The 57,671-nt window shown below is 63.1% G+C and carries 45 protein-coding genes (2 of these 45 cut by a window edge); 19 read left to right on the top strand and 26 right to left on the bottom strand.

Annotated features, from left to right (window positions below; translation table 11 throughout):
* Together prpC and KW832_RS18380 are read right to left on the bottom strand one after the other, a co-directional pair.
* Positions 1-422, bottom strand: the beginning of a protein-coding gene (prpC, locus tag KW832_RS18375) for a 2-methylcitrate synthase (RefSeq protein ID WP_218301152.1). The gene continues 736 nt to the left of window position 1, outside the view; only the first 422 of its 1,158 coding nucleotides appear in the window; the start codon lies at positions 420-422; its stop codon lies beyond the left edge, outside the window.
* Positions 419-814 carry an acyl-CoA thioesterase gene (locus KW832_RS18380; RefSeq protein WP_218301151.1) on the bottom strand — a complete coding sequence of 132 codons (396 nt, stop codon included), beginning with the start codon at positions 812-814 and terminating at the stop codon, positions 419-421. The genes prpC and KW832_RS18380 overlap by 4 nt, the downstream gene beginning before the upstream one ends.
* Positions 815-948: 134 nt before the next feature.
* On the opposite strand from KW832_RS18380, the gene KW832_RS18385 reads away from it, so the two are divergent.
* The 8 genes from KW832_RS18385 (at position 949) to KW832_RS18420 (ending at position 16,338) form a co-directional block, all read left to right on the top strand.
* On the top strand, positions 949-2,406 hold the full coding sequence (locus KW832_RS18385) for a short-chain fatty acyl-CoA regulator family protein (protein WP_218301150.1): 1,458 nt from the start codon (positions 949-951) through the stop codon (positions 2,404-2,406).
* A gap of 255 nt (positions 2,407-2,661) precedes the next feature.
* Entirely contained in the window at positions 2,662-5,844 is a 3,183-nt protein-coding gene (locus tag KW832_RS18390) for an EAL domain-containing protein (RefSeq protein ID WP_255577831.1), read from the top strand.
* Between the two features lie 289 nt (positions 5,845-6,133).
* Complete coding sequence (smc, locus tag KW832_RS18395; protein WP_218301149.1) at positions 6,134-9,658, top strand: chromosome segregation protein SMC; 3,525 nt, start codon at positions 6,134-6,136, stop codon at positions 9,656-9,658.
* A gap of 22 nt (positions 9,659-9,680) precedes the next feature.
* Positions 9,681-10,799, top strand: a complete 1,119-nt coding sequence (locus KW832_RS18400) for a cell division protein FtsZ (protein WP_218301148.1) — start codon at positions 9,681-9,683, stop codon at positions 10,797-10,799.
* An 8-nt stretch (positions 10,800-10,807) separates the two neighbouring features.
* On the top strand, positions 10,808-11,275 hold the full coding sequence (locus tag KW832_RS18405; protein WP_082437413.1) for a GNAT family N-acetyltransferase: 468 nt from the start codon (positions 10,808-10,810) through the stop codon (positions 11,273-11,275).
* Positions 11,268-13,355 carry an NAD-dependent DNA ligase LigA gene (ligA, locus tag KW832_RS18410; protein WP_218301147.1) on the top strand — a complete coding sequence of 696 codons (2,088 nt, stop codon included), beginning with the start codon at positions 11,268-11,270 and terminating at the stop codon, positions 13,353-13,355. The genes KW832_RS18405 and ligA overlap by 8 nt, the downstream gene beginning before the upstream one ends.
* Positions 13,356-13,383: 28 nt before the next feature.
* A complete protein-coding gene (locus KW832_RS18415) occupies positions 13,384-15,717 on the top strand; it encodes a penicillin-binding protein 1A (protein WP_218301146.1) in 2,334 nt (777 codons plus the stop codon).
* A 213-nt stretch (positions 15,718-15,930) separates the two neighbouring features.
* Positions 15,931-16,338 carry a collagen-like protein gene (locus KW832_RS18420; protein WP_218301145.1) on the top strand — a complete coding sequence of 136 codons (408 nt, stop codon included), beginning with the start codon at positions 15,931-15,933 and terminating at the stop codon, positions 16,336-16,338.
* A 57-nt stretch (positions 16,339-16,395) separates the two neighbouring features.
* Here KW832_RS18420 and KW832_RS18425 read toward each other — a convergent pair whose 3' ends face one another.
* The 3 genes from KW832_RS18425 to KW832_RS18435 form a co-directional block, all read right to left on the bottom strand.
* On the bottom strand, positions 16,396-16,620 hold the full coding sequence (locus KW832_RS18425; RefSeq protein ID WP_218301144.1) for a DUF1737 domain-containing protein: 225 nt from the start codon (positions 16,618-16,620) through the stop codon (positions 16,396-16,398).
* An 8-nt stretch (positions 16,621-16,628) separates the two neighbouring features.
* Positions 16,629-17,180, bottom strand: a complete 552-nt coding sequence (locus tag KW832_RS18430; RefSeq protein WP_055397838.1) for an NUDIX hydrolase — start codon at positions 17,178-17,180, stop codon at positions 16,629-16,631.
* Between the two features lie 122 nt (positions 17,181-17,302).
* Positions 17,303-17,998 carry a fumarylacetoacetate hydrolase family protein gene (locus tag KW832_RS18435; protein WP_218301143.1) on the bottom strand — a complete coding sequence of 232 codons (696 nt, stop codon included), beginning with the start codon at positions 17,996-17,998 and terminating at the stop codon, positions 17,303-17,305.
* Positions 17,999-18,167: 169 nt separating this feature from the next.
* On the opposite strand from KW832_RS18435, the gene KW832_RS18440 reads away from it, so the two are divergent.
* The 3 genes from KW832_RS18440 (at position 18,168) to pgeF (ending at position 20,265) form a co-directional block, all read left to right on the top strand.
* On the top strand, positions 18,168-18,623 hold the full coding sequence (locus KW832_RS18440; RefSeq protein ID WP_055397946.1) for a MarR family winged helix-turn-helix transcriptional regulator: 456 nt from the start codon (positions 18,168-18,170) through the stop codon (positions 18,621-18,623).
* 101 nt (positions 18,624-18,724) lie between these two features.
* Positions 18,725-19,393, top strand: coding sequence for a maleylacetoacetate isomerase (maiA, locus tag KW832_RS18445; RefSeq protein WP_218301142.1), 669 nt, complete (start codon positions 18,725-18,727; stop codon positions 19,391-19,393).
* Positions 19,390-20,265 (top strand): peptidoglycan editing factor PgeF, encoded by an 876-nt coding sequence (gene pgeF / locus KW832_RS18450; protein WP_218301141.1) that lies wholly within the window; start codon positions 19,390-19,392, stop codon positions 20,263-20,265. Before maiA ends, pgeF begins: the two co-directional genes overlap by 4 nt.
* On the opposite strand, the gene KW832_RS18455 is transcribed toward pgeF, so the two are convergent.
* Positions 20,185-20,517: a hypothetical protein gene (locus KW832_RS18455; RefSeq protein WP_218301140.1), complete on the bottom strand. Its 333-nt coding sequence runs from the start codon at positions 20,515-20,517 to the stop codon at positions 20,185-20,187. The two genes, pgeF and KW832_RS18455, sit on opposite strands and share 81 nt — an antisense overlap.
* Before the next feature lie 124 nt (positions 20,518-20,641).
* Here KW832_RS18455 and KW832_RS18460 point away from each other — a divergent pair, with 124 nt between their 5' ends.
* From KW832_RS18460 to phbB, 3 genes are all read left to right on the top strand, one after another.
* A complete protein-coding gene (locus tag KW832_RS18460) occupies positions 20,642-22,342 on the top strand; it encodes an alpha/beta hydrolase (protein WP_218301139.1) in 1,701 nt (566 codons plus the stop codon).
* A 74-nt stretch (positions 22,343-22,416) separates the two neighbouring features.
* Positions 22,417-23,595 (top strand): acetyl-CoA C-acetyltransferase, encoded by a 1,179-nt coding sequence (locus KW832_RS18465; protein ID WP_121506300.1) that lies wholly within the window; start codon positions 22,417-22,419, stop codon positions 23,593-23,595.
* 351 nt (positions 23,596-23,946) lie between these two features.
* Positions 23,947-24,684 carry an acetoacetyl-CoA reductase gene (gene phbB, locus KW832_RS18470; protein ID WP_121420225.1) on the top strand — a complete coding sequence of 246 codons (738 nt, stop codon included), beginning with the start codon at positions 23,947-23,949 and terminating at the stop codon, positions 24,682-24,684.
* Positions 24,685-25,170: 486 nt separating this feature from the next.
* Here phbB and KW832_RS18475 read toward each other — a convergent pair whose 3' ends face one another.
* The 6 genes from KW832_RS18475 to dapC form a co-directional block, all read right to left on the bottom strand.
* Positions 25,171-27,213 (bottom strand): ABC-F family ATP-binding cassette domain-containing protein, encoded by a 2,043-nt coding sequence (locus tag KW832_RS18475; RefSeq protein WP_218301138.1) that lies wholly within the window; start codon positions 27,211-27,213, stop codon positions 25,171-25,173.
* A 112-nt stretch (positions 27,214-27,325) separates the two neighbouring features.
* Positions 27,326-28,261, bottom strand: a complete 936-nt coding sequence (gene prmB / locus KW832_RS18480) for a 50S ribosomal protein L3 N(5)-glutamine methyltransferase (protein ID WP_218301137.1) — start codon at positions 28,259-28,261, stop codon at positions 27,326-27,328.
* The gene (dapE, locus tag KW832_RS18485; RefSeq protein WP_218301136.1) at positions 28,258-29,451 is read right to left on the bottom strand and encodes a succinyl-diaminopimelate desuccinylase; all 1,194 of its coding nucleotides are present in this window, start codon (positions 29,449-29,451) and stop codon (positions 28,258-28,260) included. Before dapE ends, prmB begins: the two co-directional genes overlap by 4 nt.
* A 163-nt stretch (positions 29,452-29,614) precedes the next feature.
* The gene (locus KW832_RS18490; protein WP_055397852.1) at positions 29,615-30,778 is read right to left on the bottom strand and encodes a PilT/PilU family type 4a pilus ATPase; all 1,164 of its coding nucleotides are present in this window, start codon (positions 30,776-30,778) and stop codon (positions 29,615-29,617) included.
* A 70-nt stretch (positions 30,779-30,848) separates the two neighbouring features.
* Complete coding sequence (gene dapD / locus KW832_RS18495; RefSeq protein WP_121506304.1) at positions 30,849-31,682, bottom strand: 2,3,4,5-tetrahydropyridine-2,6-dicarboxylate N-succinyltransferase; 834 nt, start codon at positions 31,680-31,682, stop codon at positions 30,849-30,851.
* Positions 31,683-31,719: 37 nt separating this feature from the next.
* Entirely contained in the window at positions 31,720-32,925 is a 1,206-nt protein-coding gene (dapC, locus tag KW832_RS18500; protein WP_218301135.1) for a succinyldiaminopimelate transaminase, read from the bottom strand.
* Between the two features lie 340 nt (positions 32,926-33,265).
* On the opposite strand from dapC, the gene KW832_RS18505 reads away from it, so the two are divergent.
* Positions 33,266-34,756 carry a methyl-accepting chemotaxis protein gene (locus KW832_RS18505; RefSeq protein ID WP_218301134.1) on the top strand — a complete coding sequence of 497 codons (1,491 nt, stop codon included), beginning with the start codon at positions 33,266-33,268 and terminating at the stop codon, positions 34,754-34,756.
* Positions 34,757-34,783: 27 nt separating this feature from the next.
* Here the strand turns inward: KW832_RS18505 and KW832_RS18510 are convergent, their stop codons facing one another.
* From KW832_RS18510 to KW832_RS18550, 9 genes are all read right to left on the bottom strand, one after another.
* A complete protein-coding gene (locus tag KW832_RS18510; protein ID WP_218301133.1) occupies positions 34,784-37,345 on the bottom strand; it encodes a phytanoyl-CoA dioxygenase family protein in 2,562 nt (853 codons plus the stop codon).
* Between the two features lie 26 nt (positions 37,346-37,371).
* Positions 37,372-38,130 (bottom strand): glycosyltransferase family 2 protein, encoded by a 759-nt coding sequence (locus tag KW832_RS18515; protein WP_255577832.1) that lies wholly within the window; start codon positions 38,128-38,130, stop codon positions 37,372-37,374.
* Positions 38,123-39,118: a GDP-L-fucose synthase gene (locus KW832_RS18520; protein WP_218301132.1), complete on the bottom strand. Its 996-nt coding sequence runs from the start codon at positions 39,116-39,118 to the stop codon at positions 38,123-38,125. Before KW832_RS18520 ends, KW832_RS18515 begins: the two co-directional genes overlap by 8 nt.
* A gap of 169 nt (positions 39,119-39,287) precedes the next feature.
* Positions 39,288-40,340: a glycosyltransferase family 2 protein gene (locus tag KW832_RS18525; protein WP_370628753.1), complete on the bottom strand. Its 1,053-nt coding sequence runs from the start codon at positions 40,338-40,340 to the stop codon at positions 39,288-39,290.
* A 60-nt stretch (positions 40,341-40,400) separates the two neighbouring features.
* Positions 40,401-41,702 (bottom strand): ABC transporter ATP-binding protein, encoded by a 1,302-nt coding sequence (locus KW832_RS18530; protein WP_218301131.1) that lies wholly within the window; start codon positions 41,700-41,702, stop codon positions 40,401-40,403.
* A gap of 3 nt (positions 41,703-41,705) precedes the next feature.
* Positions 41,706-42,503 (bottom strand): ABC transporter permease, encoded by a 798-nt coding sequence (locus KW832_RS18535; protein ID WP_255577833.1) that lies wholly within the window; start codon positions 42,501-42,503, stop codon positions 41,706-41,708.
* Between the two features lie 318 nt (positions 42,504-42,821).
* A complete protein-coding gene (locus KW832_RS18540) occupies positions 42,822-43,448 on the bottom strand; it encodes an RnfABCDGE type electron transport complex subunit B (protein WP_370628751.1) in 627 nt (208 codons plus the stop codon).
* Between the two features lie 68 nt (positions 43,449-43,516).
* Positions 43,517-45,145 (bottom strand): polyhydroxyalkanoate depolymerase, encoded by a 1,629-nt coding sequence (gene phaZ, locus KW832_RS18545; RefSeq protein ID WP_218301129.1) that lies wholly within the window; start codon positions 45,143-45,145, stop codon positions 43,517-43,519.
* A gap of 207 nt (positions 45,146-45,352) precedes the next feature.
* Positions 45,353-46,444, bottom strand: coding sequence for a GTP pyrophosphokinase family protein (locus KW832_RS18550; RefSeq protein ID WP_218301128.1), 1,092 nt, complete (start codon positions 46,442-46,444; stop codon positions 45,353-45,355).
* A 230-nt stretch (positions 46,445-46,674) separates the two neighbouring features.
* On the opposite strand from KW832_RS18550, the gene KW832_RS25825 reads away from it, so the two are divergent.
* Entirely contained in the window at positions 46,675-49,479 is a 2,805-nt protein-coding gene (locus KW832_RS25825; RefSeq protein ID WP_218301127.1) for an EAL domain-containing protein, read from the top strand.
* Between the two features lie 33 nt (positions 49,480-49,512).
* Here the strand turns inward: KW832_RS25825 and KW832_RS18560 are convergent, their stop codons facing one another.
* The 3 genes from KW832_RS18560 to KW832_RS18570 all read right to left on the bottom strand — a co-directional run bounded on the left by KW832_RS18560 (position 49,513) and on the right by KW832_RS18570 (position 52,574).
* Entirely contained in the window at positions 49,513-50,067 is a 555-nt protein-coding gene (locus KW832_RS18560; protein WP_370628749.1) for a GNAT family N-acetyltransferase, read from the bottom strand.
* 49 nt (positions 50,068-50,116) lie between these two features.
* Positions 50,117-51,109, bottom strand: coding sequence for a tRNA dihydrouridine(20/20a) synthase DusA (gene dusA / locus KW832_RS18565; protein ID WP_370633163.1), 993 nt, complete (start codon positions 51,107-51,109; stop codon positions 50,117-50,119).
* A 283-nt stretch (positions 51,110-51,392) separates the two neighbouring features.
* Positions 51,393-52,574 (bottom strand): alkane 1-monooxygenase, encoded by a 1,182-nt coding sequence (locus KW832_RS18570; protein ID WP_121506316.1) that lies wholly within the window; start codon positions 52,572-52,574, stop codon positions 51,393-51,395.
* 263 nt (positions 52,575-52,837) lie between these two features.
* Here KW832_RS18570 and KW832_RS18575 point away from each other — a divergent pair, with 263 nt between their 5' ends.
* Positions 52,838-53,425, top strand: coding sequence for a lysophospholipid acyltransferase family protein (locus KW832_RS18575; RefSeq protein ID WP_218301125.1), 588 nt, complete (start codon positions 52,838-52,840; stop codon positions 53,423-53,425).
* A gap of 97 nt (positions 53,426-53,522) precedes the next feature.
* Here KW832_RS18575 and KW832_RS18580 read toward each other — a convergent pair whose 3' ends face one another.
* Positions 53,523-53,975, bottom strand: coding sequence for an Lrp/AsnC family transcriptional regulator (locus KW832_RS18580; protein ID WP_218301124.1), 453 nt, complete (start codon positions 53,973-53,975; stop codon positions 53,523-53,525).
* Positions 53,976-54,145: 170 nt separating this feature from the next.
* Between KW832_RS18580 and KW832_RS18585 the strand changes: the two genes are divergently transcribed.
* Positions 54,146-55,276, top strand: a complete 1,131-nt coding sequence (locus KW832_RS18585) for a saccharopine dehydrogenase family protein (protein ID WP_218301123.1) — start codon at positions 54,146-54,148, stop codon at positions 55,274-55,276.
* Positions 55,277-55,288: 12 nt separating this feature from the next.
* On the opposite strand, the gene KW832_RS18590 is transcribed toward KW832_RS18585, so the two are convergent.
* Positions 55,289-57,145 carry a long-chain fatty acid--CoA ligase gene (locus tag KW832_RS18590; protein WP_218301122.1) on the bottom strand — a complete coding sequence of 619 codons (1,857 nt, stop codon included), beginning with the start codon at positions 57,143-57,145 and terminating at the stop codon, positions 55,289-55,291.
* A 280-nt stretch (positions 57,146-57,425) separates the two neighbouring features.
* Here KW832_RS18590 and KW832_RS18595 point away from each other — a divergent pair, with 280 nt between their 5' ends.
* Positions 57,426-57,671, top strand: partial view of a tetratricopeptide repeat protein gene (locus tag KW832_RS18595; protein WP_218301121.1) — the start only. It continues 567 nt past the right edge of the window; 246 of the gene's 813 nt are visible here — the first part of the coding sequence; the start codon lies at positions 57,426-57,428; its stop codon lies beyond the right edge, outside the window.

Here is a 57,671-nt window from a genome sequence, read left to right on the forward strand (position 1 = left end):
GAGCCCAGTGATGCCATGAGCCGGTCGGCAATGTCGCGCGCACCCGGCAGGTTGTGGTCATCCTTTTCGGGCAGCGCACAGCCCAGGGCCGAGACGCCCGTGCGCATCACGTCCATGGGGTGGCTGGCGGCGGGCAGTTGCTCCAGCGCCTGCTTCACACTCATCGGCAGGCCACGCAGGGCCTTGAGCTTGGACTTGTAGGCCCGGAGCTCGGCGCGTGTGGGCAGCTTGCCGTGCACCAGCAGGTGGGCGATCTCTTCGAACTCGCAGACCTCGGCAATGTCGAGGATGTCGTAGCCCCGGTAGTGCAGGTCGTTGCCCGTGCGGCCTACGGTGCACAGGGCGGTGTTGCCCGCCGTCACGCCCGAGAGCGCGACGGACTTCTTGGGCTTGAAGCCCGGGGTTTCAACGGTGGTAGTCATGCGGTCTCCTGGTTTACATATGTGTTGGTGATGGCAGCGGGGCGGCCTTTGCCATCCACCGCCACCATTTCAAAAATTCCCTTCAGCACTTCGTCCTGGGGCGAGCCCAGCGTGGCGGCCAGACCGGTCACGCACACGGTGAGCGAGCTGCGGCCGACGCGGGTGACCCAGGCGCGCAGCGTGAGCACGTGGCCCACGGGCACCGGGGCCAGAAAACGCACGTCAGTCACGCCCGCCATCACCACATCGCGCTGTGCGGCGCCGCGCGCTGCCAAAAATGCCGCCTTGGCCATGAGCTGCAGGGCGTTGCCGCCAAACAGCGTGCCGTAGTGGTTGGCTTCGGCGGGGAAGACGATTTCCGTCAGCTCGACGGTGCCTTGAGGGGTTGTCATGATTCGCAATTTACGCACAATGACATCTCTCTGTAAGTCCTGAATTAGCGAATGATTGCGAATAAAAAAACGTCAATTTGCAAATATTGCGAATGATGGTGAAGGTGCTGCCAAGCACCACTGAGAAAGATGGAATGAAAAAAACCTTCATGGGTGTGCGCTTGCGCCGCCTGCGCGAAGAGCGCGGCATGACCCAGGTGGCGCTGGCCCGGGCGCTGGACCTGTCAGCCAGCTACCTCAACCAGCTGGAGCAGAACCAGCGCCCGCTCACGGTGCCCGTTCTGCTCAAGATCAACGCCGTGTTCGGTGTGGATGTGCAGCGGTTTTCTGACGACGACGAGGCGCGTCTGATTACCGGCCTTCGAGAGGTGCTGGCTGACCTGCCTGCGGGTGTGGGCGGGGAGGGCGCGGGCGATGCCGTCTCGCTGGCCGAGATCCGCGAGCTGGCCGCAGGCATGCCTGCGGTGGCGCGCACACTGCTGGCGCTGCACCAGCGGCACCGCCAGGCGCTGGAGCGGCTGGCGGCCCTGGGCAACGACCGCAGCGGTGAGGGCGTGTTGGCCCCGCACCCACCCATGGCCTATGAAGAAGTACGCGACTTCTTCTTTGCGCGCCAGAACCACATTGCCGAGCTGGACGACGCGGCCGAGCGATGTGCAGCCGACTGGGGCCTGCTGCCCGGCCGGGCCGATGAGGCGCTGGCCCAACGCCTGCTCGTGGCCCACGGGGTGCGCGTGCTGGATGTGGCCGACCTGCCCGGCCAAGCGCAGCGCGTGTTCCAGGCAGAGGCCGGGCTGCTGCAACTGGCGGCAGGGCTGGAGCGCGGGCAGCGCGCGTTTCAGATGGCGACACAGCTGGCGTTTCTGGAGCAGGGCGCCGAGCTGCAGCGCTTGGCCGACAGCGCCGGGCTGTCCAGCGACCAGGCCCGGGCGCTGGCGCGCATCGGTCTGGCCAACTACTTTGCGGGGGCGCTGGTGCTGCCCTACACGGCCTTTCTGCGGGCGGCCGAAGCGGCGCACTACGATATCGACCGGCTGGGCCACCAGTTTGGCGTGGGTTTCGAGACGGTGTGCCACCGCCTGTCCACCTTGCAGCGGCCCAGCGCGCGGGGCGTACCGTTCTTCTTCATCCGGGTGGACCGCGCGGGCAACATCAGCAAGCGGCAGTCGGCCACGCACTTTCACTTCAGCAAGATCGGCGGCACCTGCCCGCTGTGGAATGTGTACGAAGCCTTTGCCCAGCCCGGCCGCACCGTGCCGCAGGTTGCGCGCATGCCCGACGGCCGCGCCTACCTGTGGGTGGCGCGCACCGTGGCGCGGGGCGGGGGCGGGTGGGGTGTGCCGGGCAAGGAGTTCTCGGTGGCGCTGGGCTGCGACATCCGGCATGCGCCGCAACTGGTGTACGCACGCGGTCTGGACCTGGCCAACCCCGATGCGGCCGTGCCGATCGGCATGGGTTGCAAGGTGTGCGAGCGGGACGCCTGCCCGCAGCGGGCGTTTCCCCCCATAGGACGTGCGCTGGATGTGAACGAGAATCGAAGCCGCTTTGCACCGTACCCGGTGGCGGGCCGCCCGGGGCAGACACTCTCTTGACCTGGGTTATGAAAAACGCTCATCAATTCATAGCTGTCGACGCATGAGGGTGTTGCGCTGACGGCACTTTCTACCAAATAACTGATTGGTAACCAGTTGTTGTGCCGCCGCTTGCTCCAACGGATGGCAGATTGCCGCTATCCTGCGCTTTGCCCGAATCCTTGGTGCGGCTGCCATGGCACATACCCATAACGCAGGTACCTTTGTCCAGGCTCTGCTTTGATACCGAATGCCAACGCCCACCCGCCCCACGCCATGGCCCCACTGACGCAAAACGGTCGATACCGGCACTGGATGGCCGGGTTGGGCGTGGCTGTGCTCGGCGTGACGGTAAGCCTTTGGCTGGCCTGGCAGCAGGCCGACTCTGTGGCCCAGGTCGGGCGCGCGCGATTCATGCAGGAGGCGCGCGGGTTTGCCGATGCGCTGAGCCAGCGCATCGAAGGGCATACCGAAGTCGTCAACGGCCTGCGCGGCCTGTTCACGGCGAATCCCCACCTCACGCGCCTGGAGTTTGAGCGCGCGGCCAGCGACCTGGAGGTGGGCCAGCGCTACCCCGGTGTGCGCAACCTGTCGTTCACCCGCTGGGTGCCTGGCGCCGAGCGGGCCGCCTACGAAGCCCGCGTGCGTGCCGACACTTCGCTGACCTCCCAGGGCTACCCCAACTTCACCATCCGGCCGCCGGGCGAACGGGCGGAATACTTTGTGGCCGAATACCTGTGGCCCATGGCAGGCAACGAAGGTGTGCTGGGCTTTGACATCAGCAGCCAGCCCACCAACCTGGCCGCCATGCAGTACAGCCGGGACAGCGGCCACACCGTGGTCTCTGCCCCGTTTGATTTGCTGCAGGAAGAAACACACCGCCAGGGATTCGTGATCCGCGTGCCGGTTTTTGACTACACGGCGGGCACGCCGGAGCCTCGTTTTCTGGGGGCCGTGGCATCCACCATCCGGGTGTATGACCTGGTGCAGGCGCTGGGCAGCCAGGGCCTGCTCAACGGGATCGTTGTGTCCATGGCCGACCATGGTTCGGTGCGGGCAGGCTCTGCCGACTCCACGGTGCGGCCCTTGCTGGCACAGTCATCGGCGGCATTGCCGGGCGCGCAGCCGTTTGTGCGCGACCTGCAGGTGCATGACCGGCGCTGGCGACTGACCTTCTACCCGGCGCGCTCGTTCCTGTCGCCCTCCGAGGCGCGGCTGCCTGTGCTGGTGGGGCTGGGCGGTGCGCTGGTCTCCTTGCTGCTGGCGTCTACCGTGGGCCTGCTGGTGCGCCAGCGCACGCTGGCTCTCGCACGGGCCCAGGTGTCCGAAGATGCCCGGCGCGAAAGCGAAGAACGGTTTCATGCCCTGTTCAACCAGGCCAGCGTGGGCGTGGCGCTGCTGGACACCACCACCGGCCGATTTCTGCGCGCCAACCAGCGCTATTGCGACATTGTGGGCTACAGCCCTGAGGAGATGGCTGCGCTCCATGTCCAGGCCCTCATCCATCCTGACGACCTGGAGGCCGACACACAGCACCTGGAACGCCTCAAGAAAGGCGAAGTGCCCGAGTACCGGCTCGAAAAGCGCTACCTCCACAAGAGCGGGCACATCGTGTGGGTGGACCTCACGGTGTCGCCCATGTGGGTACCCGGGGCCCGGCCTGACCACCACATCGCGGTGGTGCAGGACATCACCGCGCGCAAGCGCATGGAAGACACCCTGCGCAGCAACGAGCACCGGCTGCGCGGCATCCTGGAACGCCTGCCCATGGGCCTGTGCCTGGTTCAGACCGACGGCCGCATCAGTTTTCGCAACGACCGCTACGTGCAGATCTGCGGCTACACGTCGCAAGACGTACCGGACGTGGAAACCTGGTGGCAGCGCGCTTACCCCGACGAATCTGAACGCACCGCTGTCCACGATGCCTGGCGCCAGGCCGCAAAGCAGGCCGTGGCGGGCGACGGGGTGATACCCGCCCGCGAATACACCATTCGCTGTGCCGACGGCACACGGCGGCCCGTCGAGGTGTCGGGAGTTGTGGTGGAGGGCGGGCACCTTGTCACCATGCAGGACCTGAGTCAGCGCAAGGCGGCCGAGGAAGAGATCAACAACCTGGCCTACTACGACCCACTCACCCGCTTGCCCAACCGCCGCCTGCTCATGGACCGGTTGCAGCAGGCGTTGGCCACCAGTGCCCGCCACCAGCGCAGCGGCGCCTTGCTGCTGCTGGATCTGGACAATTTCAAGACACTGAACGAAACCCGGGGCCACGACAGCGGCGACAACCTGCTGCTGCAGGTGGCCCACCGGCTGCGCAATTGCGTGCACGAGGACGACACCGTGGCCCGCCAGGGCGGCGACGAGTTTGTGGTGGTGCTGGAAGACCTGGGCGACAACCCTGAGGAGGCTGCGGCCCGCAGCGAAGAGGTGGGTCAGCGCATCCTGACCGCCCTGCGCGAGCCTTACGTGCTCAACGGCGCGGCGCACCACAGCTCGCTGAGCATGGGGGTCACCATTTTCAGCGGCATGCGCGAGACGGTGGACGAGCTGCTCAAGCGGGCCGACCTGGCGCTCTACCAGGCCAAAAATGCGGGCCGCGACACCCTGCGCTTTTACGACCCCCAGATGCAAGCTGCTGTCAGCGCGCGCGCCGCGCTGGAGCTGGACATGCGCATCGGCCTGGCGCAGGGCCAGTTCGAGCTGTACTACCAGCCGCAGATCGACCGGGGCCGCATCACGGGGGCCGAGGCGCTGCTGCGCTGGCGCCATCCCCGCGATGGGTTTGTCTCGCCTGCGCATTTCATCCCGCTGGCGGAAGAGACCGGCCTCATCCTTCCGCTGGGTGAATGGGTGCTCCAGGCGGCCTGCGCGCAACTGGCCCGCTGGGCGCGGCACGCCGACCTGGCGGGTTTGGGGCTGGCCGTGAACGTGAGCCCGCGCCAGTTCCACCAGGCCGGTTTTGTGGCCCAGGTGCTGGCAGCACTGGCCAGCTCAGGCGCGCAGGGGCCGCAGCTCAAGCTGGAACTGACCGAAGGCCTGCTGCTGCAGGACGTGGAAGACACGATCGAGAAAATGGGCCAGCTCAAGGGCTATGGTGTGGGCTTCTCACTGGACGACTTTGGTACCGGGTACTCGTCGCTGGCCTACCTCAAGCGCCTGCCGCTGGACCAGCTCAAGATCGACCAAAGTTTTGTGCGCGACGTGCTCACCGACCCCAACGACGCCGCCATCGCCCGCACCGTGGTGGCCTTGGGCACCAGCCTGGGCCTGCGCGTGATCGCCGAAGGTGTGGAAACCGAGGCCCAGCGCGAGTTTCTGGAGCGCCACAACTGCCATGCCTGGCAGGGCTACCTCTTCAGCCCGCCCGTACCCGTGGCCGAGTTTGAGGCACTGGTGCGCAAAACCAATGGGGTGGATGCGCAGGACCCGCAGGACGTACACGACGCACACGGCGCGTAACCCAGGAACGCTGCCCCCATCCGGCCCCGGGCCTTGCTGGCACTGCTGCAGAATATCAATATTCATAGCGTGAAATCGTTGCTGGATAAGCGGTAGGGCCTGTTTTTTCCAAATGTTTCTGTGGCACCCTGGCTCTGGGGTCTGGGCATGCTGCCAAGGGCCCGTGGTCATCGGGCGGCGCGGTATCATTCCGCCCTTGCTGCGGCCTGCGTGTTCCGGCCCGGAACGTCCGTCTGGCGCCACTTTTTGCACCCCAGCCTTCTTCCTCTTTTTGCCCGCCCCCTGACCCGTGCGTCTCACCTCGATCAAGCTTTCCGGTTTCAAGTCGTTCGCTGAACCCACCAACTTCATGCTGCCCGGGCAACTGGTCGGCGTGGTGGGCCCGAACGGCTGCGGCAAGTCCAACATCATGGATGCGGTGCGCTGGGTGCTGGGCGAGAGCAAGGCCAGCGAGCTGCGTGGCGAGTCCATGCAGGACGTGATCTTCAGCGGTACCACCACCCGCAAACAGGCCAGCCGCGCCAGCGTGGAGCTGGTGTTCGACAACTCCGACCACCGTGCAGGCGGCCAGTGGGGCCAGTACGGCGAAGTGGCCGTGCGCCGCGTGCTCACGCGCGACGGCACCAGCAGCTACTACCTCAACAACCAGCCCGTGCGCCGCCGCGACGTGCAGGACGTGTTCCTGGGCACCGGCCTCGGGCCCCGCGCCTACGCCATCATCGGCCAGGGCACCATCAGCCGCATCATCGAAAGCCGCCCTGAGGAGTTGCGCCTGTTCCTCGAAGAGGCTGCGGGCGTCTCCAAATACAAGGAGCGCCGCCGCGAGACCGAAAACCGCCTGTCGGACACGCGCGAGAACCTCACGCGGGTCGAAGACATCCTGCGCGAGCTGAATGCCAACCTCGAAAAGCTCGAAAAACAGGCCGAGGTGGCCGCCAAGTACAACACCCTGCAGGCCGACGCTACGCTCAAGCAGCACCAGCTGTGGTTTTTGAAGCGGGCCGAAGCTGAGGAGCAGCAGAACAAGGTGCGCCTGGACGGCCTGCAAGCCGTGAACGACCTGGAATCGCGCATGGCCGATCTGCGCGCGGTGGAGTCTGACCTCGAAACCATCCGCCAGGCCCACTACGCCGCTGGCGACCAGGTGAACCAGGCCCAGGGCAAGCTTTATGAAGCCACGGCCGAAGTCGGCAAGCTTGAAGCCGAGATCCGCTACGTGATAGAAGGCCGCCAGCGCGTGGAGCAGCGCCTGGTCACGCTGGCAGAGCAGATCGCCCAATGGCAGGCCCGCAAGGAAGAGGCCGACGTGGAGCTCGAAAACCTGGCCGGTGCCGGTGTGGACGCCGAAGAACGCGCCGAGATGCTGGCCGCCCAGGTGGAAGAGCAGGCCATGCAGCTGCCCGACCTGGAAGAGGCCCTGCGCCTGGCGCAAAGCCGCACGGCCGAGCAACGGACTGCCGTGGTGCAGGTCCAACAGCAGATTGGCGTGCTCGCTGCCGAGCAGCGCAGCTTTGACGAACAAAGCCGCCAGCTTGACGCCCGCTTCGAGCGCCTGCGCACCGACCGCAACGCACTGGCCGCCCCCGACGAAGCCCGTCTGACCAACCTGCGCGAACAGCTCGAAGAAGCGCAAGAGATCGCAGAAACCACCGCAGCCCGCCTGCACGAGCTGCAGGAGTCCGTGCCCCAGCTCGACGACGACCGCCGCGCGCGCCAGCAGGCCGTCAACAGCGAGAGCGCGCGCCAGGCCGAGCTGTCGGCCCGCATGGAGGCGCTCAAGGCGCTGCAGGAAAAGGTCAAGACCGACGGCAAGCTGCGCCCCTGGCTTGCCAAACATGGCCTTGATGGCTTGCAAGGCCTGTGGAGCCGTATCCACATCGAACCCGGCTGGGAAAACGCGCTGGAAGCCGCCTTGCGCGAACGGCTGGCCGCCTTGGAAGTAGGGCGCCTGGACATGGTGCGCGGCTTCCTCGGCTCCGGCGGCAACGATGCGCCGCCCGCGCGCCTGGCCTTCTACAGTGCCCCCGCTGCGGGCCACCCCGAAACATCGTCCCCCCACGCCCGCCTGTCAGACCTGCTGCGCCTGAACGATGCGGGCCTGCGGGCCGTGTTAGTGGACTGGCTGCAAGGCTGCTACACCGCGCCCACGCTGGACGACGCTTTGGCCCGCCGCAGCACGCTGCAGCCCGGCGAAGTGGTGTTTGTGCCCACGGGCCATGCCGTCAGCGCCCACAGTGTGAGCTTTTATGCACAGGACTCCGAGCAGTCGGGCATGTTGGCCCGCGCGCAGGAGATCGAGCACCTCGAAAAAGAGCTGCGCGCGCAGGCCCTGATCGCCGAAGAATCGCGCACGGCCCTGGTCCGCGCGGAGGCTGCGTATGCCGATGCTTCCCAGCGCCTCGTGGCCGCACGCCGCGAAGCCACCGAAACACAAAGCCGTGCCCACGAGCTGCAGGTCGAGACCCTGCGCCTCACGCAGCTGGCCGAGCAGACCCGTGCGCGCAGCCAGCAAATCGACGGCGATCTGGCCGAGGTGGAAGCCCAGCTGGCCGACCTGCAGGAGCGCCGCGTTGCCGCCGAAGCGCGCTTTGAAGAGCTCGACATGCAGCTGGCCGACAGCCAGGAGCGCGAGGCCCAATTGGGCGACAAGGTCATCGAAGCCGAGCGCAAGCTGACCGCTTGCCGTGAACAGCAGCGCACGCTGGAGCGCCAGGCGCAAGAGGCCACCTTCTCGCAACGCAGCCTGGAGGCGCGCCGCGCCGAACTCAACCGCTCCATCGAAACTGCCACCCAGCAGGCCAAGGCCCTGGCCGACGAAGAGCAGCGCGCGCGCGATGAGCTTGCCCGCCTGTCCGACGCCGCCGCGCAAGGCGGCCTGCAGGCCGCGCTGGAGCTGAAGATGGAGCGCGAAAAGGCCCTTGGTGCCCAGCGCAGCGAATACGACGACCTGACCACCAAGCTGCGCGCCAGCGACGAGCGCCGCATGCAGCTCGAACGCGCGCTCGACCCGCTGCGCGCGCGCATCACCGAGTTCCAGCTCAAGGAACAGGCCGCGCGCCTGGGCCTGGAGCAGTACACCACCCTGCTGGCCGACGCCCAGGCCGACCTCGAAGCCGTGGCCCAGTCGATCACCGACGGCAATGTGCGCATGGGCGGCCTGCAAGGCGAAATCGACCGCCTGCACCGCGAGATCGCGGCCCTGGGCGCGGTCAACTTGGCTGCGTTGGATGAACTGAAGCTGGCCAGCGAACGCAAGATCTTCCTCGATGCGCAGACCGCCGACCTGACCGAGGCCATGAACACGCTGGAAGACGCGATCCGCAAAATCGACGGCGAAACGCGCCAGTTGCTCTCTGGCACGTTCGACACCGTGAACGCGCACTTTGGCCGCATGTTCCCCGAGCTGTTCGGCGGTGGCCAGGCCAAGCTCATCATCACGGGCGACGAAATCCTCGACTCCGGCGTGCAGGTGATGGCGCAGCCGCCCGGCAAGAAGAACCAGACCATTCACCTGCTGTCGGGGGGCGAAAAGGCCCTCACGGCCATCGCGCTGGTGTTTGCCATCTTCCAGCTCAACCCCGCGCCGTTCTGCCTGCTGGACGAGGTGGACGCGCCGCTGGACGACGCCAACACCGAGCGTTATGCCAAGCTCGTGTCCAGCATGAGCAAGGGCACGCAGTTTTTGTTCATCAGCCACAACAAGATCGCGATGGAAATGGCCGAACAACTGATCGGCGTGACCATGCAGGAGCAGGGTGTGTCGCGCATCGTGGCGGTGGACATGGAGTCCGCGCTTTCGATGGCCGACGCCTGAAAAACTCACATTCTCTGAACCCATGAGCACATTGCAACTGAGTCTGGCCATCATTGGCGGTCTGGTGCTGGCCCTCATCGTGGCCTACAACACCTGGACCTCGCGCCGCAATGCGCCCAAGCGCGCGCTGCCGCAAGAGCCCGTGGATCCCGCCGGTGAGCCGGTCCAGCGCCAGGAGCCTGGCTTCGATGCGGGGGCTGCCGTGGCCGTACCGCCGGGTGAGTTTCACGGCCTCGACCGGGGCCCCGACCCCTCGGAGCATGCGGTCGATGCCGATGAGGCCCTGCAGCTGCCCGTGCCACCGTTTTCGCTGGAGCGCCGCCCCGGGCTCGATCCGCTCATCGATGTCATTGCATCGCTGCAGCCCGAGCATGTGGTGTCGGGCGATGCTGCTCTGGCCGCGCTGCCGCCGACCCGCCGCGCAGGCAGCAAGCCGTTCGCCATCGAAGGCCTCAACGAAGCGAACCAGCAGTGGGAAACCCCTGCACCGGGCCAGCGCTACCAGAGCTTCCAGGCCGGTGTGCAGCTGGCCAACCGCATGGGCGCGCTCAACGAGATCGAGTTTTCCGAGTTCGTCGTCAAGGCCCAGGCGTTTGCCGACGCTATCAATGCCGCCCCCGACTTCCCCGACATGCTGCAGGAAGTGGCCCGCGCCCGCGAGCTGGACCAGTTCGCCAGCGACCACGACGCCCAGCTCATGTTCATGCTGCGCGCCCGCCAGGCCGCCTGGAGCCCCGGCTACGTGCAGCAGAACGCCGCCCGCTTGGGCTTTGTGCCCGGAGCCATGCCCGGCCGCCTGGTGCTGCCTGCCAGCGCACAGGGCTTGCCGCCCCTGCTCACGCTGGGCTACGACACCCAGGCTGCGCTGGCCGAAGACCCCGACCAGTCCGCCATCCGCGACATCACTCTGAGCCTGGACGTGGCGCAAGTTCACCGTACCGAACAACCCTTTGCGCGCCTGCGCGACGTAGGGGCCGCGCTGTGCGACGCGATGGATGGGGTGCTCTGCGACCAGAACGGCCAGCCGCTGCCCGCGATGGCCATGGATCCGATTGCTGCGGACCTGGAGCTGCTGTATGACCAGCTCGATGGACGGGATCTGTCGGCCGGGTCGGTGCTGGCGCGACGACTTTTCAGCTAGTGCAGCGCATGAGTGCAATGCAGGTCCGTCTGGCAACCGAAGCTGACCACGGCGCCGTCAAAGCTCTGTACAGAGAACTGCGGCCTCAGGACCCCGAGGTGGACAGTGATGCGTCCTTGGCGCATTTTCGTGTTGTGTTGCAGTCTCCGCAGGCGCGCCTCGTCGTTGCGCTTTGCGAAGGCGAAGTCGGTGCCACCTGCATGCTGGCTTCGATCCCCAATTTCGCGAGTGCAGGAATGCCCATCGGTGTCATTGAGCACGTGATTACGGGCGAGCGCTTTCGTCGCCGGGGGCTGGCACTTGCTGCTCTGGAGTTCGCTCTGGATGCAGCTTGGACAATGAATTGCTGCAAGGTATTTCTTCTCTCGGGTGCTCAACGCAAGCAAGCGCACCGACTCTATGAATCTGCCGGCTTTGTTGGCAACCAGGAATTGGGCTTCGTCCAGAAGAACCCCAGGGCGGTCCGCCATGACTGAGCAATCTGATCTTTTTTCGGCTCCAGCGCCCGCAGATCAAGCGCAACCAGCTATCAAAATCAAAGCACTGCGCGACCAGCTCAACCACTGGGCGCACCAGTACTACGTGCTGGACGAACCCACGGTGCCCGATGCCGAATACGACCGTGTGTTCCGCGAGTTGCAGGCGCTGGAGGCCGCGCACCCCGACCTCGTCACCCCCGAATCGCCCACGCAGCGCGTGATTGGTGCGGTGATGGAGGGCTTGGCATCGGTGCGCCACGCGGTGCCCATGCTCAGCATCCACACCGAAACCGACACCGAGGCCACCGGCGCGCAGGCGTTTGATGCCCGCGTGCGGCGCGAGCTGGGCCTGTCGGAATCGGACCCTGCCATCGAATACGTGGCCGAGCCCAAGTTTGACGGCCTGGCCATGAGCCTGCGCTATGAAAACGGCCGCCTGGTGCAGGCCGCTACGCGCGGTGATGGCGAGGTGGGCGAGGACGTGACGCACAACATCCGCACGATCCGGCAGATACCCCTCACGCTGCCTGGCGGTGTACCGCCGCTGCTCGAAGTACGTGGCGAGGTCTACATGCGCCGTGCAGACTTTGATGCTCTCAACGAGCGCCAGCGTGAGCAGGGCGGTAAGACCTTTGTGAACCCACGCAACGCCGCAGCGGGTGCGGTGCGCCAGCTCGACTCCGGCATCACCGCCCAGCGCCCCTTGAGCTTTTTTGCCTATGGCCTGGGCGCCATCACGCCGCCCGGCGATGGCGGGCCGGTGTTCCGCACGCACTACGAGATGCTGCAGACGCTGAAGTCCTGGGGTTTTCCAGTTGCAGCGCAGGTGCAGATTGCGGTAGGTGCTACTGAATTGGTAGCATTTCACCAGCAGGTGGGAGCCAGCCGCGATGCGCTGCCGTACGACATCGACGGTGTGGTCTACAAGGTCAATTCCCTGCAGTTGCAGCGCGACCTGGGCTTCAAGACCCGCGAGCCGCGCTGGGCCGTGGCGCACAAGTACCCGGCCCAGGAGATGGCCACCAAGATCGAAGGCATCGACGTACAGGTAGGCCGCACTGGCAAGATCACGCCGGTCGCACGCCTGGCGCCAGTGTTTGTGGGCGGTGTCACCGTCACCAATGCAACGCTGCACAACCTGTTCGAGATTCGCAAGAAGGGCGTGCGCGTGGGCGACACCGTCATCGTGCGCCGCGCGGGCGATGTGATTCCCGAGGTGGTGGGCGTGATGCCGGGCAAGCGCACGGGGTATGTGCCCAACTTCCGCATGCCCACAGCCTGCCCCGTGTGCGGTAGCGATGTGGTCCGCGAAAAGGGCGAAGCCAACCACCGCTGCACGGGTGGCCTGTTCTGCGCCGCACAGCGCAAGGAGGCCATCCTGCACTTCGCCGCGCGCCGCGCCATGGACATCGAAGGCCTGGGCGACAAGCTGGTGGACCAGCTGGTGGACGCCAACGTGATCCGTACGCTGCCCGACCTGTACCGGCTGGGCCTCACGTCGCTCATCGCGCTGGAGCGCGTGGCCGAGAAGTCGGCCCAGAACGTGCTGGCTGCGCTCGAAAAATCCAAGCAGACCACCTTGCCGCGCTTCCTGTTCGGTCTGGGGCTGCGCCATGTGGGCGAGGCCACGGCCAAGGACCTCGCTCGGCACTTTGGCACGCTGGACGCCATCATGGATGCGAGCGTGGAGCAGTTGCTGGAGGTGAACGATGTGGGCCCCGTGGTGGCACAGAGCCTGCACACCTTCTTCCAGCAGCCGCACAACCGTGAGGTGGTCGAGCAACTGCGCGCCTGCGGCGTGACCTGGCCCGAAGGCCCGGTGGCCGAGCGTGCCCCGCAGATCCTGGCGGGCAAGACGGTGGTGCTGACCGGCACCTTGCCCACGCTCAGCCGTGATGTCGCCAAGGACATGCTGGAAGCCGCTGGTGCCAAGGTGGCCGGTTCGGTCAGCAAGAAGACCAGCTATGTGGTGGCGGGCGCCGAGGCCGGCAGCAAATTGGCCAAGGCCGAAGAGCTTGGCGTGCCCGTGCTGGACGAAGCCGGCATGCTGGCCCTGCTGTCGGGCACAGGCGCCTGAAGCAATCTCCCCTTTCTCTGAGTTTTTGATGCGCACATTGCTGCTTTCCTTTCAGGCCCGCGCGGCGGCCCTGTTCCGCTGGCTGGCCGGCCTGTTCGCCTGGATACCCCGCCCGCTGCGCCGCGCGCTGATGTGGGGAGCCCTGGCCGTGCCTGCCGCCGTGCTGGTCTACACGCTGGTGCTGATCCCGTTCACCCCCTCCATCAGCGACATCCGCAAGGCAAAAAGCGAGCTGCCCGCGCAGCTCATGTCGGTGGACGGCAAGCTGCTGGCCGAATACCGCTGGGCCAACCGCGAATGGGTGGAGCTGAGCCAGATATCGCCCAACGTGGTGAACGCCCTCATCGCCACCGAAGACCACCGTTTTTACGACCACTTTGGTCTGGACTGGCGGCGCACGGCATCGTCGGTGGTGCACACGCTGCGCGGGGACCCTCAGGGTGGCTCCACCATCACGCAGCAGCTGGCACGCAACCTGTTTCCGGAGGAGATCGGGCGCTCGCGCGTGTTCCCACAGGCCCTCACGCGCAAGCTCAAGGAGGCGATCACCGCGCTCAAGATCGAGGCGTCGTACACCAAGGACGAGATCCTGGAGACTTACCTCAACACCGTGCCGTTCCTCTACAACGCCTACGGTATCGAGATGGCCGCACGCACGTATTTCGACAAGTCGGCCGACAAGCTCAACGTGCTGGAAAGCGCCACGCTGATCGGCATGCTCAAGGGCACGGCCTACTACAACCCCGTGCTCAACCCCGAGCGTGCCCAGGCACGGCGCAACACCGTGCTGTCGCAAATGGTCAAGCGCGGCAAGCTCGAAGAAAAGCAGCTGGAGGCCCTGCAAAAACGCCCGCTGCGCGTCAATTTCGAGCGTCAGACCGAGGTCATGGGCCCCGCGCCCCACTTTGCGATGCAGCTGCGCAAGCAGCTCATCGAGTGGGCCGACAGCCATGGCTACAACCTGTATGCCGATGGCCTGGTGATCCGCACCACCATCGACTCGCGCCTGCAGGCCATTGCCAACCAGGCCGTGGCGCGCCAGGGGCGCCAGCTGCAGGGCGTGGCCGACACCGCCTGGTCCCAGCGCAATGGCTGGGGCCCGAAGAGCGAGCTGGTACATACGCTGGTGCGCGAAAGCCCCGAATACCGCAACGCCGTGGACAAGGGCCAGACCCCGGAAGAGGCATTGCAGGCGCTGCTGGATGACACCGCCTTCCTGCAGAAACTGCGCGCCGAGAAGACACGTGTGCAGGCCGGGTTTCTGGCGCAGGACCCGGTCACCGGTCATGTGCTGGCGTGGGTGGGCAGCCGCGACTTTGCGCAAGACCCGTTCGACCATGTGCAGGCGGCGCGGCGCCAGCCTGGCTCCACGTTCAAGCCCTTTGTGTATGGCGCGGCGTTTGCCAGTGGCGCGTCGCCCAGCGATACGCTGATGGACGGGCCCGTAGAAATCCCCCTGGGCGGAGGCCGCGTGTGGCGCCCCACCGATGGCGGCCCGCCCAGCGACCAGCCCATGACCCTGGCCGATGGCCTGGCGTTTTCCAAGAACACCATCACCGCACAGGTCATGCAGCAGGTGGGCCCGGCCCGCGTGGCCGAGGTGGCCCGGGCCCTGGGGGTGCGCCAGTCGCCGCTGGAAGAGGTGCCATCTCTGGCGCTCGGCACCAGCCCGGTCACCCTGAAGGAAATGGTGACGGCCTACAGCTCCATCGCCAATCTGGGCCGCTATGTGGAGCCCGTGCTGATTACCCGCATCGAGGACCGCCACGGCAAGGTGCTGGAGACTTTTGCGCCGTCTGCCCCTGAAACGGTTTTCGAGCCACGCGCCGCGCAGACCTTGCGCAATACCATGCGCGGCGCCATCGACCGGGGCACGGCCACCGCAATCCGCACCCGCTATGGCATCCAGGCCGATGTGGCGGGCAAGACCGGCACCACGCAGGACAACACCGACGGCTGGTTCATCCTCATGCACGCGCGCGTTGTGGCGGGTGCCTGGGCGGGTTTCAACGACGGCCGCATCACGCTGCGCAGCGATGCGTGGGGGCAGGGGGCGCGCAGCGCGTTGCCCATGGTGGGCGAGTTCATGCAGCAGGCCATTCGCACCAGGGCGATCAACGGGAATGACCGCTTTGTAGACGAGTTTGTGGATACCCCCCCGCCACCGGCGGATGGATCACTGGGCGCGATGCGGGAATGGATCCGGGGCCTGTTCGGAGGGGATGCGCAATCCCCCTCTGCACCGGCCCCCTGGCCCGGAACTCCGCCACGGCCCAGCGGTGATGGGCTGCCACCGGTCACCACGGACCCTGCTGGTTCGTCCCGGCCGCCTGTGCCAGCCGAGGAGCGGGTGGGCGGGTAGGTGCGAAGCGGCGGGGTGGGCCTGCGCACCCCAAGCCACCGAAGCGTTGCACAACGCTGCCAACTTTGACGTTGTAGGACGGCGTCGCCAGTCACTCCATGGTGCGGCTGGCGCCTGGCTTATGCGCGTAAACGAACAGACCTTTCATGGTGGGGCCCGCACATTGGCCCATGCAGTCGTTGTTGGACTGCATGCAACGCCAAAGGACTCACCATGAAAACGATTACCACCACCTTGCTTGTGCTGGCCGCCCTCACCCTCGGCGCCTGCACCGGCCCCATGGGCCCCCCGGGAGCGCAGGGCAATACCGGCAATACGGGATATACCGGCAAGACCGGTGACACCGGCTATACCGGAGCCACCGGAGCCACCGGAGCCACGGGCAACCAGGGAAACACGGGTTACACAGGGGCTACGGGCAGCATGGGGTCCACAGGGGCCACAGGCGGGCAGGGCAGCACGGGTGCTACCGGCATGCAAGGCGCCACGGGCTACCAGGGGGATACAGGTGCCACGGGTGCCAAGGGCAACACCGGCAACACTGGTAGCAAGGGCAACACCGGTAATACCGGAACCTCGGGCGATGGCAGTACCGTCATCGTCATACCCGCCAAGCCGTGACACGGCGCGCTCGGCGGCTGACGGCCCGCGACCGGCGATGCGTCGGACGGGCGGAGGTCAGACCACTGTGCCAGGCCACACAATGGCCTGCGCCACCATCACGTTCTGGCCGTTGAACGTGGCGGCGGGGGATCCGTACAACCGGTAGCCCAGTGCCAGCGCGTCGCTGACACGGCGGCAAAAGCTGGCGTCATCAGGGCCTGTGAGCAAGCGGTAGGCTGGCAGGCCATCGGGAGGTGTGCTGGCCGGGGCAGGGGACGTTGGGGTGGTAGTGGCAGTCATCCCACGGCCTATTCGATGTCAATGAAGTGCATACCCATGGCGCCCGCCTTGCGGTCGGCAAAGTAGCATTCCAGGGTTTCCTTCACGGTGCGGAAGGCCAGTTCGTCCCAGGGTACCTCGTCTTCGGCAAACAGGCGCGCCTCGATGGTCTCGTAGCCGGGGTTGAACTGGTCGCTCAGCAGCGTGGCGCGGTAAAACAGGTGTACCTGGCCCACACGGCGCACATTCAGCAGGCTGAACAGCGGGCCCATTTCAATCTGGGCGCCAGCCTCTTCGTCTGTTTCTCGCGCGGCGCCCTGGGCCGTGGTTTCGTCCAGCTCCATGAAGCCTGCGGGCAGGGTCCACTTGCCCCAGCGGGGTTCGATATTGCGCTTGCACAGCAGGATGCGGCCATCGGGCAGTGCGGGCACCGTGCCCACCACGTTGAGCGGGTTCTCGTAGTGCACCGTGTTGCAGACGGGGCACACCGCGCGCTGTTTGGTGTCGCCGTCGTCCGGCAGGCGGTAGACCACGGCGGTGCCACAGGCGCGGCAGTGTTTGATGGGGCTGCGGAAGGTCATCGGAGGATTTTTCGAATCAAATCGGCTGCCAGCGCTTGTTCTATAAGCGCAAGCAGCTATGAAAAGCATAGTGCAGGGGCTGTGCGTCCAGACTGGGGCCCCGCGGCGCCCAGGCCAGGGCGTTACACCACGCTCAAGCTCAGCGTGCCCAGGCCTTCGACACCACCCTCCAGCACATCGCCGCGCACCACGGCGCCCACGCCTTCGGGGGTACCGGTGTAGATCAGGTCGCCGGGCTGCAGCTCCCACGCGGCCGATAGGTGTTCGATGGTTTCGGCAATGTTCCAGATCAGCTGCGCCACACTGCTGCGCTGCTTGTCCGCTCCGTTGACCTGCAGCCAGATGGCCGCTTTGGCCACGTCGCCCGCCTGGGCGGCCGGGGTGATGGGGCCAATGGGCGCGCTGGCATCAAAGCCCTTGCCGATGCACCAGGGGCGGCCCTGTTTTTTCATGTCGTTTTGCAGGTCGCGGCGTGTCATGTCCAGGCCCACGGCATAGCCGTAGATGTGTGCCAATGCGTCGGCGGCCTTGATGTTTTTGCCACCCTTGCCGATGGCCACGACCAGTTCGATCTCGTGGTGCAGGTTGGCGGTGAGGCTGGGGTAGGGCAGCTGGCCCGTTTCGCCAGCGTTGACCACCACGATGGCATCGGCGGGCTTCATGAAGAAGAAGGGTGGCTCGCGGCCGGTGAAGCCCATTTCCTTGGCATGCTCTTCGTAGTTGCGGCCCACGCAATAAATGCGGTGCACGGGAAAGCGGTCGCCGCTGCCCACCACGGGCACGCTGGCCACGGGGGCGGGAGAAAACACGTAGCTCATGTCAGCCTCTCGAATTTCTGGGTTCAATGGAAATGAATGGTTGCCGGACGGCGCGGATGCCAGGGCAGGGACTGTGTCGCAAAAACCCCGGGGTGGACCCTGCGCGGCCTCGGTGTGGCAGTGTGCCATGGGCGGGGGCCGCCTGCTGGGGGGCGCTACACTCGCGCCCATGGCAAAGAGCTTCGATTTCCACAATACGCCAGGCCACCTGGTGCGCCGTGCCCACCAGCGAACCGTGGCGCTTTTCATGGAAGAGACTGCGGGGTTTGACGTGACGCCGGTGCAGTTCGCCATCCTGCACGAGCTGCTGGCACGGCCCGGTGAAGACCAGGTCACGCTGGCGTCCCGCGTGGCGTTCGACGCTGCCACATCGGGCTCGGTAATTGGGCGGCTCGAAAAACGCGGCTGGATCCGCCGCGAGCCCGACACCCGCGACCGCCGCCGCAAACTGCTGTGGATCACCCCCGAGGGCGAGGTGGCCGCGCTGCAGATGCGTGATGCCGCCCAGCGTGTGCAGGAGCGGCTGATGGCGCCACTCAACGCGCAGGAGCGCGTCGATCTGATGGCCATCCTGTCCAAGGTTGTCTACAACCACCAGGACCCGGCAGGGGCCTCGGGCGCCTGACGGACCCGGGCGGCCCCGAGGCTTGCCCATTCAGCGCCCGCAGTAGTGTGGGGCCCCACTGTCACGCTTTGAAACGTCCCCTTTCACAACGTATTTTCTGCATGCAGCTCTACAACTACTTCCGTTCCTCCGCCTCGTTCCGTGTGCGCATCGCGCTGCAGATTAAGGGCTTGCCTTACGACTACATCCCCGTGCACCTCGTCAAGGGTGAGCACCAGGCCCCCGCGTACGCGAGCCGCATCGGCGATGCGCTGGTACCCACCCTGGTGACCGATGACGGCGCGGCGCTGTCGCAGTCGATGGCCATCATCGAATACCTGGAGGAAACCCACCCTACGCCCGCGCTGCTGCCTGCCACGCCCCTGGCGCGGGCACACGTGCGTGCGCTGGCGCAGATGGTGGCGTGCGAAATCCATCCCATCAACAACCTGCGCGTCCTCAAGTACCTGGTGCGCGAGCTGAAGGTGGACGAGGGGGCCAAGAACGCGTGGTACCACCACTGGGTGCGCAGCGGGCTGGAGGCCTTTGAGCGCCAGCTGGCACTGTTGGCGCAAGAGCGCGAAACCCAGGGCCTGCCTCCCTCCGTGCTGTGCTGGGGTGACACCCCCACGCTGGCCGACTGCTGCCTGGTGCCGCAAATCTTCAACGGCCAGCGTTTCAACGTGGACCTCGGTGGCCTGCCACTCACGATGGGGGCATTCGAAGCCTGCATGGCGTTGCCCGCCTTCCAGAAGGCCCAGCCGTCCGCCTGCCCGGACCACGAAGCTTGACCCCGCACGAAGGCCCTCTGGCGGCGGCCGACTGCCTGGTGCCCGACTGGCCCGCGCCCGGGGGCGTGTTTGCACTGTGCACCACACGCACGGGGGGCGTGAGCCTGCCACCCTATGACAGCCTGAATCTGGGGACCCATGTGGGTGATGTCGCGGCCGCCGTGCACACCAACCGCATGCGGCTGCAATCCACGGTCGCTGCGGTGGCGAATGACACACGGGCGGTGTTTCTGAACCAAGTACACGGCGATGGCGTGGTGCACCTGGACAGCAGCACACCCGATGGCATCGACGCCGATGCCAGCGTGGCCACCGCGCGTGGTGTGGCCTGCACCATCATGGTGGCGGACTGCCTGCCGGTGCTGCTCGCACACCGCTCAGGCCGTGTGGTGGCGGCGGCACATGCAGGCTGGCGCGGGCTGGCCGGAGTGGGCGGGCAGGGTGTGCTGGAATCGGTTTTCAAGCGTTTTGAGGCCCTGGCGCTGGATGGCAAAGCGCTAAATGCTATCAAATTAGAAGCAAACGATCCTGCCCAAACGTTCGCCCAGGACACCCTGGTCTGGCTGGGTCCCTGTATTGGCCCGCAGGCCTTTGAAGTGGGGGCCGAGGTGCGCGCGGCATTTTGCGAGGCGAACCCGGCTTCAGAGGCGTGTTTTGTGCCCAGCGGCAGAGCCAAAGGCAAATACCTGTGCGACCTGGCTGGACTGGCTCGACTGCGGCTGCAGGCGCTGGGGATCACCCACATCCACGGCAACGATGGCACATCGCCTTGGTGCACCGTAACCAACGCGTCACGGTTCTTTTCGCACCGCCGCGACAGTGGGGCCCTCGGCGCTAGCGGGCGCTTCGCCGCCTGCATCTGGCGCAGCTGAGCCCGTGGCAGTGGCAGTGGCTGCGGCTGCGGCTTGCTCCGCATCGTAGGCCGCCTGCTCTGCGGCCTCGCGTGCCTTGATTGCCCGCTTGCGCGAAGGAGTGCCAAGGATGTACACCAGAATGCCCATGGGCAGCATGCCATACAGCGCAAAGGTGATCACGGCGCCGAGCACGGTGCCGTTGGGGCTGGTGGCTTCGGCCACCGCCATCATGAGGGTGACGTAGGTCCAGGCGATGACGATGAGGTACATTGGTTTGTGTTCAGTGCAAGCGTTGAATCCGTTGCCATGTGCAAAGGGCTCGGCAACAATGAACCCGAGAGATAAAAAACCAGAAGCTTTGCCGCTGCGAGCGACCAATCACTGAGGAAAGAGCATGAATTCTGAATCACCCTGGGCCGAGAGCGCCGAGCAGTTCCAGAAGATTTTCGGGCAAAGCTGGTCGCAGGCGCTGCAGTCGTTCCAGAAGCTGGACATGGGCACCCAGGTTCCTGCAGCACCACCCCTGAAATTTTCGCCCACCAAACTGCAGTCCCTGCAGCAGCAGTACCTGAAAGACGCGCAGGAACTCTGGGCCCAGGGCCTGCAGGGAACCCCCGAAGTCAAGGACCGCCGCTTCTCCGGCGAGGGCTGGGCGAGCAACCCCGTTGCTGCGTTCTCAGCCGCAGCCTACCTGCTCAATGCCCGCACCCTCATGGGGCTGGCCGACGCGGTGGAGGCCGACGAAAAGACCAAGGCACGCATCCGCTTTGGCGTGGAGCAGTGGATGGCTGCCATGGCACCCAGCAACTTCCTGGCCTTCAACGCCGAAGCGCAGAAAAAAGCCATCGAGACCAAGGGCGAGAGCATTGCCAAGGGCATGCAGAACCTGCTGCACGACATCACGCAGGGCCATGTGTCGATGACCGACGAAAGCCTGTTCGAGGTGGGGCGCAACGTGGCCACTACCGAAGGCGCGGTGGTGTACGAGAACGAACTGTTCCAGTTGCTCGAATACAAGCCGCTGACCGCCAAGGTGTACGAGCGGCCCTTCCTGCTCGTGCCGCCGTGCATCAACAAGTTCTACATCCTCGACCTGCAGCCCGAGAACTCTCTGATCCGCTACGCCGTGGAGCAAGGCCACCGGACCTTTGTGGTCAGCTGGCGCAACCCTGACGACAGCCTCGCCCACAAGACCTGGGACGATTATGTGGAAGATGGCGCCATGGCCGCCATCGACGTGGTGCAGAACATCACGGGCGCCGACCAGATCAACGCGCTGGGTTTTTGCGTGGGCGGCACCATCCTGAGCAATGCGCTGGCCGTGCTGGCCGCGCGCGGCGATGAGCCCGTGGCCAGCGCCACTTTCCTCACCACGCTGATCGACTTCACGGACACCGGCATCCTCGACGTTTTCATCGACGAGGCTTTCGTGAAGTTCCGCGAGATGCAGATGGGCAAGGGCGGCCTCATGAAGGGGCAGGACCTGGCCTCGACCTTCAGCTTTCTGCGCCCCAATGACCTCGTGTGGAACTACGTGGTGGGCAACTACCTCAAGGGCGAAACACCGCCCCCGTTCGACCTGCTGTACTGGAACAGCGACAGCACCAACCTGCCAGGCCCGTTTTACGCTTGGTACCTTCGCAATTTCTACCTTGAAAACAACCTCGTCCAACCGGGCAAGCTCACCGTGTGTGGCGAGAAGATGGATTTGGGCAACCTCGACCTGCCCGTCTACATCTATGGCTCGCGCGAAGACCACATCGTGCCCATCAACGCCGCCTATGCGTCCACCCAGGTGCTACCCGGCAAGAAGCGCTTTGTGATGGGTGCCTCGGGCCACATTGCGGGCGTCATCAACCCGCCCGCCAAAGGCAAGCGCAGCCACTGGATCCGCGCCGACGGCAAGCTGCCCGCCACGCTCGACCAATGGCTGGACGGCGCTACCGAGCACCCCGGCAGCTGGTGGACCGACTGGGCCGGCTGGATCAAAGGCCATGCAGGCAAGCAGATTGCAGCGCCCAAGAGCTATGGCAAGGGCACCAAGTTCAAGGCCATCGAGCCCGCACCTGGCAGCTACGTGAAGCAGAAAGCCTGATACGCAAAAGTCCTGACTTTCAGCACTGCGAGAATTACCAAGCAACCAACAACCTCCAACCACAAGGACATTCCATGGAAGACATCGTCATCGTTTCGGCCGCCCGCACTGCTGTGGGCAAGTTTGGTGGTGCGCTGGCCAAGACGCCTGCGACCGAACTGGGCGCCATCGTGATCCGCGAAGCCATCGCGCGCGCGGGCCTGTCGTCCGACCAGATTGGTGAAGTCATCATGGGCCAGGTGCTGGCCGCTGGCGTGGGCCAGAACCCCGCCCGGCAGGCTTCCATGAAGGCCGGTGTGGCCAAGGAAACTCCTGCGCTCACGATCAATGCGGTGTGCGGCTCAGGCTTGAAGGCCGTGATGCTTGCTGCGCAGGCTGTGGCCTGGGGTGACAGCGAGATCGTCGTGGCTGGCGGCCAAGAGAGCATGAGCATGGCGCCCCACGTATTGCCCGGCTCCCGCGATGGCCAGCGCATGGGCGACTGGAAGCTCATCGACACCATGATCGTGGACGGTCTGTGGGACGTGTACAACCAGTACCACATGGGTATCACCGCTGAAAACGTGGCCAAGGCCTATGGCATCACCCGTGACATGCAGGACGCCCTGGCCCTGGGCAGCCAGCAAAAGGCCGCCGCAGCGCAAGATGCCGGCAAGTTCGTGGACGAAATCGTGGGTGTGAGCCTGGCGCAAAAGAAGGGCGACCCCATCCTGTTCAACGCCGACGAATACCTCAACCGCAAGACCAACGCCGAAGCGCTGGCAGGCCTGCGCCCCGCATTCGACAAGGCCGGCAGCGTGACGGCGGGCAACGCATCCGGCCTGAACGATGGCGCTGCCGCCGTGGTGGTGATGAGCGCCAAGAAGGCGGCCGCCCTGGGTCTCAAGCCCCTGGCACGCATCGCTGCATTCGGCACCAGCGGACTCGATCCCGCCACCATGGGCATGGGCCCGGTGCCAGCGTCACGCAAGGCCCTGCAGCGCGCAGGCTGGAACGCTGCAGATGTGGACCTGTTCGAGCTGAACGAAGCCTTTGCCGCACAAGCCTGCGCGGTGAACAAGGAATTGGGGATTGACCCTGCCAAGGTGAACGTGAACGGCGGTGCCATCGCCATCGGCCACCCCATCGGCGCTTCCGGCTGCCGCATCCTGGTGACCCTACTGCACGAAATGCAGCGTCGCGATGCCAAGAAGGGCTTGGCAGCGCTGTGTATTGGTGGCGGCATGGGTGTGTCCCTGGCCTTGGAGCGTTAATAGGAGCCCCTGCGCCTGTTTGCACCTGCGGTTCAGCCGTTTCTCAGGGGCAAAGCCAAAAATCGAAGCCGCGTTACGACGCGGCTTTTTTATGTCTGGCTTCAGGGTGAACGTATGGCCGCCGTGGCCCCACTTCGGCGTGCGCAGGTGGTTGCAAGATGTTTCTATGGGATCGTTGGAAGGCTCTGGCTTGCACCAAAACTGTGACTCTGCCGAGACACATAGCGCGTAAGGCGTGTGACGCATGCCGATATGCCAAAAAGAAAAGGGCTTCAGTGTTTTCCTTCACGGCGGCGGTAGATTTCTTCGGTAGAGTGGCTGTTGAGCAAATCACTAACAAGGAGAAATCACATGAGCCAGAAAGTTGCATACGTCACCGGCGGCATGGGCGGCATCGGGACTGCCATTTGCCAGCGCCTGCACAAGGAGGGCTTCAAGGTCATCGCAGGTTGTGGCCCTACCCGTGACCATGCCAAGTGGCTGGCCGAGCAGAAAGCCCTGGGCTACACCTTCTATGCGTCGGTGGGCAATGTGGGCGACTGGGATTCCACGGTAGAAGCCTTTGGCAAGACCAAGGCCGAGCACGGCACCATCGACGTGCTGGTGAACAACGCCGGCATCACCCGCGACCGCATGTTCCTCAAGATGTCGCGCGAAGACTGGGACGCGGTGATTGAAACCAACCTCAACAGCATGTTCAACGTCACCAAGCAGGTGGTGGCCGACATGGTGGAAAAGGGCTGGGGCCGCATCATCAACATCAGCTCGGTGAACGGTGAAAAGGGCCAGGCGGGCCAGACCAACTACTCTGCTGCCAAGGCGGGCATGCATGGCTTTTCGATGGCGCTGGCGCAGGAGTTGGCCACCAAGGGCGTGACGGTCAATACGGTGAGCCCCGGCTACATCGGCACCGACATGGTCAAGGCGATCCGCCCCGATGTGCTCGAAAAGATCGTTGCCACGGTTCCCGTCAAGCGCCTCGGTGAACCCAGCGAAATCGCTTCCATCATTGCGTGGCTGGCTTCGGATGAAGGTGGCTACGCGACCGGTGCCGATTTCTCGGTCAACGGTGGCCTGCACATGGGTTGACACCCGAAGGCTTGGAAAAACAAAAAACCCCGCAATGCGGGGTTTTTTATTGGAGGAGCAAGAGGGAAGGGGCTGCCGGTTATCTTGCTTCGGGGAGCCTATGAAATGGGCCGTTCGGCAGAAACACAACCGGTACCTTGGTACGTTTTGTGCTCCGGTTTTGAGGCTGGCATTGGATGGGCGCTTGAAGCGGGAAAATGGCTGCCACGCCTTCAGAAGCGGGCGGGAGCGCGCTTGCGATCGCGTTCGTCTTCGGGCCAAGCGGACAAGATTGCGGTGGTATTCATGCTGGAAAACTCCTGTGATGTATCAACAACGCGGCCCATCTACTGTCCGTTGACAGCGTCTCGCAAAAAAATGCAACCGTAAGTGCCCGCAGGTTTACCTCTACACCGCTATCAAAAATAATAGCTAAAAATGATTGCTGGATAAGCGCAAAGGTCGAATAACGATCACTTTGTGATTACATGAATTTACATTTTTGGCCTATGCCGCTGCCGAGATTTCTTCCAGTTCCGAAGAAATTTCCAGCCAGCGTTCTTCCAGTTGGGCCGTCTCATCATTGCCTGCCTTCAGGGCGCGGCCACACTCGGCGATCTCGGCCGGGGGCAGGGCCTGCGTGAGCTTGTGCTCGAGCGCAGCCCGTTCGCCAGCCAGCGTCGCCAGGCGCTTGTCGATCTGCTCCAGCTCTTTTTTGAGCGGCCGTGTTTTTTCGGCTTGTTGCTGGCGCGCCTGGGCATCCAGCTTGCGTTGTTCTCGCCCGTCCCTTGAAGGGGTTGGGGCGGAGGCTGGTGTGGGCACCAGGGCGGCGACAGGAGCGGGATTTGCTGCCGCTGAAGGTGCGTTGGACTTGCTGGCTGTGGGGGGGGCCACCGAGACCTGCGCCTGTTCGGCCAGGCGCGCCTCTTCGCGAAGGCGTTTGGACTCTTCGAGCAGGTAGCGCTGGTAGTCGTCCAGATCGCCATCGAAGGGTCCCACAACGCCCCGGCCAACCATCCAGAAGTCCTCGCAGACCGAGCGCAGCAGCGAACGGTCGTGGCTGACCAGCATGACGGTCCCATCGAAGTCGTTGAGCGCCATGGCCAGGGCCTCTCGGGTCGCCAAGTCGAGGTGGTTGGTAGGTTCGTCCAGCAGCAGCAGGTTGGGACGCTGCCAGACGATCATGGCCAGCACCAAGCGGGCTTTTTCGCCACCGCTCATCGTGCCCACGGCCTGCTTGACCATGTCGCCCGTGAAGTTGAACGTGCCCAGATAGCTGCGCAGGTCTTGCTCGCGGCTGGGTTGCTTGGCGTCGGGACCCAGCTCCTTGGCCAGGCGGATCATGTGCTCCAGCGGGTTCTCGCTGGGGCGCAGCACATCCAATTCCTGCTGCGCAAAGTAGCCGATGTTCAGGCCCTTGCCTTCGGTCACGCTGCCGCCCAGGGGTTTCATGGTGCGGGCAATGGTTTTGACCAGCGTGGACTTGCCCTGGCCGTTGGCACCCAGAATGCCGATCCGCTGGCCCGCCAGCACCGAGCGGTTCACGCCAGTGAGGATGGTGGTGGGCGTGCCCTCGTCGTCCACATAGCCAAATGACGCATCGCTGATAGCCAGCATCGGGTTTGGCAGATTGGCGGGTTCCTTGAACTCGAAGGTGAAGTCCGCCTCGGCCAGCACGGGGCCAATCTTTTCCATGCGTTCGAGCTGCTTGACGCGGCTTTGCGCCTGCTTGGCCTTGCTGGCCTTGGCCTTGAAGCGGTCGATGAACTTCTGCAGGTGGGCCATCTTCTCCTGCTGTTTGGAGAAGCTGGCCTGTTGCAGTTCAAGCTGCTGGGCGCGCAGCTCTTCGAACTTGCTGTAGTTGCCACCGTAACGGTTCAACTCGCCTTGCTGGATTTGCAGGGTGACGTTGGTGATGGCGTCCAGAAACTCGCGGTCATGGCTGATCACGATCATGGTGCCCGCGTAGCGCTTGAGCCAGGCTTCGAGCCAGACCAGGGCGTCCAAGTCCAAGTGGTTGGTGGGCTCGTCCAGCAGCAGCAAATCGCTGGGGCACATCAGTGCGCGGGCCAGTTGCAGGCGCATGCGCCAGCCACCCGAGAAGCTGTTGACGGGTTGGTCCAGTTCGCTGACGCGAAAGCCCAGGCCCAGAATCAGTGCCTGTGCACGTGCCACGGCATCGTGGGCTCCCGCGTCGTGCAAGTCGGAATAGGCATGCGCGATGGCCATGCCGTCGTCGCTGGCCTCTGCGTCGAGCAACTGTTGCTGGACCTCGGCCAGACGCGTGTCACCCTCCAACACAAAGTCAGTGGCCGACTGGTCGGTTTCGGGCATGTTCTGCGCGACCTCCGCCATGCGCCAGCTGGTGGGGATGTAGAAATCTCCCCCGTCTTCGTGCAGTTTGCCGCTGAGCAAGGCAAACAGGCTCGACTTGCCCGCGCCATTGCGGCCCACAAGGCCTACGCTTTCGCCGGGGTTGATGGTGGCGGAAACGCTGTCGAGCACGACTTTGGCGCCGCGTCGCAGGGTAACGTTCTTGAGGGTGATCATCCGGAACTCAGAAAAAAGCGCACCCGCACTGGGCGGGTGGCGTGAAAAAGCAGGGGGCCAAGGCTGTTGCAAACCATCCAAGGGATGCAACAAGCCGGTGGCGCGCAACCCTCTATTGTGCCGTGAGCCGGCTTTGGGCGGCCAAGGCCTGCCGAGTCACCAGCAAAACCTGGTCTTCACCTGCACTGGTATCGAGCCAGAAAACAGGCAGTTGGGGGAAAGCGGCCTCGAAGTAAGCGCGTTCGTTGCCAATCTCCAGAATGATCACTGCATCCTCACTCATGCAGGCGGGAGCAGCGGCAAACAGCTGGCGCACAAAGTCCATGCCATCGTTGCCTCCGGCCAGGGCCAGCTCGGGCTCGGCACGGTATTCGGCGGGCAAGGCGGCCATGCTGGCCGCATTCACGTAGGGCGGATTGCACAGGATCAGGTCCCAGGGGCCGGGCAGTGCAGCCAGGCCATCGGACAGCTGCAGCTGGATGCGGTCTTGCAGGCCATGTTTGTCCACGTTGATGCGGGCTACCGCCAGCGCATCGGGCGATATGTCGGCGCCCGTCACTTGCACCTCGGGCCAGGCCATGGCCGCCAGCACGGCAAGGCTGCCGTTACCCGTGCACAGGTCCAGCACCTGGCGGGTGTGGTCGCTCAGGTACTCGTCAGCCCCCCCATCGACCAGCAGTTCGGCAATGAAGCTGCGCGGCACGATGGCGCGTTCGTCCACGTAGAACGGTACACCCTGCAGCCAGGCCTCTTGTGTGAGATAGGCGGCGGGCTTGCGGGTGCGGATGCGCTCTTCAAAAAGAGTAGCTACCAGCGCTTGATCGGCGGGCGCTACGGGCTGATTCTTCATGGAATCGGGGGTCTCTGACAGATCACTGTCCAGCGGTAGCCCTAGACGCCAGAGCACCAGCCAAGCGGCTTCGTCGTGGGCATTGGTGGTACCGTGGCCAAAGGAGACGCCTGCTGCGGCAAGGCACTGCGAACCCGATTCGACCAGGGCACCCACGGTATCGCCCGCGACGGTGGGGTGCTGTTGTGAAGTGTTCATGCTGGCACTCCATCGGCGGCCAGGGCCTGCGCATGCAGGTTTTCCAGCGTGCGGCGGTAGATGTTCTTGAGGGGGTCAATGTCGGCCACGACGATGTGCTCGTCGATCTTGTGGATGCTGGCGTTGGGAGGGCCGAGTTCAATCACCTGGGGGCACACCTGGGCAATGAAACGGCCGTCGCTGGTTCCGCCCGTGGTGGAGAGTTCGGTGGTCAGCCCGGTCTCTGCAGTGATGGCCTGCTGCACGGCGCCCACCAGTTCGCCGGGGGTTGTCAAAAACGGCTGGCCGCCCAGCGTCCAGCGCAGGTCGTATTCCAGGCCATGGCGGTCCAGCACGGCGTGCACACGCTGCTGCAGGCCTTCGGCAGTGGATTCAGTCGAGAAGCGGAAGTTGAAGTCGATCACGACCTCTCCCGGAATCACATTGGTGGCACCCGTGCCGCCGTGCATGTTGCTGATCTGCCAGCTGGTGGGCGGGAAAAACGCGTTGCCCTCGTCCCACACCGTGGCCGCCAGCTCCGTGAGTGCGGGCAGGGCCTGGTGAATGGGGTTGCGGGCCAGTTGCGGGTAGGCAATGTGCCCCTGAATACCGCGCACAGAGAGCTTGCCACTGAGCGTGCCGCGCCGCCCGTTCTTGATCATGTCACCCGTTTTTTCGACGGAGGTAGGTTCTCCCACGATGCAGTAATCGAGCTTTTCACCACGTGCCTTGAGTTGCTCGACCACGACCTTGGTGCCATCCACCGAGGGGCCTTCCTCGTCGCTGGTCAGAAGAAAAGCCAGCGCAATCTGCGGATCGGGCGTGGCGGCCAGGAACTCTTCCACCGCCACGACAAAGGCGGCGATGGAGGTTTTCATGTCGCTGGCACCACGGCCATAGAGCTTGCCATCCTTGTGGGTAGGCACAAACGGGTCGCTGCTCCACTGTGCCAGCGGGCCGGTGGGTACGACATCGGTGTGGCCGGCAAACACTATGGTTTTAATAGCTGCTTGCGCCTTTCCATCAAGCGCTACAGGCCTTTTTGCCCACAAGTTGCTGACACGAAAGTCCGCCGGGCCGCTGTCCAGGCGCTCACACACAAACCCGAGCGGAGCCAGCCGCGCGGCCAGCAGGTCCAGGCAGCCCGCATCTTCGGGGGTGATGGAGGGCAGGGAAATGAGCTGTTCGGCGAGGTGCAGGGTACGGGACATTGGGGATTCGGTGGGATGGGGCCGTGCAGTCAGCTGTAGTTAGAGAGCGAAGCGTAAGCATCAGCGCGGCCTAGGCGAGAGACGGCAAGCCAAGGGCCGCCCCGCAGCGAGGGCGTCGTCCCCCAGGGGGAAGGCGCCGCAGGCGACTCAGTGCGGAGACATTTCATGCCGCTGGTTTGACGTCCAGCACGATCTCGGTAAAGGAAGGCGCGTCGTCGGGTGCATCCCGCGCTTCCTTCTGCGCCTTGGCGGCATTGGCGGCCAGCGAGAAATCGTTTTGCAAGCGCCACATGAGGTTGGTAGGCGAGTCAGCGTAGGCCATGCCTTCCTTGCGGTCGATCTTGGAGTCCATGATCAACCGGGCGAGGGCTTCCTCAAAGGTCAGCGAACCTTCGGCCATGGACTTCTCCATCGCTTCTTTGACGCCTGAGAAATCGCCTTTTTCGATCAGGTCGGACACCAGCTTGGTGTTGAGCATGACTTCCACCGCCGGAGCACGGCTGCCGTCGATGGTGCGCACCAGGCGTTGGGAGATGATGGCCTTCAGGGCGGATGCCAGGTCGCCCAGCATGGTGGGACGCACTTCGACGGGATAGAACGACAAGATGCGATTGAGCGCGTGGTAGCTGTTGTTGCCGTGCAGCGTGGCCAGACACAAGTGGCCGGACTGGGCGTAGGCAATTGCGGCCGACATGGTTTCGCGGTCGCGGATTTCGCCGATCAGGATCACATCCGGCGCCTGGCGCAGCGCGTTCTTGAGGGCGGTCTGCAGCGATTGGGTATCACTGCCGATCTCGCGCTGATTGACGATGGATTTCTTGTTCTTGAACTGGTACTCGACCGGGTCTTCGATGGTGAGGATGTGGCCGGTGAGTGCTTCGTTGCGGGTGTCGATCATCGACGCCAGGGATGTGCTCTTGCCCGAGCCCGTGGCGCCGACCATCAGGATCAGGCCCCGCTTTTCCATGATGAGTTCGCGCATCACGGGTGGAAGGCCCAGCGAGTCGAATTCGGGAATCTGCTGCGAGATGAAACGGATCACCACCGCGTAGCTGCCGCGCTGGCGCATGGCACTGATACGGAAGCGGCCCACACCGCTGAGCGGCACGCCCATGTTCAGCTCGCCGGTTTCCTCCAGTTCTTCGATGCGATCTGGAGGAACCACTTCGGAGAGCAGGTTGCGCGGCGCATCGGGCGGCAGGATCTGGTTGTTGATCGGGATGCATTCGCCGTTGATCTTGATCAGCGCCGGGGCATTGGCCGACAGGTAGACGTCTGATGCCTTCTTTTCGCTCATCAGGCGAAGAATCCGCTCCATCGTGCTCATGGTGTTTCCCTCTTGTTGTCGGTGTCTGTCGGCGGGCAGGCGGGATGGCCTGCCCCGGCCTTGAATGCGATCAGTCTCGCAGCAGGTCGTTGATGCTGGTCTTGGAGCGGGTCTGCGCGTCCACCTGCTTGACGATGATGGCGGCGTACATGCTGTAGGGCGTGCCGTTGGCGGCCGTCTTGGGCAGGTTGCCGCTGACCACCACCGAGCCCGAGGGCACGCGGCCATAGCTGATCTCGCCCGTGGCGCGGTTGAAGATGGGGGTGCTCTGGCCCAGGTACACGCCCATGCCCAGCACGGAGTTCTCTTCGACCACCACGCCTTCAACCACTTCGGACCGTGCACCGATGAAGCAGTTGTCTTCGATGATGGTGGGGCCGGCTTGCAGAGGCTCCAGCACGCCACCAATGCCCACGCCACCCGACAGGTGCACGTTGGCACCGATCTGTGCGCACGAACCCACGGTGGCCCAGGTGTCGACCATGGTGCCTTCGCCCACATAGGCGCCAATGTTCACGTACGACGGCATCAGGATCGCTCCCTTGGCGATGAAGCTGCCACGGCGGGCGACGGCGGGTGGCACCACACGCACCCCGGTGGCCTTCATTTCTTCTTCAGACAAGTGGGCAAACTTGGTCTGCACCTTGTCGTAAAAACCCAGGTCACCGGCCTTGACCACTTCGTTGTCCTTCAGGCGGAACGACAGCAGCACCGCCTTCTTGATCCACTGGTGCACGGTCCACTGGCCCACACCTTCGCGCGTGGCCACGCGCAGCGTGCCGTTGTTCAGCTCGGCGATCACATGCTCGACAGCGTCCTGGATTTCCTTGGGGGCGGCGGAGGGCGAAAGGCTGGCGCGGTTGTCCCAGGCGTTGTCGATGAGGGTTTGCAGTTGTTGGGTCATGTTGTTGTCTGTCAGTCTGTGGATCAGGAATCAGAAATCAGGCAGTGCGGGACTGGATGAATTGCACGATGCGCAACGCAGCCTCCACGCACTCTTCGGTTTCGGCCACCAGGGCCATGCGCACGCGCTGGGCACCGGGGTTGCTGCCCTGGGCCTCGCGGGCCAGGTAGCTGCCAGGGAGCACCGTAACATTGTATTGAGCCAGAAGGGCCCGCGCGAACTCGGCGTCGTCCATGGCAAGCTGCTCGGGGACTTTGGCCCAGAGGTAGAAACCTGCATCGGGAAGGGCTACTTCCATGACACCCGCCAGCAGCGGCGTGACCTGGGCGAACTTCTTGCGGTAGCGCGTGCGGTTTTCCACCACATGCTGCTCGTCACCCCAGGCCGCAATGCTGGCTGCCTGCACGATGGGGCTCATGGCGCTGCCGTGGTACGTGCGGTACAGCAGGAAGGCCTTGATCAGGGCCGCATCACCCGCCACAAAACCGCTGCGCATGCCGGGCACGTTGCTGCGCTTGGAGAGACTGGTGAAGGAGATCAGGTTCTTGTAGTCGCTGCGGCCGAGCTTGTCTGCAGCCTGCAGGCCGCCCAACGGCGGTTCGTCGCGGAAGTAGATTTCGCTGTAGCACTCGTCCGAGGCAATCACAAAACCATACCGGTCGCTCAGTTCAAACAACTTCTTCCACTCCGTCAGCGGCATGACGGCGCCGGTGGGGTTGCCAGGGGAGCAAACAAAAAGCAACTGCGTCCGCTGCCACACGGAGTCCGGCACCGCGTCCCAATTCACGGCGAAATTGCGTGCCGGGTCGCTGGCCGCGTAATAAGGGGCCGCGCCCGCCAGCAGGGCTGCACCTTCATAGATCTGGTAGAACGGATTGGGGCAGACTACCAGCGGCTGGCCTTTTGAAGGATCGATGATGGTTTGGGCAAACGAAAAAAGTGCTTCCCGAGAACCATTCACGGGAAGGACCTGGGTGGCCGGATCCAGCGTGATGGCATAGCGCAAATTCAGCCAGCGGGTGAAGGCCTCGCGCAAGCCCAACTCGCCAGCGGTGGCGGGGTAACTCGCCAGGCCACTGAGGTTGTTACTGAGTGCATCTTTGATGAACTGCGGTGTAGGATGGCGTGGCTCACCCATGCCCAGGCTGATGGGGCTGTAGGCTGCCGGGGGCACCACCCCCGCAAAGAGCTGCCGCAGCCGCTCGAAGGGGTAGGGCTGGAGATGGGAAAGCAGGGGATTCATGGGGCGCCATTATGGGCGATCACCTCAGATCAGTCGGCGCTGGATCGGCCAGGGTTTGGCGGATCGTGACCGGAGCTGACCTCAATGCGTCGATGGGCCCGTGGTCTGTCAATCCGCTGTAAGGGATGTCCTGCATAACCCTTGCGAGTCGGTGGTAGTGCGGATCGGGATAGGCCGCAAGGCGTCTTTTTGCAGCCAATAGCTGGGCTATTGGCAAGAAAAGCAACGCAGCGGACTGCCCGAGGCCGCGCTATCACAGACCGCAGGGAGTTATGCAGGACATCCTAAATGCGTGTACCTAGTATTCAGGCCCTTTGATCAGAACAATAGAGGAGACACGATGTCAGGATTCCTACCGCTGCGTCCGGGGCTCTGGTGGATGCGCAGGTGGCATTTGCCTGGCAAGCTGCTCTCGCTGAGTCTTCTGGTGGGGGCGGCACTTGCCATTGCTGCGTTTGGGGCGCCTTGGTGGGCGCTTGCCTTGGCCGCAGTGGTGGTGTTGTACGCTCTGCTCGTGCTTTACCTCAGTCTGGCCACCGACCTTGCGGGTCTGGCGCAAACCATAGAGCTGACCCAGGCCGGGGATCTCCGGGCCCAGCCCCGTCGCGACTACGGACAAGATGAGGTGGCCGAGATGGCGCAGTCGCTCGACCGCATGGTGATCACGCTCTCCTCCATGGTGGCAGACATCCGTAGCAATGCGGCGCTGGTCGCCCATGCTGGGCAGAGCCTGGCCGAGGGCAATCGCTCGCTGGCCGACCGCACCGAGCAGCAGGCCGCCAACCTGGAGCAGACGGCCGCCAGTGTGGAGCAACTGTCTTCAGCGGTGCAGAACAACGCTCAGACCGCGCACAGTGCCGATACCCGGGCGGCGCAGGTGCGTGACGCAGCCGATGTGGGCGCCCAGGCCATGGCACGTGCGGTGCAGTCGGTCGAGGCCATCCAGCAAGGTGCGCGGCGCATGACTGAAATCATCGGTGTGATCGACAGCATTGCATTTCAGACCAATATCCTTGCCCTGAACGCAGCCGTTGAGGCTGCTCGCGCCGGAGAGCAGGGCCGTGGGTTTGCCGTGGTGGCAGCAGAGGTGCGCACGCTGGCCAAGCGGTCCAGCGATGCCGCGCACGAAATTCGTGAACTGATCGGTGCCTCGGTCAGTCAGGTCGAAACCAGTGCGGGCCTGATTCGGTCGGCCGGGGAGGGGATCTCGGACATGGCGGGGGGCATTCGCAGCGTGGCAGCCAGCATGAGTGAAATCTCCGGATCGAGCGCCGAGCAAAGCACCGGCCTGCGCGAGGTGAGCGCCGCCGTGCAACAACTGGACCAGATCACCCAGCACAACGCCCAGATGGTGGGCCATGCCGTGCAACAGGCAGAGGCCCTGGAAAGCCGCGCATCCACCTTGTCGCGTGCGGTCTCTGCATTCCGCCTGCAGCAGGGCACGGCCGAGGAGGCTGTGGCGCTGGTGGGCAAGGCCATGGCGCTGCACAAGAGTACCTCGCGCGACCAGTTCCTGCGCAGCATCACTGACAAGAACCAGCCCTACCACGACCGCGACATGTATGTGTTTGTCCTCGACTCCGCAGGCACCTACCTGGCCTTTGGAGGCAACACCGCCAAGGTGGGCACGCGGGTGCAGGACATTCCTGGCATTGCAGGCGACCGGCTGGTGAACGACATCGTTTCCCAGGCGGACCGTGAGCCGGGCTGGGTGGAGTACGACATCACCAACCCTGCCACGGGTGCGGTGCAGACGAAGATGTCTTACGTCAGCCGCGCGGGCGATCTGTATGTGGGGTGTGGGGTTTACAAGGCACTCGCTGCCCGCTGAGCTGTCGGACCTCGGTCACTGGCGGGCTCACCCCAGCAGCCGGCGGTACCAGGCAGTGGGTGGTTTTGGCGCAGGTGCTTTTGCGTTGGTCGCCTCAGCTTCGACCTCAGTTCCGGAGGCATCCATGGGCAAGAGCGCAATCCGGCGAATACCCAACCCCAGAGAGCGCTTGTCCGTGCTCTCCGGATTCAGATCGCAGGGCCGCACGAGGGGGGAGCCCTGGAGCGCCACTCTGACCCGGTCCGCACGGCTTCGCAAGACCGCGTTGGGAACACGGGCCTCCAGGACGAGCGTGTCGCCCACTTGTTCCTGGTGCACCGCAATCGCTTGCCCATTCACCTGCATTTGAAGCTCGCTGACAGCTGCCATCGTCAACAGGTGGACGACTTCCATCCGCAGCAAATGATCGCCAACGCCTACCGGGCGGAAGTCGATCCATGTCTCAGGCTCCAGGCCTGTCCATGCAAAGTGATGTGGACTTTCGGTCTCCCGGACATGCCAGCCCCGTCCCGGGATGGGGCGGTCAAAGAGGTAGTCGTGTCCAGGCGGCAGGGAGGCGAGCCAGTGCGAATCGGGCTCGTCCAAGGGCGCTTCAATGTACCGGTTGAAGCCCATGCGGTCTTCACCCCGCAACATGACGCAGGGGAAAGGTTCGCTGACTTTTGCGATGGGGACCGTCACTCGGACGGCCAGTCCCAGCCTGTGCTCCGTGGTGCGGTTGGGGTTGGAGTGATGCAGCAGCCGTTCATTGAAGAGAAAGAACTGGCCGGGCTCCAGCACCATGGATACCTTGCGGGTTTCATCCACGTAGGCGGGGTCTGAAGCGATGCCGCCGAACCGAAGGCTCTTGGCTGGATCTGTATCGATGGCCGGAGGGACGATTTGCCGGTGCGAGCCTGGAATGATTTCCACGCATCCATTTTCCAGCGTTGCCGGCGTAATCGCCAGCCAAGCTGAAATGTTCAGGATGGGTTCCATGTTCCAGTTGTAATGATCTTGGTGCCAGGGGTATTCCTCTTGCTGTTCAGGCCGGGCAGGCGGTTTGTTGAAAAGATTGGAATTCCACAGAACGAGATCCGGCCCATAGAGAGAAGCCATGCGTTCCACGATGGCCGGGGCCGAGCACATCGCATGGACCGCTTGGCTGTCTAGGTGCCGCACGCGCAGGCCGAATGGGCAATAAGGCGTAGGCGTGGGCAGCACCCGCTCACATACCGTTGTGCGGAATTTTTCCATTTCATGGGGCGAGAATGCCGTGAATGGCCCTGCGTAGCCCTGTGTCCGAAATTGCTCAATTTCCTCCGGAGACAAACAGACGGGGAGTTCGGAGGTGTCTTTGTTCATGGGTGCCTGCGTAGAAATACCTGTCAATTCTGAGGTTGCGCCGTCACGCGGGTTGGCTGGAACGTCCTCCACTAGCGCGGCCAGGCGCTCGTAGGCAGCCCGGCCCACGCTGACCTGCTGTCGTGCCACTTGCAGCAACCGCTGCCGTTCAGTCCCTGCTGCATGCCACGCATCCTGTATGGCGGTCGCCAAGTGCGTGGCCGTTTCCTCACGGTCCAGAAACACGATGTGGCAGGCGGCGCCAAACTGGGCTTGAAGCCCTTGCATTTTCGACCGGTAGTGGGGCGATGCCACCAAGGCGATCACCGACACCCCTTGCGACAGTGCGAACACTGCCGCGTGGTAGCTGCCGGTGATGACCACACGGCATGTACCGATCTGCTGCACGACGTCCTGTGGCGTTGCAACCGGGTAGGAGGTGTAGCTGATGCCCGGGATGCCGTGGAGCAGCGAGGCAATGGCGTCCGGATCGGAAGGACCGGCAAGCGAAATGGGCACACCGGCAACAAGAGGTGCACCCAGCCGTGAAATGGCACTTCCCAACCCTTCCCGCAGGCGCGACAGGGTGTTGGCATCGACGCCGGCGTAGTCCGCTTGGCGGACGTTGATGCCCAGGCTTTTGCCCAGAACTGTGGGGCGCAAGTCAAACGCCAGTTCAATCGCCTCGTCTGCTGCCACGACCAGGCGTTGTTCTGGCACCCCAAAGGATCTCGCCACCATCGGGCTTTGCTGCGATTCTCTGCAGACCACCAGGCTCAAAAGAGGAAATACCCCCAGCATCTTCTGCGAAAGGCTGCGAACGCTGACAGGTTCAAATCCACAGCTCAGAATGATTGCCGGTTTGCCGAGCCTGATACCCGCTTCCAGCGTCTGCAAGATGACTTCCGATTGACCAGAGAAATCGTCGCTGAAATATCCGCCGCCGGTCGCCATCACCATATCGCAATCCATCAGCGCCGACACGATGCGCGCACAGTCTGCTGATGCTTGGGTTATCAGGTTCCGGGTATCAGCACCAAGGGCGATCAGCGGCAGGGGGAGGCGTTCTTCGGTGAGCTCAAGCGCAATGACTTCGGGACAATCCTTTTTGAGCAGGGCTGCATTGCGGGTTATCCAATGTATTTGACAATCTGGCCAGTGGTGCCGTAACCGGCGAAAAATGACCTGGTAAATCGCCCTGTCTCCTAGATTATCGTTGTTGGAGAAATAGTTTCCTGAATCGACCAGAATTCGGTGCGGTGCCATTTGTGGATGTCAGAAGTAATAGGTGGTCAATGCCTCATCATGGAACGATACCAAACCGAGTATGGTTGGGCGAGCCACCACTTTAATGGCACCCGGCCATAATGCCGGCGAACCACATCTATCGCCTCCCGATAATGCGCTTTGCGCCGGGTGCTCGTCTTCGTTTCGGGGTGCTCCCGGTTGGTTGCCAGAAAGGTATCCACAAATTCCAGAGGTCCCAGAGCCTTGTAAAGGCGCCACCAAAGATCGTAGTCCATGGTCATGTGCAATGTTTCGTCCACGCCTCCAACGGCTTCCCAGGCAGTGCGGCGAATCAGCGTTCCGGGCTGAGAAACGATGCAGAGTTGCGCCATCCACCACTCGCTGAAAGGGCGGACAAAGACGGGATTGGTTCTTTTTGTGCTTTCCGCATAGTTCCATACCCGTCCGTAGGCCATGGGGGCTGCTGGATTGTGCTGCAGTGCTGCCACCAGGCTTTTCAGCGCACCTGGCAACAACCAGTCGTCGCTATTGAGCCAGCAGACAAAAGGCGCACGTCCATTTGCTATCGCCTCGTTGATGGCCGACGATTGGCCCATGTCTTTGGAACTGCGCCAGCCTGCAAGCCGTTCTTCCCAGCGGCGGATGACCTCTATCGTGCCGTCGGTCGAACCACCGTCCGCGACATAGACTTCGACGGGGATGTCCTGTGCAAATATGGACTCGAGTGCAGCATTCAGATAGCGCCCCTGGTTATAGGAAGGCACTGCCACTGTCACCAACGGCATGTCCAGCGGATCATCCATTGGCACGCTGCTGCAGTGTTGACATGTAATTCCCGTAGACCATGGCCAACCCCTGCCTGAGTTCAGTCCGGGCGCGCCAGCCCAGTCCCTTCAGGCGACTCACATTCAGGAGTTTTCGTGGAGGACCATCCGGCTTGGAGGCGTCAAACTCGATATGGCCGGGATATCCCACCACGTCGCTGATCAATTGTGCGAGCTCCCGAATGGACAGGTCTTCGCCAGTCCCCAGATTGATATGTGATAACCGAGGCTGCGTGCAGGCGTTGTAAATTGATTTTTCGAGATTCATGACATGGACGCAGGCTGCCGCCATGTCATCGACATATAGAAATTCGCGGCGCGGTGCACCGGTTCCCCAGATCACGACATTGGGCGCATGGGCGAGCTTTGCCTCGTGGAAACGCCGTATCAGTGCCGGAATGACATGGCTGTTTTCTGGGTGATAGTTGTCGCCCGGGCCATACAGGTTGGTGGGCATCACGCTGCGATAGTCGGTGCCATATTGCCGGTTGTAAGACTCGCACAGCTTGATGCCCGCAATTTTGGCAACGGCGTAGGGCTCGTTGGTGGGCTCCAAGGTGCCGGTCAGCAGTGCGTCTTCACCCATGGGCTGTGGCGCGAGTCTGGGGTAGATGCAGCTGGAACCCAGGAACATCAGGCGCTGAACACCGGCTCGCCAGGCTTCATGCACGACATTCGCCTCGATCATCAGGTTTTGGTAAATGAACTCTGCGGGATACGTATTGTTGGCGTGTATACCCCCCACCATGGCTGCGGCTAGGTAGACGTGGGTTGGAGCTTCATCCTTGAAAAACGAACGCACATCCGCCTGGCAGGTCAGATCGAGTTCGGCGTGGGTGCGTGCAATGATCTGGACACCACCTTGTTGCTCAAGCACACGCACGATGGCCGAACCGACCATGCCGCTGTGGCCGGCCACATAAACCCTCGGTGCCCGGACTGCTGAGCCGTTATTGGTCGCGGTCATGGGCGCGGCCCCCACACCTCGTCGCCAAGGCGGTACCACCGGGCGGCCTTCCCATTTTCTGCTCTTCTCATTTCCAATTCCTTTGTCTCGAATCCAGCCAGTTTGCTTTTGGCGGCGTATTGGTCGATGTAGTGGCTGCAGCCAGCTTGAAGAGCACGCTCCACCCAGCTCAATGTGCACGCTTGAGTGGTTGCCGCATCCGGAATGCCAAATCGCGAAGCATGTGCCTTGAGAGATAGGGAAGCACGGCATTCCGTATCTCTTTATAGTCAGGGACTCTGCCGAGGATTTTCTCGCGTATCCGGCTCATTTCCTGCTGGCCAATGTCATTGATATTGGCAGAAGTCTTTTGGTGCTCATGAACCCGGAATGCGCCCAGGAAGCGGGGGATGTGGGAAAAATTTGCACCGGCGTCCCGGAAACGGATCAGCAAATCCCAGTCCATGGCAAACCTGAATGATTCGTCGACTTGGGCACCGGTCTTGTCCCAGATGCGTCGCCGCCAGAAGAGTGTTTCCTGCGGAATATAGTCTGCCCAAGACAATACGGTGTTGTCATGCCCTGGCATGATCCAGCGACCAATCTCCATTCCATTTCGATCGATGAGCAAGCGGTCTCCATAGACCACGTCAACATCGGGATGGCGGGCAAAGTAGTCTGCGACGGTGCTCAAGGCGCCCGGCAAGAGCAGGTCGTCTGAATTGAGCCACGCCATGATTTCACCCGTCGTTCGTGCGAAACCCCGGTTGATCGCTTGCGATTGCCCCGTATCCTTTTCGGATACCCATCCCGTTATTTTTGCTTCGAATTTTTTCAGAACGGAGATGGTTTCGTCCTGGGAGCCGCCATCCTGAATGAAATATTCCAGATTGGGATATTCTTGGTCCAGAACACTTGTTATTGTCTTTTCAATGAAATTACCCTGCTTAAATGAAGGTGTGATCAGTGAAATTTTGGGGGAAATTGTAGATGATTGCGTCTTTGGTCTCACTCCTGGCGGCACCATGGGCCTCGGTGCATACTGATTGAGATTGCCTAGCCGCGGCTTGAAGGGGGCTGCAACATGTCGAAGAATAGGACGCAAGGGGCGAAATGCTGAAAAAGCGATATGCAAAATTATTCTGAAAGTACCAAGCGATTGGTATGGCTTCTTGATGATTGCAAAGAACTTTGTAAGCCATTTTTCTGGATTTTTTTTATATTCCTGCAATTCAATCTCCACTGAAACTGTACGGTGAAATGCTATGGCAATATCTGTATATTAGCGGAAAGTTGTTAGGTGTCACTTGTGCACAGAGGTTATTGCCATAAATTCTCCACTTGCCGGGAGTCCGAACATCCCAAGAAATGGTGCAGATTCTGTCTCGTAGTCCCAGTCAATCCTGAATGGCCCAAACCAGCCAGTACTGTCGATTTCTCTGCCCTTGTTGATGCCGGTTGGTTGGTGAATACCAATTTTCAAGGAATAAAGTCCCGCTTCCATGGCCAGCGTCACCTTGAACAAAAAAACTGCGCTGGTCCCTTTTTCTGTTTCGCAGTCTTCCACGCCCAAGCGTCGGGCATTAGTGACAAAAATAACCTGGTCAAAGCGGTTTTTTATTGCCAATGCCACTGTCGTGCCGACATCATCCAGATGGCTTTGGTAATGTACCTTTATATATACATCAGAACCCATCCTGGCATGCCCGATTTCGTTCTCATTGTGATCCTGGATGCTAACTGCCATCAACCTGTTGCGAAGGTTTTGAGGTTTGGTCCAGAACGCATTGTTGAAAATCATGGGATTTTGAGCATCCGCAGTGTCTGCAACAAGGTGTGAGGTGGGTGTTTTCGTGGTGTGTGCAGGCAGTATCGGCGCATCCTCATTGAAATAGTGCCGTATCGCGGATCCGCTGTCGCCCATGAATTGAGCCATGCCATGGCGCAAATAGAGGGCTGTTTTGCAAAGATCACGTACCGTCCCCATGTCGTGTGAGACGAAAAGCAGGGTCAACCCGTCTTCCCGCATTTTCCGAAGGCGTCCAAAACATTTCTGCTGGAAAAAATAATCTCCTACGCTCAGTGCTTCATCAACAATCAATATATCTGGTGTCAATGCTACCTGTACGGCAAAAGCCAGGCGAACAAGCATGCCGCTCGAATAGGTTTTGACCTGCCGGTGCAGCACATCGCCAATATCAGCAAATGCGGCGATGTCGTCGAATTGGCGCTCTACATCTGATCGCGTCAATCCCATCAACAAGCCATTCAGCAGGACGTTTTCCCAGCCTGTGTATTCCGGGTTGAACCCGCTGCCTAATTCCAGCAATGCGGCAACTCGCCCATTCACCTGTACCTTGCCGGTCGTCGGAGTCAGGGTCTGGGTCACTATTTCCAGCAAGGTACTTTTGCCACTGCCGTTGCGGCCGATGACCCCCAGCGATTCACCCCGCCTGACCTCGAGGTTGATGTCTTTCAGTGCCCATATTTCCTGCATTCCTTCTGTGTGCCTAGGAGACAATGCATGCAGGAGGCGTGAGCGCTGATTGTCGAATACCCGATAGCACTTGCTGACATCCTGTACGGAAATGACAATGTCCGACATCGCTCAAACCATGTCCGCAAACGTTGTGCGCAGCCGTCTGAACAGTATCAACGAGGCCCACGAAAAAGCACTGGCAAGGCCGGTATAGACCGCAAGCCCCAAGAAGGAGGGCAGTCCCCCCGTCAGAAGCACGAGGCGAAACTGCTCGACAATAAAGGTCAGAGGATTGAGCATCAGCAAATTCTTCAACAACTCAGGGGCGGAATCCATGCTGTAGAAAATCGGGGTTAGGAAGAGAAGGCAGTGGCTGAGCATGCCTGTCAGCTGGCCGATGTCCTTCACCGCAACGCCCACAGCGGAGAGAAGCCATGCCAACCCCAGCAGCATGGGTGAAAAGCACAGCAGGATAAAAGGAAAAAGAAGCACCGTGGGTGAAGGCTTCCCCATGAAAACTATATATCCCGCCAGTAAAATCGCTGTACCCAGTAATGCCTGAAGGTAGGCTACTCCTACTGTAACGACGGGCAATAGCTCTAGTGGGAAAACCACCTTCTTCACGAAGTTTGGGTTCCTGGCTATCAGAAGAGGTGATTTATTCAGGACTTCTGAAAATGCATTGAAAATAATCAACCCGGCGAATAACATGAATGCATAGTCAGCCGCGCTGCCTGCATTGTTCCAGCGAGATTTGAGAATTACTCCAAATGCGATAATGTAGATGGTCAGTAAAAAGAGGGGTTGCGCCAGCGACCAAAATATTCCGCCAAAGGAACCGCGATATTGGCTGGAAAATTCACGCTTGACGAGTTCAAGGACCAAACTGCGGTGCCGCCACAATGTGGTGGGAAGGCTAGATTGCATGGATTGCACATTCCATTTGAAATCGCGGCTGTATTGATTTGGTTGGTATATTCATTAATCCCAGCTAATATTGCGCGATGTGCATTGTCGAGAAGATCTGTGCTAGCGGGCGGGTGGGGACGCTCTTATTGAATCATTGAAGGTTGCCCTGCAGCGGGGGGCTGTTCGATGCGCCGTCTGAACGTGAAATTTGCTCCAATGTGCTCGATTTTGCGGAGTTTGTCTTCCCTCAAAGTGCCAGGGAGGGCTGGGCCTGAAGATTTCCCGGTCCTTGTCGACCTGGGCGGATGAAGAGGGCTCTTGCTCAGAGCCCCCAACCTAGCGCGGAGCTTGTGACCGCCGCTGGCGGGCTCGCTCCAGGGCTGCTGCAATGGTGGCCTGGCGGGCAACCTGCGCCGTGGCGGTATCTGCGAGGGAGGCAGGGACAGGGCCGTTGTCAACGGAGGACGGAGGGGTTTCATCATCCGCGTCCGGTACTGCTTCCAAGGGCAGGCGTTCACGGTGTGCCTGGTAGCGCAGGCGCGCCTGTTGCGCCAAAGGACCCGACCATGCGGCCCAGCCGGTGGCATTCCCGCTGGCGTTTTCGAGCTGGATGCAATCCACAGGGCACACCGGAATGCACAGCTCGCACCCGGTGCAATAGGGCTCGACAACGGTGTGCATTTTCTTGTGGGAGCCCACGATGGCATCGGTGGGGCAGGCCTTGATGCACAGCGTGCAGCCGATACACCAGGCTTCGTCGATGTACGCCACGGTGCGTGGGGCTTCCACACCATGCTCTGCACTCAGCGGCAGCGGTGCTTGCCCCGTGATGGCTGCGAGGCGGGCGATGCCCTCAGCGCCCCCAGGGGGGCACTGGTTGATGGGCACGCCCTCTTCGGCAATGGCCCGGGCGTATGTGGCGCAGTCGGGGTAGCCGCAGCGTGTGCACTGTGTCTGGGGCAAGGCCGCGTCGATCCGCGCCGCAAGCGTGAGGACGGCGGCAGTTGATGCAGAAGCTGACCGGGGGGGGCTCAAGCCTTGCGTGCCGCATTGCGGCGGGTGCGGGCAGATGCCGCAGCGGTCACCGTAGTCTTCGCTGGCGTGGCAACGCCCACATCAGCAGGTGCGGCAGCGCCGGTGGGCTTGCTAGTGGTGGCTGCGGGTGCAGGTGCCACCCAGCGGGTGGCCACCGCCGCAGGCGCCTTGGCCGTGGGCTTGGTCGGCGTTTTGGCGGCTGCTTTGACAGGCGTTTTTACAGCCGCTGTGGCGGCGGGTTTGACGAGTGGCTTGGCGGCTGCCTTGGCGGCGGGCGCTGCGGCTTTTGTTGTTGCTGCTGCGCGGTGGGGGGGGTTGTCGTCCGGCGTTTCCGTGACGGGGGCTGCGATTTTCGCCTGAGGCTTTTCGTGTTCCAGGATGAAAGCGCGTACCTGGGGGTAGACCACTTCGCGCCAGCGCCGGCCGCTGAAGATGCCATAGTGGCCCGCGCCCTTGGCCTCCAGATGGCGCTGTTCCTTGCGCACGATGCCGCTGCACAGATCGTGCGCGGCTTCGGTCTGGCCCGAGCCGGAGATGTCGTCAAGCTCGCCTTCCACCGTGAACAGGGCGGTCGTGGTGATGTCCTGCGGGCGCACGCGCTCGATCTTGCCGTCGGGGGAGCGCACATCCCAGGTGCCGTGCACCAGTTTGTAGTCCTGGAAAACGGTCTGGATGGTTTCCAGGTAGTAATCGGCGTCCATGTCGAGCACGGCGTTGTACTCGTCGTAGAACTTGCGGTGGGCCTCGGCGCTGGCGTCGTCGCCCTTGATCAGGTCCTTGAAGTAGTCATAGTGGCTGCTGGCGTGGCGGTCCGGGTTCATGGCCACAAAGCCGGTGTACTGCAGAAAACCTGGGTACACGCGCCGCCCTGCGCCGGGGAAGTTCTCGGGCACGCGGTAGATCACGTTGTTCTCGAACCACTCAAAGCTACGGTTCGTCGCCAGGTTGTTCACCGAAGTCGGGGACTTGCGGGCGTCGATGGGGCCGCCCATCATGGTCATCGTCAGCGGCGTGGTTTCGCCACGGCTGGCCATCAGGGACACGGCGGCCAGCACGGGCACGGTGGGCTGGCACACGCTGATGACATGGCAGTTGCCATAGATGCCCTGCAGGTGGCGGATGAACTCCTGCACGTAATTCACGTAGTCGTCGAGGTGGAACTCACCATCGGCCAGGGGGACCAGCCGGGCATTCTTCCAGTCGGTGATGTAGACCTTGTGGTCCTTGAGCATGGTGCGCACGGTGTCGCGCAGCAAAGTGGCGTAGTGCCCCGACAAGGGCGCCACGATCAGCACCACAGGTTGGGCCTTGAGCTTGGTCAAGGTGGCGGTGTCGTCCGAGAAACGCTTGAAGCGGCGCAGTTCGCAGAACGGCTTGTCCATCTCGATGCGTTCGTGCACCGCCACACCGACGCCGTCCACATCCACCGAATGGATCTCGAAAGCGGGCTTTTCATAGTCCTTGCCCAGGCGATACAGCAGTTCGTAGCCCGCAGACATGCGCTGCGCCAGTGGGCTTTCGCTGAAGGGGGACATGGGGTTGCTGAACAGCTTGGCAGCAGCCTGCGCGAAATCGGTAAAGGGCTCCATCAGGGAGCGCTGGGTTTCGTAGATGTGATACAGCATGGGCGAAACTCCGTTATGTTGCAGTGCAATATAACAGCACTTCGTAACAAGCGCATGGAGGAAAACCACCAATGCCAAGTCACCTATGCGACAGATCAGGGCGTCTCACTTAGAGCTTGTCCAATAAGCCGATGCCAGTCAAATTGCTATTGAATAGATAGCTGTAAATTTAATCTGGACGAGCGGTAGGGCCCAATTTTTCTCAAATTATTGCGGCTTTGGCTCAGCCTGCTCCTGCAGCCACGCCTCGAACGACTCCCGGGCCGAGTTGCGCAGGGCGGGGCGGAACGCGGTCTTGTTACTCAGGTACAGGCAATGCCGGATCACGGTATACGGATTGAAGCTGGCCTGAGGGTTTTGTTCTTCGAAGTGCTGCTTGTAGCGCTTGACCACGCCCACGGTCTCGCGCATCAGCGCATTGAAGCGGGCCCGCGTCATGCCCCGGGACCACGCCTGAATGTCGTCCACAAAACCGTCTACCTTGGAAGGCTCGAACTCAAAATCCTTGAAGAAGTGCGTTGCAATCTTGAGGAAGGTGAACGCGTTGAGCTCGCTGCTGGGGGCTTGGGCCTTGCTAGGGGCCTGCGTGTTGTCGGCGCTGGCAGGGTCGGGCAGCGGCTCGGCGGTTTCGTCGGGGGCTTGCAGCAGTTCGGCGGCCGTGGCGTCGCGGATCTGGCGGAACTCGCGGTCGGCCAGCTCGAACAGGGCTGACAGCACATTGATGCGGCGCTTGAGTTCGCCTGGGATCGATTTCTTGTACTTGATCCTGTGGTCCAGCACGCTCCAGGAGTCCTGGATGATGGTGCGCACCTGCAGCTCGAACGGCAGGTGGGCATAGGCTGCATGCTCAGGCTGCGTGCGTTCGGCATGGCTGAGCTTGAGGTCCAGATGCAGGCCTTTGTAGCCAAATGAGGCCTCGGTGCTTTCCACCGCCGTCACCTTGTCGGTGACATCGATCACGGCAAAGTGCCCGCGCACGATGGCCGCGATTTTCTCCAGCTCGTCCTCGTACAGGCACACCACACGCACGCCGACCAGGTCGGTGATGTAGTGCTGGATCTCATAGGGCGTGTTGTTTTCCTCCAGCGCCGGGCGGTATTTGCGCACGAACTTGCGGATGCATTCATCCACATCCTTGACGCGGCCCTCCACCTTGGCGATCTCTACCCCACCCGACTGCGTGACCACAGCGGCCACCATGGCGGTGAAGGCGGCGCAGGCGGTTTCCAGCGCAGCGGATTGCTCTGCGTAGAACGCGCGGAAATGGGATTCCTCCAGGTCGAAATCAAGCGATGGCATGCTGGTTCTTTGGTGTGCGAGGGTGGTGGGTGGGGACGTGCTCAGGCCCCTGGTGCGGTGTTGAGGATGGTGCGCAGGAAGCATATCCAACAATGCCCGCCCGGCGTTGCCCTGTGTGCAAAGTGTTTGCGCAAATACAGCTTTCTTGTGCCGGACAGATGCCCATAATGGTGCAGATCGCCACGGCGGTGGCTTTTGCCGACCGTGGCGGGTATATCACCCAGAACGCAATGACCCAACATTCTCCGGCAGGGATCGTCGATGCAGCCGCTGGGTCCACACCCTTGGCGCCTTCCTCTGGAGGAGGGAAGGGGACCACCAGCCACCGGTGGGTTCCCGTCGTGCTGCCACCTCTGGTGGGGCTGCTGACCCTGGGGCTGACGTTCTTGTACTGGCAGAGCGCCGAGAGCGGTGCCCGCGCCAAGCAGGAGCAGAACTTTCAGGTCGCGGCCGATCAGATCGCCTACAACCTCAAGGACCGGATGGCCACCTACGAGGTGGTGCTTCGCGGAGTCAAGGGGTATTTTGAAGGGTCCGAGCGCATCGATCGGGCCGAGTTTCAGGCCTATGTGGGGGCGCTCCAGCTGCGTGAAACGCGCCCTGGCCTGCAGGGGGTTTCGCTCGTCATGCAGCTACCCGCTTCGGCGCTGGCGGCACACCTGGATGACATGCGCCAGCGCGGTTTTGCCCAGTACACCGTGCGCCCCGAAGGTGCGCGCGAGGTGCTGGCGCCCATCACCCACATCGAGCCCTTGGAGGGCAACAACCTCAAGGCGCTGGGATTCGATGTGCTGACACTTCCCCCAGCAAAGGAAGCACTGGACCGGGCCCGTGACACCGGAGAGCTCGCCTTGTCCGGCCAGTTGACGCTTCTGCAAAACAGCGGCCCGGGGCTGGTCATGTACATGCCGCTGTACAGCGCGGGCGTCGATACACGCGCAGTGCATGGTCGGCGTGCAGGCCTTGCCGGCTGGGTGTCTGCGCCGTTCCTCCTGGAAGACGTGATCCACGGCATGTCGCGCGAGTTTGATGCCGACATCGGCTTTCAGATCACCGACGACACCAGCGCAGGTGCTCAAACCCTGCTATTTAGCAATGTTGTGCACCAGGCCGCTGTGCAAGGAGATGTCCCGTCGGGTCTGCAGGCACGGCGTGTGCTGGAACTGGGTGGCCGCCGCTGGGTGTTGCAAATGTCGCCCCTGCCTGCGTTTGCGGCGCGTTTTCAGGATGAGGGGCACCACCCTGTGGCCCTGATGGGCACGGTGCTGAGCCTGTTGCTCGCCTGGTTCACCTGGCTCTTGGCCACGGGGCGCGAGCGGGCCGTGGCACTGGCACGCGACATGACGGCGGAGCTGCGCGCCACGCGCGATGACCTGGAGAGCACGCTCAACGCCATCCCCGACCTGTTGTTCGAGGTGGGGCTGGATGGCTGCATCTACCACTACCGGTCGGCGCGGTCCGAAGCACTGGCCGTGCCGCCCGAGATGTTTCTGGGTCGCTTGCTGCGCGACGTGGTCCCGCCCGAGGCCGCCGCAGGCTGCCATGCAGCGCTGGAGGCCGCGCACCGCACGGGCTATTCGGCGGGCCACCAGTACCGCCTGGAACTCCAGGGTGCTACGCACTGGTTTGAGTTGTCCATTGCCCGCAAGGAAAGCGCCACTTCGGGCGATGAACTCCGGTTCATCGCGCTCTCGCGCGACATCACCGAGCGCAAGCAGGCCGAGGCGCGCACGCACCAGCTGGCCTATTTCGACGCGCTCACCGGCCTGCCCAACCGGCGCATGCTCCTGGACCGTATGGAGCACGCCTTGCGCAGCGCCCAGCAAACGGCGCAGGTGGGCGCCGTGCTGTACATCGACCTCGACAACTTCAAGCAGATCAACGACGCGCGGGGGCACACGCTGGGCGACACGCTGCTCATGCAGGTAGCGCAGCGCCTCACGCAGCAGCTGCGCCCCGGCGACACCGTGGCCCGCCTGGGCGGGGACGAGTTTGTGGTGCTGGCGCATAACGTGGCGACCGACATGGAGGCCGCCGGGCGCCAGGCCCTGCTGGTGGCCGAAGAAATCCGCACTGCGCTGGAGGCGCCATACACCATCGACACGCACCTCTACAGCACCACGGGCAGCATCGGCATTACGCTGTTCCCCAAGCGCGGCGAAGGCGTGGAAGATCTGCTGCGCGAGGCCGACACCGCCATGTACCGCGCCAAGGACCTGGGCCGCAACCGCATCCGCTTTTATGAGGCGGCCATGCAGGCTGATGTGCAGGAACGCCTGGCGCTGGAGCAGGACCTGAAGAAAGCCCACGCGCTGGGCCAGCTGGCTGCATTCGTGCAGAGCCAGGTGGACGCATCCGGCACCGTGGTGGGCGGCGAGTTGCTGATGCGTTGGGACCACCCCGTGCGCGGCAATGTGCCGCCCGGCCGCTTCATCCCCATCGCCGAAGCCTCGGGCCTGATCCTGCGCATGGGCGACTGGATGATCCAGCAGGCCTGCGAAACCCTGGCGCGCCTGCAGGCTGCGGGTCGCGAGCTGTCGCTGTCGGTCAACGTGAGCGAGCGGCAGTTCCGCCAGGACGATTTTGTCGAGCGCGTGCGCCACATGCTGGCCCACACCGGCGCCCATCCAGCCAACCTGATCCTCGAAGTGACCGAGAGCCTGCTCATCGAAGACCTGGACGACACCATCGCCCGCATGACCGAAATCGTGGGCCTGGGCGTGCGCTTTTCCATCGACGACTTCGGCACTGGTTATTCGAGCCTGGCCTACCTCAAGCGGCTGCCGCTGTACGAGCTCAAGATCGACAAAAGTTTTGTGGACGACACCCCTGACGACCCGAGCGACACTGCCATCGTGCAGTCCATCATCTCGGTCGCCAGCCACCTGAACCTGCGCGTGGTGGCCGAGGGTGTGGAAACCCGTGCACAAGCAGATTTTCTGGTGGCGAGCCAGTGTGACTGCCTGCAGGGCTACCTGTTCGGTCGGCCGGAGCCGCTGGCGGCGTGGCTGGGTAGGCTGACTTCAACGCAATGATGCGCTGCGCGCTGGGTGAAAGTGCTGCACCGCCTAACCAGGAGTCGAAGGTGGCTCAATGGGCCACGAACGCCCAGCGTTCATGGTCCCGCCAGCGGCCATTGATCTTGAGGTAGCGGGGCGAAAGCCTTCTTGCCGGAAGCCACAAGCCCGCACCAGCGCAATGGACGCTGCGTTGCCGGGCTGGATGTTCGCCTCCAGCCGGTGCAGCTTCAGTGGCCCAAAGGCGTGGCGCAGCAGCTGTTGCATGCCCGCACGCATCAGGCCCTGGCGCTCGTAACCGGCGAAGACGTAGTAGCCCAGGTAAGCGCTGCGAAAGTTGCCCATCACGATCTGTGAGAGATTGAAGACGCCCGCGATCTGTTCGCCTTCGCCCGCTTTGGGCGGCCGGCACACCAGAAAACCCTGGTTCGCAGGCGTGTCCAGCTGCGCCAGATAGGCTGCAAACGACTCGGGGGTCGATGGCGCCGAGGTCCAGGGTGTATGCAGGGCCTGGCTGCGCTGGGCCAAAGTGACAAAGCGCTCTGCATCCGCTGCCACGGGTGCGCGCAAGGCGACGGGCGCGGTGGCTTGGGTTTTTACGCGCACTTGCACACGCTTTGGTTCTGCCCGCAAGCCATCACCCCGCTGCGCGGCGTCAGGCAACCAGGGCCTGGGCTGCTGGGTCTGCAGAAGATTCAGGCGCGTTGGCATACGCCTGCATCGCCAGCGCATGCACCTCGCGCGCAGGGCGGTCCTTGAGCAGATGGTTGCTCCACACCTGGCGCCAGATGCGGGCACCGGGCAGGCTGTGGCGCAGGCCCAGCATGTGGCGGGCGATGTGGGGCCAGGGGGTGCCGTACTGGGCAGCCTCGCGCTCCATGTACTCGACCATCTTGATTTCGACCTCTTCGCGCGTCAGGGGGCAGGGCATACCACCTTGTTCGCCGTAGTAGAGCTGGTCCCAGCGGGCCAGCCACCAGGGGTTGTGGTAGGCCTCGCGACCGATCATCACGCCGTCCAGGTGCGTGAGCTGCTCTTGCACCACCGCATCGGTGGTGATGCCGCCGTTGATGGCGATGGTGAACTGCGGAAACTCTGCCTTGAGCCGGTGCACCACTTCGTAGCGCAGGGGCGGGACATCGCGGTTTTCCTTGGGGGAGAGGCCTTGCAGCCAGGCGTTGCGCGCATGCACGATGAACACGGTACACCCGGCGTCGGCCACGGTGCCGATGAAGTCGCGCACAAAACCGTAGTCCTCCACCTTGTCGATGCCGATGCGGTGCTTGACGGTGACGGGCACGCTGACCACGTCCTTCATGGCCTTCACGCAGTCGGCCACCAGCTGAGGCGATTTCATCAGACTGGCGCCAAACGCGCCGCGCTGCACCCGGTCGCTGGGGCAGCCGCAGTTGAGATTGATTTCGCCGTAGCCCCATTGCGCGCCCAGGCGCGCAGCCTCGGCCAGCTTGTCGGGCTCGTTGCCGCCCAATTGCAGGGCCACAGGGTGCTCTTCGGCGTTGAAGCGCAGGTGCCGCTCGGTGCCGCCATGGATGATGGCGCCCGCGTTCACCATCTCGGTGTACAGCAGGGTCTGGCGGGTCAGCAGCCGGTGAAAGTAACGGCAGTGGCGGTCGGTCCAGTCCATCATCGGGGCGACGGACATGCGCCAGGGGCTCAGGGTGGTTTCCACGGGCAAACTAGAAAAGCGGGGAGGGTGGGGGTTGCGTGGGGTGCGCCTGTGGGGACGAAGGCGCCCGCAGGGCTGTAACTGGAAAGCCGCGATTATCCCACCGACCTCGCGGCCAGCACCAGCGTGTGGTTTTGAATAGAAATGGGTGCTAGCGCTTATCTAGCAAGCGCTAATTGCTATCAAAAACAGAGCTTTCGAATGGCTTGCAACAAAACGCTGTGCGGTTGCGCCCTTGGGCGTGCTAGCCCGCCGGCTGCGCCCCTTCGCGCAGCCCATAGCGGCGCACCACCTGGGCGCGTTGGCGCGGGTCGATGTTGATGTGGGTTGCATCGCGCCCCGCCATGGCCAGCAGGCGTGGGTCCATCACGCGGCGCCACAGGGGCGGCACGTAGGCCAGGGTGAACATGCCGAAGTAGCCAATCGGTAGCTGCGGCACATGGTCGAAATGCCGCAGCGACTGGTAGCGCCGCAGCGGGTGCGCGTGGTGGTCGGAATGCCGTTGCAGGTGAAACAGCGCCCAGTTGGAGAACAGGTGGTTGCTGTTCCACGAGTGGTGTGGCTGGCAGGGCTCGTAGCGGCCGCTGGCGTCTTGCGTGCGCAGCAGGCCGTAGTGCTCGACATAGTTGGCCGAGGTGAGCTGAAAGTTGGCCCAGAACGAGGCCACTACCAGAAACGGCAGCACGAAAAGGCCCAGCCACAGGGCCAGGGCGGTCCATAGCAGCAGGGTAATCAGCGCGGGCTGCAGGATTTCGTTGTGCCAGGAAAACTGCGGTTGTTGCTGGCGCGCCAGCCGGTCTTTCTCCAGCGCCCAGGCCCGGCGCAGGGCTCCGGGCATTTCGCGCAGCGCGAAGCGGTAGATCGACTCGCCCATGCGCGACGACGCCGGGTCGGCCGGGGTCGCCACGTCGCGGTGGTGGCCCCGGTTGTGTTCGATGAAGAAGTGCCCGTAGGCCGTGGGTGCCAGTACCAACTTGGCCAGCCAGCGTTCGAGCTTGGAGTTTTTATGGCCCAGCTCATGCCCCAGGTTGATGCAGAAGCCGCCCACTGTGCCCGTGGTCAACACCATGGCCAGCACACCATGCCAGGGCAACGTCTGCGTGGCCACAAACCAGGTGCTGAAGATAAAAGCCGCCCACAGCACCGGCACCAGCAGGTAGGTGATGCGGCGGTAGTAGCGGTCTCGCTCCAGCGCCGGCACGGCGGATTCGGGTGGGTTGCTCTGGTCCACGCCCAGCAGCCAGTCCAGCAACGGCGCCACCAGGTAGAAAAACGCCACCGGCGTCCACAGCGCCAGCGCCTCGCCAGTCCAGCGCATGAGCGCTGGGCCCACGGCCACGGTGCAGGGCACCACCAGCGACAACAGCCACGCATACCGCTTGCGGTCGCGGTAGGTGGTGTCGTCGTTGCGGGTGGCTTGCAGCATGGTCCAGGGCGTAGTGTGGCGTGGTGGGTCGGCTCCGGGGAAGGAGAGCCATGCCAGTCATTCTGGTCAAGCGCCTTCGAAATGCCAGATCTTTTTGACCAAAGTGAGGCCGGGAGAAGATTGTTGACAATGCCGCCAACGAGATTCTCCGCGGGCAGGTTGCCCTGCCTCAAAACTGGGCATAGGGGCTATCGGCGATACTCCCGGCGCTTGCGATTGACGGTGGCACGACCGCCGCTGCCTGTTTTCTGCCCCCCCCCCTCATGCACCACACCATTTTTGACACCCCGGTTGTCAACACACTCCTGCGCGCCTTTTCCCGCTTTACGCTGCGCATTACCGGCTGGAAGATCGAAGGCGCCTTGCCCGCCCACGCCGCCAAAAGCGTGCTGATTGCCGCGCCCCACACCAGCAACTGGGACTTGCCTTACACGCTGATGCTGGCGTTCTCGCTCCGCCTGCGGGTGTACTGGATGGGCAAACACAGCCTGTTCAAGGCGCCGTTTGGTGGCGTGATGCGCTGGCTGGGCGGCATTCCGGTGAACCGGGAGCAGTCCGGCAACCTCGTCGCCACGTCGGCCCAGGCTATGCGGGAGGCCGATGGCCCCATGCAGCTCATCGTGCCGCCCGAGGGCACCCGCGGCAAAACGCGGCACTGGAAAACGGGCTTTTATTTCATCGCCCAGCAGGCGGGCGTGCCCATCGTGCTCGCGTTTGTGGACTACGGCCGCAAGGTGGGCGGCCTGGGCCCGGTGTTTGAGCCCACGGGCGACCTGGACGGCGACATGGCACGCATCAAGGCGTTTTATGCGCCGATCCAGGGGAAGAACCCGAAGCAATTCGAGACCTGATGCAGGTCATTGAATTTTGATGAAATTTCGCTCTATCGCTTATCTATCAAGCGCAAGCGGCTATCAAAAATGATGTGAATGCGGGCGTTAGTGGTGCTCACGCCCCCACACTGCGGCGATCAATCTTGCGGCTGAGCACGATGCTGGTCTGCGTCTGGTGCACGCCGTCCAGTTGGCCCACCTTGTCGAGCAGGGTGTCGAGCTGCTCATGGCTGGTGCAGCGCAAGAACACCAGATAGTCAAACGGCCCGCTCACGGCGGATACCTCTTCGACCTCGGCCATGGCCTCCAGCGCGCGCAGCACGGTGGGCGCGGTTTTGGGCAGCACGCTGATGCTGCACCAGGCCCGCACGGTGGTGGCATCGAGCCGGGTGCCCAGCCGCACCCCGTAACCCGCGACCACCCCCGAGCGCTCCAGCCGCGCGATGCGCGCCACCACGGTGGTGCGGGCCAGCCCCAGCTTGCGTGCCAGCGTGGCCGTGCCCTCGCGGGCATTGGCCTGCAGCAGGCTCAGCAGCTGGCGGTCGGTGTCGTCCGGGGGTTGTGTCATGGGCTATTCCTCAAAAAGTCATAACGCCCATCATATTCGCCGTTATGGCAAAACAAAGAGCGTTTTTCGACGTTATTAGCGCTACACATTGACAGCACCCTTGCCTAGCATCAAGGCATCTTCAACACCGCTCACTGCTTTACGCAGTGACCACTACCGGGAGTGCCTCCATGACCACCCTTTCCAACACCTCCACCGCCTCCCACACCGCCGCTCACCGCGCCATCACCATCCTGGGCGCGGGCCACATCGGCTTTGCCATGGCGCTGCTGCTGCAGCAGGCCGGCGACTACGACATCCTGGTGGTGGACCGCGACCCGGCGCGCCTGGCCGAGGTGGCGGCCCTGGGCGTCTCTACCCAGTTGGCGATAGACGACGCAAGCCTGCAGACCGCCATCGATGGCCGTTTTGCCGTGTTGAACGCGCTGCCGTTTCACCGCGCCGTGCCGGTTGCGACGCTTTGTGCCGCAGCCGGATTGCACTACTTTGACCTGACCGAAGACGTGGCCAGCACCCAGGCCATCCGCGCCCTGGCCGCCAAGGCCCGCAGCGTGCTCATGCCGCAATGTGGCCTCGCCCCGGGTTTCATCGGCATCGTGGGCAACGATTTGGCGCGCCGTTTTGACACCCTGCACACGCTGCGCATGCGCGTGGGCGCGCTTCCGCGCTACCCCCAGGGCGCCCTGCGCTACAACCTGACCTGGAGCACCGAAGGGCTCATCAACGAGTACTGCAACCCCTGCGAGGCCATTGTGGACGGAGTGCGCACCACGGTGCCTGCGCTGGAGGGGCTGGAAACCTTTGCGCTCGACGGTGTGGAATACGAGGCGTTCAACACCTCGGGTGGGCTGGGAACATTGACCGAGACGCTGGCAGGCAAGGCGCGCCAGGTGGACTACCAGTCCATCCGCTACCCCGGCCACAACGCCATCCTGAAGCTGCTGCTCAACGACCTGCGCCTGCGTGACCGGCGCGATCTGCTCAAGGACATTCTGGAAACCGCGATCCCAACCACCGACCAGGATGTGATCGTGGTGTTTGCCACCGCGTCAGGTCTGAAGGGCGGGCGGCTGGTGCAGGACTCGTACTCCGCCCGCATCATCGGCACCCAGGTGGCGGGGCACACGCTGAGCGCCATTCAGCTCACCACGGCGGCGGGCATCTGCACGGCGCTGGATCTGGTGGCCCAGGGACGCTTGCCGCAGCGCGGCTTCGTGGGCCAGGAATCCGTGTTGCTGGCGGATTTTCTGGCGAACCGGTTTGGGGTGGCTTACGCAGGGGAGGGCGAGTTGGTGCTTTGAGAAAGCCTGGGCTTAGCGCCCCGGCTTCTGATACATACCCTCAATCGCCTCTGCAAAGTGCGCCATCAGGTTGTTGCGCTTGAGCTTGAGCGTGGGCGTCATGAAGGTGTTTTCAATGGTCCAGGGCTCCAGCGTCAGGTGCACCGCACGCGGCACGGCGTATCGGGCAAAGCTGGCGGTGTTCTTTTCGATGCGGGCCAGCACGGCGCGGTGCACGCTGGGGTGGTTCAGGCTGTCGGCGTCTTGGGCCGAAAGACCCAGATCGCCCGCCAGCCGCTGCCATTCATCACGCTTGAGCACGGCCACGCAGGCGATGAAGGGGCGGTTTTCGCCCACTACAAAGGCCTGCTCCAACAAAGGGTCGGCCAGCAAGGCCAGCTCCAGGTCGCCCGGTGGGATCTTTTCCCCGGTGGAGGTGACGATGATTTCCTTGATGCGGCCCTTGATGTAAATGCGGCCGTTCACGATCTCGGCCTGGTCGCCCGTGCCCAGCCAGCCGTCTGCGCCCAGGATCTTGGCCGTGTCTTCCGGGCGCTTCCAGTAGCCCTTCATCACGATGGGGCCGCGCACCTGCAGCTCGCGGTTGTCGCCAATGCGCACTTCCACACCGGGTAATGCCTTGCCTACGCAGGCGGGGTCGTTGTCGTCTAGTGCGTTGACCGACACCACCGGTGCAGTCTCGGTCATTCCGTAGCCCTGGATCAGCGGCAGCCCCAGGCCCAGAAAACACTTCGCAATGGTGGGCGACAGCGGTGCCCCGCCACTTACCGCCACGCGCACACGGCCGCCAAATTGGGCCAGTAGCGGCTTTGCCACCAGGGCCTGCAGCACCGACCAGGGCAGGGCAGCCATCCAGCCTGCGGCCTGGCTGCTGGCGTCGGGAGTCGGCGCGGGCAAGCCTTGGGCGGCGCAAAACCGCGCCCAGCCCTTGTTCTGCGCGGCTTCATACAGCTGCATCTTCCAGGGCGTGTGTGACAACTTTTCGAGCAGCTTGGCGTGGATGCGTTCGTAAATGCGCGGCACCGACACCAGCACTGTGGGGCGTACCGTTTTCAGGTCTTCGGCCAGTTGAGGCACCGAGCGCGCATAGGCCACACAACTGCCCGCCGCAATCGGCAGGTAGTACCCGCCCGTGCGTTCAAACGTGTGAGACAGCGGCAGGAACGACAGGAACACGTCCTCCACCGTGGGGGCAATGCGCTCCAGCACCGCCTTCACGTCGCTGACCACGTTGTGGTGCGTCAGCATCACGCCCTTGGGCCTGCCCGTGGTGCCAGAGGTGTAGACGATGGCCGCCAGGTCGTCTGCCTCCGGGGCTTTGGGAACGGTTGCGCTGCCCGCATGTGCTGCACCGGCCAGCCATTGCACCAGCGAACCGACCGCAGGGCCGTCCCCAGACGCTGGTATTGCGGTGAGCGAGGCGCCGTCATCTGTGATGACCACTGCACGCAGGGCCGGAAATGGCGTGCCGACGGCCTGAATTTTTTCCCACTGCTCCACGTGGCTCACAAAGAGCATCGACGCCTCGCAGTCGGCCAGGATGTAGGCAATGCTGCCGGGGTTGTCGATGGCATGCAGCGGCACGGGAACGCAGCCGGTGACCAAGGTTGCCTGGTCCGCGCACGTCGCGTTCAGGCCGTTGGGCAGCAGGATGGCGATGCGCGCCGCTGCGGGCAGTTGCATGGCCGCCAGGGCCTGGGCCCATGTGCCCACGCGTTGGGCTGTCTCAGCCCAGGTCAAGCTCGTCCAGGCTTGGGAGGTGGTGTCGAAGGCTCGGTACGCCTCGGAGTTGGGGGTGCGCGCAGCGCGGTAGGCGAGCAGCTGGGGCAGCGTTTGCACGCTGGCGATATCGGGTGGGGCGAAGGTCATCAAACTCTGAAAGTAAGCGGGGAGCATTCTGCAAGGTGGCGCGACAGAGGCCTTGGGCATCATATCCAGCGTCAGCGCTGTCACACTTCTGCGGTTTGCGTGCTTTGTCAGAAATGGTTTATTCCTGTATGCGCAATGGTGATGAGGGCGCGTTTGGCGGCGATGCTGCAATTGGCCGTTTCATCCCGCCTTTAGAATTTTCAACGTCGCAATACAGCCGTTTCTCTGCCGATGGGTGGAATGGCCATCAGCCATTGCCCAATGCGGAGAGTCTATAAAAATGAACCGTCAAAAAAATCTAAATATTCTGTTGGCCGCGCTGTTGCTGAGCGTGGTGTTTCTTGCTTGGAGTAATGCGACACGCTATGGCAACCGTGCGCAGAAGGGGGGAAACTATGTGCTGGCAAAAATGTGGTATCTCATTGCCGCTCACAGCGGGGACGGGGCTGCGCAGAACAATTTAGCTGGCTTTTACGCGGAGGGGTTGGGAGGAGGCCGCAGTGACAGGTTGGCAGTCAAGTGGTTT

The sequence above is a fragment of the Acidovorax sp. sif0632 genome, assembly GCF_019218805.1.
Lineage (GTDB): Bacteria > Pseudomonadota > Gammaproteobacteria > Burkholderiales > Burkholderiaceae_C > Acidovorax > Acidovorax facilis.

Coding starts and splice junctions, on each gene's coding strand:
- KW832_RS18420 (WP_218301145.1), top strand. CDS start 15,931: ATGAAAACGATTACCACCACCTTGCTTGTGCTGGCCGCCCTCACCCTC.
- KW832_RS18490 (WP_055397852.1), bottom strand. CDS start 30,778: ATGAGCACGATGGAGCGGATTCTTCGCCTGATGAGCGAAAAGAAGGCA.
- maiA (WP_218301142.1), top strand. CDS start 18,725: ATGCAGCTCTACAACTACTTCCGTTCCTCCGCCTCGTTCCGTGTGCGC.
- KW832_RS18415 (WP_218301146.1), top strand. CDS start 13,384: ATGCGCACATTGCTGCTTTCCTTTCAGGCCCGCGCGGCGGCCCTGTTC.
- dapD (WP_121506304.1), bottom strand. CDS start 31,682: ATGACCCAACAACTGCAAACCCTCATCGACAACGCCTGGGACAACCGC.
- prmB (WP_218301137.1), bottom strand. CDS start 28,261: ATGAACACTTCACAACAGCACCCCACCGTCGCGGGCGATACCGTGGGT.
- phbB (WP_121420225.1), top strand. CDS start 23,947: ATGAGCCAGAAAGTTGCATACGTCACCGGCGGCATGGGCGGCATCGGG.
- KW832_RS18385 (WP_218301150.1), top strand. CDS start 949: ATGAAAAAAACCTTCATGGGTGTGCGCTTGCGCCGCCTGCGCGAAGAG.
- KW832_RS18430 (WP_055397838.1), bottom strand. CDS start 17,180: ATGACCTTCCGCAGCCCCATCAAACACTGCCGCGCCTGTGGCACCGCC.
- KW832_RS18580 (WP_218301124.1), bottom strand. CDS start 53,975: ATGACACAACCCCCGGACGACACCGACCGCCAGCTGCTGAGCCTGCTG.
- KW832_RS18575 (WP_218301125.1), top strand. CDS start 52,838: ATGCACCACACCATTTTTGACACCCCGGTTGTCAACACACTCCTGCGC.
- dusA (WP_370633163.1), bottom strand. CDS start 51,109: ATGATGGACTGGACCGACCGCCACTGCCGTTACTTTCACCGGCTGCTG.
- KW832_RS18390 (WP_255577831.1), top strand. CDS start 2,662: ATGGCCCCACTGACGCAAAACGGTCGATACCGGCACTGGATGGCCGGG.
- KW832_RS18440 (WP_055397946.1), top strand. CDS start 18,168: ATGGCAAAGAGCTTCGATTTCCACAATACGCCAGGCCACCTGGTGCGC.
- KW832_RS25825 (WP_218301127.1), top strand. CDS start 46,675: ATGACCCAACATTCTCCGGCAGGGATCGTCGATGCAGCCGCTGGGTCC.
- KW832_RS18400 (WP_218301148.1), top strand. CDS start 9,681: ATGAGCACATTGCAACTGAGTCTGGCCATCATTGGCGGTCTGGTGCTG.
- KW832_RS18530 (WP_218301131.1), bottom strand. CDS start 41,702: ATGTCGGACATTGTCATTTCCGTACAGGATGTCAGCAAGTGCTATCGG.
- KW832_RS18380 (WP_218301151.1), bottom strand. CDS start 814: ATGACAACCCCTCAAGGCACCGTCGAGCTGACGGAAATCGTCTTCCCC.
- KW832_RS18590 (WP_218301122.1), bottom strand. CDS start 57,145: ATGACCTTCGCCCCACCCGATATCGCCAGCGTGCAAACGCTGCCCCAG.
- KW832_RS18550 (WP_218301128.1), bottom strand. CDS start 46,444: ATGCCATCGCTTGATTTCGACCTGGAGGAATCCCATTTCCGCGCGTTC.
- dapE (WP_218301136.1), bottom strand. CDS start 29,451: ATGTCCCGTACCCTGCACCTCGCCGAACAGCTCATTTCCCTGCCCTCC.
- KW832_RS18475 (WP_218301138.1), bottom strand. CDS start 27,213: ATGATCACCCTCAAGAACGTTACCCTGCGACGCGGCGCCAAAGTCGTG.
- KW832_RS18405 (WP_082437413.1), top strand. CDS start 10,808: ATGAGTGCAATGCAGGTCCGTCTGGCAACCGAAGCTGACCACGGCGCC.
- dapC (WP_218301135.1), bottom strand. CDS start 32,925: ATGAATCCCCTGCTTTCCCATCTCCAGCCCTACCCCTTCGAGCGGCTG.
- KW832_RS18505 (WP_218301134.1), top strand. CDS start 33,266: ATGTCAGGATTCCTACCGCTGCGTCCGGGGCTCTGGTGGATGCGCAGG.
- phaZ (WP_218301129.1), bottom strand. CDS start 45,145: ATGCTGTATCACATCTACGAAACCCAGCGCTCCCTGATGGAGCCCTTT.
- KW832_RS18535 (WP_255577833.1), bottom strand. CDS start 42,503: ATGCAATCTAGCCTTCCCACCACATTGTGGCGGCACCGCAGTTTGGTC.
- KW832_RS18455 (WP_218301140.1), bottom strand. CDS start 20,517: ATGTACCTCATCGTCATCGCCTGGACCTACGTCACCCTCATGATGGCG.
- KW832_RS18435 (WP_218301143.1), bottom strand. CDS start 17,998: ATGAGCTACGTGTTTTCTCCCGCCCCCGTGGCCAGCGTGCCCGTGGTG.
- KW832_RS18515 (WP_255577832.1), bottom strand. CDS start 38,130: ATGGATGATCCGCTGGACATGCCGTTGGTGACAGTGGCAGTGCCTTCC.
- KW832_RS18585 (WP_218301123.1), top strand. CDS start 54,146: ATGACCACCCTTTCCAACACCTCCACCGCCTCCCACACCGCCGCTCAC.
- KW832_RS18570 (WP_121506316.1), bottom strand. CDS start 52,574: ATGCTGCAAGCCACCCGCAACGACGACACCACCTACCGCGACCGCAAG.
- KW832_RS18425 (WP_218301144.1), bottom strand. CDS start 16,620: ATGACTGCCACTACCACCCCAACGTCCCCTGCCCCGGCCAGCACACCT.
- KW832_RS18520 (WP_218301132.1), bottom strand. CDS start 39,118: ATGACCGCGACCAATAACGGCTCAGCAGTCCGGGCACCGAGGGTTTAT.
- KW832_RS18460 (WP_218301139.1), top strand. CDS start 20,642: ATGAATTCTGAATCACCCTGGGCCGAGAGCGCCGAGCAGTTCCAGAAG.
- ligA (WP_218301147.1), top strand. CDS start 11,268: ATGACTGAGCAATCTGATCTTTTTTCGGCTCCAGCGCCCGCAGATCAA.
- KW832_RS18465 (WP_121506300.1), top strand. CDS start 22,417: ATGGAAGACATCGTCATCGTTTCGGCCGCCCGCACTGCTGTGGGCAAG.
- KW832_RS18510 (WP_218301133.1), bottom strand. CDS start 37,345: ATGGCACCGCACCGAATTCTGGTCGATTCAGGAAACTATTTCTCCAAC.